Annotated in this window: 55 protein-coding genes (1 of these 55 running past the window's edge); 30 read left to right on the forward strand and 25 right to left on the reverse strand. The window is 42.3% G+C overall.

Annotated features, from left to right (window positions below; all coding sequences use genetic code 11):
• Nucleotides 1–103: 103 nt before the first annotated feature.
• The 4 genes from FHS10_RS26385 to FHS10_RS26400 all read right to left on the reverse strand — a co-directional run bounded on the left by FHS10_RS26385 (nt 104) and on the right by FHS10_RS26400 (nt 3,117).
• Nucleotides 104–952 carry a DUF2911 domain-containing protein gene (locus FHS10_RS26385; RefSeq protein WP_259096945.1) on the reverse strand — a complete coding sequence of 283 codons (849 nt, stop codon included), beginning with the start codon at nt 950–952 and terminating at the stop codon, nt 104–106.
• A gap of 139 nt (nt 953–1,091) precedes the next feature.
• Entirely contained in the window at nt 1,092–2,180 is a 1,089-nt protein-coding gene (locus FHS10_RS26390; protein ID WP_259096946.1) for a TlpA disulfide reductase family protein, read from the reverse strand.
• A 216-nt stretch (nt 2,181–2,396) separates the two neighbouring features.
• Complete coding sequence (locus FHS10_RS26395) at nt 2,397–2,699, reverse strand: VOC family protein (protein ID WP_259096947.1); 303 nt, start codon at nt 2,697–2,699, stop codon at nt 2,397–2,399.
• Nucleotides 2,700–2,727: 28 nt separating this feature from the next.
• On the reverse strand, nt 2,728–3,117 hold the full coding sequence (locus FHS10_RS26400; protein WP_259096949.1) for a VOC family protein: 390 nt from the start codon (nt 3,115–3,117) through the stop codon (nt 2,728–2,730).
• 245 nt (nt 3,118–3,362) lie between these two features.
• On the opposite strand from FHS10_RS26400, the gene FHS10_RS26405 reads away from it, so the two are divergent.
• Nucleotides 3,363–4,550, forward strand: a complete 1,188-nt coding sequence (locus FHS10_RS26405; RefSeq protein ID WP_259096951.1) for a class I SAM-dependent rRNA methyltransferase — start codon at nt 3,363–3,365, stop codon at nt 4,548–4,550.
• 217 nt (nt 4,551–4,767) lie between these two features.
• Here FHS10_RS26405 and FHS10_RS26410 read toward each other — a convergent pair whose 3' ends face one another.
• Nucleotides 4,768–7,455: an ABC transporter permease gene (locus FHS10_RS26410; RefSeq protein WP_259096953.1), complete on the reverse strand. Its 2,688-nt coding sequence runs from the start codon at nt 7,453–7,455 to the stop codon at nt 4,768–4,770.
• Nucleotides 7,456–8,207: 752 nt separating this feature from the next.
• On the opposite strand from FHS10_RS26410, the gene hemC reads away from it, so the two are divergent.
• A complete protein-coding gene (gene hemC / locus FHS10_RS26415) occupies nt 8,208–9,803 on the forward strand; it encodes a hydroxymethylbilane synthase (RefSeq protein ID WP_259096955.1) in 1,596 nt (531 codons plus the stop codon).
• Nucleotides 9,804–9,851: 48 nt separating this feature from the next.
• Here hemC and FHS10_RS26420 read toward each other — a convergent pair whose 3' ends face one another.
• Nucleotides 9,852–10,817: a DNRLRE domain-containing protein gene (locus tag FHS10_RS26420; protein ID WP_259096956.1), complete on the reverse strand. Its 966-nt coding sequence runs from the start codon at nt 10,815–10,817 to the stop codon at nt 9,852–9,854.
• 189 nt (nt 10,818–11,006) lie between these two features.
• Between FHS10_RS26420 and hemB the strand changes: the two genes are divergently transcribed.
• From hemB to hemJ, 7 genes are all read left to right on the forward strand, one after another.
• On the forward strand, nt 11,007–11,978 hold the full coding sequence (hemB, locus tag FHS10_RS26425; protein WP_259096958.1) for a porphobilinogen synthase: 972 nt from the start codon (nt 11,007–11,009) through the stop codon (nt 11,976–11,978).
• Between the two features lie 153 nt (nt 11,979–12,131).
• Nucleotides 12,132–13,502: a glutamate-1-semialdehyde 2,1-aminomutase gene (gene hemL / locus FHS10_RS26430; protein WP_259096960.1), complete on the forward strand. Its 1,371-nt coding sequence runs from the start codon at nt 12,132–12,134 to the stop codon at nt 13,500–13,502.
• Nucleotides 13,503–13,592: 90 nt separating this feature from the next.
• Nucleotides 13,593–14,468: a sensor histidine kinase gene (locus FHS10_RS26435; protein WP_259096962.1), complete on the forward strand. Its 876-nt coding sequence runs from the start codon at nt 13,593–13,595 to the stop codon at nt 14,466–14,468.
• A gap of 10 nt (nt 14,469–14,478) precedes the next feature.
• Nucleotides 14,479–15,186: a response regulator transcription factor gene (locus tag FHS10_RS26440; RefSeq protein ID WP_259096964.1), complete on the forward strand. Its 708-nt coding sequence runs from the start codon at nt 14,479–14,481 to the stop codon at nt 15,184–15,186.
• A complete protein-coding gene (locus FHS10_RS26445) occupies nt 15,186–15,707 on the forward strand; it encodes a SusR-related protein (protein ID WP_259096966.1) in 522 nt (173 codons plus the stop codon). The genes FHS10_RS26440 and FHS10_RS26445 overlap by 1 nt, the downstream gene beginning before the upstream one ends.
• Nucleotides 15,708–15,815: 108 nt before the next feature.
• Nucleotides 15,816–16,841: a uroporphyrinogen decarboxylase gene (gene hemE / locus FHS10_RS26450; RefSeq protein WP_259096968.1), complete on the forward strand. Its 1,026-nt coding sequence runs from the start codon at nt 15,816–15,818 to the stop codon at nt 16,839–16,841.
• A 103-nt stretch (nt 16,842–16,944) separates the two neighbouring features.
• Entirely contained in the window at nt 16,945–17,478 is a 534-nt protein-coding gene (gene hemJ / locus FHS10_RS26455) for a protoporphyrinogen oxidase HemJ (RefSeq protein ID WP_259096970.1), read from the forward strand.
• A 6-nt stretch (nt 17,479–17,484) separates the two neighbouring features.
• Here the strand turns inward: hemJ and vapC are convergent, their stop codons facing one another.
• The 3 genes from vapC to FHS10_RS26470 are packed head-to-tail and all read right to left on the reverse strand — an operon-like array spanning nt 17,485 to nt 19,391.
• Nucleotides 17,485–17,898, reverse strand: a complete 414-nt coding sequence (vapC, locus tag FHS10_RS26460; RefSeq protein WP_259096971.1) for a type II toxin-antitoxin system VapC family toxin — start codon at nt 17,896–17,898, stop codon at nt 17,485–17,487.
• Nucleotides 17,891–18,070 carry a type II toxin-antitoxin system VapB family antitoxin gene (locus tag FHS10_RS26465; RefSeq protein WP_259096973.1) on the reverse strand — a complete coding sequence of 60 codons (180 nt, stop codon included), beginning with the start codon at nt 18,068–18,070 and terminating at the stop codon, nt 17,891–17,893. Before FHS10_RS26465 ends, vapC begins: the two co-directional genes overlap by 8 nt.
• A gap of 43 nt (nt 18,071–18,113) precedes the next feature.
• Entirely contained in the window at nt 18,114–19,391 is a 1,278-nt protein-coding gene (locus FHS10_RS26470) for a metal-dependent hydrolase family protein (protein WP_259096975.1), read from the reverse strand.
• 109 nt (nt 19,392–19,500) lie between these two features.
• Here FHS10_RS26470 and FHS10_RS26475 point away from each other — a divergent pair, with 109 nt between their 5' ends.
• From FHS10_RS26475 to FHS10_RS26490, 4 genes are all read left to right on the forward strand, one after another.
• On the forward strand, nt 19,501–20,073 hold the full coding sequence (locus FHS10_RS26475; protein ID WP_310504205.1) for an RNA polymerase sigma factor: 573 nt from the start codon (nt 19,501–19,503) through the stop codon (nt 20,071–20,073).
• Complete coding sequence (locus FHS10_RS26480) at nt 20,057–20,830, forward strand: hypothetical protein (RefSeq protein ID WP_259096977.1); 774 nt, start codon at nt 20,057–20,059, stop codon at nt 20,828–20,830. The genes FHS10_RS26475 and FHS10_RS26480 overlap by 17 nt, the downstream gene beginning before the upstream one ends.
• Nucleotides 20,831–20,862: 32 nt before the next feature.
• The gene (locus tag FHS10_RS26485; protein ID WP_259096979.1) at nt 20,863–21,681 is read left to right on the forward strand and encodes an outer membrane beta-barrel protein; all 819 of its coding nucleotides are present in this window, start codon (nt 20,863–20,865) and stop codon (nt 21,679–21,681) included.
• Nucleotides 21,682–21,851: 170 nt separating this feature from the next.
• The gene (locus tag FHS10_RS26490) at nt 21,852–22,850 is read left to right on the forward strand and encodes an ABC transporter ATP-binding protein (protein WP_259096981.1); all 999 of its coding nucleotides are present in this window, start codon (nt 21,852–21,854) and stop codon (nt 22,848–22,850) included.
• 62 nt (nt 22,851–22,912) lie between these two features.
• On the opposite strand, the gene hemA is transcribed toward FHS10_RS26490, so the two are convergent.
• Nucleotides 22,913–24,139 (reverse strand): glutamyl-tRNA reductase, encoded by a 1,227-nt coding sequence (gene hemA, locus FHS10_RS26495; protein ID WP_259096983.1) that lies wholly within the window; start codon nt 24,137–24,139, stop codon nt 22,913–22,915.
• Nucleotides 24,140–24,304: 165 nt separating this feature from the next.
• On the opposite strand from hemA, the gene FHS10_RS26500 reads away from it, so the two are divergent.
• From FHS10_RS26500 to FHS10_RS26520, 5 genes are all read left to right on the forward strand, one after another.
• The gene (locus FHS10_RS26500) at nt 24,305–24,679 is read left to right on the forward strand and encodes a DoxX family protein (RefSeq protein WP_259096985.1); all 375 of its coding nucleotides are present in this window, start codon (nt 24,305–24,307) and stop codon (nt 24,677–24,679) included.
• 76 nt (nt 24,680–24,755) lie between these two features.
• Nucleotides 24,756–26,282, forward strand: a complete 1,527-nt coding sequence (locus FHS10_RS26505; protein ID WP_259096987.1) for a carbon-nitrogen hydrolase family protein — start codon at nt 24,756–24,758, stop codon at nt 26,280–26,282.
• A 9-nt stretch (nt 26,283–26,291) separates the two neighbouring features.
• Nucleotides 26,292–27,122, forward strand: coding sequence for an alpha/beta hydrolase family protein (locus FHS10_RS26510; protein WP_259096989.1), 831 nt, complete (start codon nt 26,292–26,294; stop codon nt 27,120–27,122).
• A gap of 77 nt (nt 27,123–27,199) precedes the next feature.
• Complete coding sequence (locus tag FHS10_RS26515) at nt 27,200–28,195, forward strand: MBL fold metallo-hydrolase (RefSeq protein WP_259096991.1); 996 nt, start codon at nt 27,200–27,202, stop codon at nt 28,193–28,195.
• Between the two features lie 120 nt (nt 28,196–28,315).
• Nucleotides 28,316–28,927, forward strand: a complete 612-nt coding sequence (locus tag FHS10_RS26520; protein WP_259096993.1) for an RDD family protein — start codon at nt 28,316–28,318, stop codon at nt 28,925–28,927.
• 7 nt (nt 28,928–28,934) lie between these two features.
• Here FHS10_RS26520 and FHS10_RS29330 read toward each other — a convergent pair whose 3' ends face one another.
• Both FHS10_RS29330 and FHS10_RS26525 read right to left on the reverse strand, forming a co-directional pair.
• The gene (locus tag FHS10_RS29330; RefSeq protein ID WP_374759840.1) at nt 28,935–29,213 is read right to left on the reverse strand and encodes a type II toxin-antitoxin system RelE/ParE family toxin; all 279 of its coding nucleotides are present in this window, start codon (nt 29,211–29,213) and stop codon (nt 28,935–28,937) included.
• Nucleotides 29,210–29,425: a hypothetical protein gene (locus FHS10_RS26525; protein WP_259096995.1), complete on the reverse strand. Its 216-nt coding sequence runs from the start codon at nt 29,423–29,425 to the stop codon at nt 29,210–29,212. Before FHS10_RS26525 ends, FHS10_RS29330 begins: the two co-directional genes overlap by 4 nt.
• A gap of 76 nt (nt 29,426–29,501) precedes the next feature.
• On the opposite strand from FHS10_RS26525, the gene FHS10_RS26530 reads away from it, so the two are divergent.
• The 3 genes from FHS10_RS26530 to FHS10_RS26540 all read left to right on the forward strand — a co-directional run bounded on the left by FHS10_RS26530 (nt 29,502) and on the right by FHS10_RS26540 (nt 33,001).
• Complete coding sequence (locus FHS10_RS26530) at nt 29,502–29,753, forward strand: DUF2683 family protein (protein ID WP_259096997.1); 252 nt, start codon at nt 29,502–29,504, stop codon at nt 29,751–29,753.
• A 244-nt stretch (nt 29,754–29,997) separates the two neighbouring features.
• Nucleotides 29,998–32,070 (forward strand): (E)-4-hydroxy-3-methylbut-2-enyl-diphosphate synthase, encoded by a 2,073-nt coding sequence (gene ispG / locus FHS10_RS26535; RefSeq protein WP_259096998.1) that lies wholly within the window; start codon nt 29,998–30,000, stop codon nt 32,068–32,070.
• A 16-nt stretch (nt 32,071–32,086) separates the two neighbouring features.
• Entirely contained in the window at nt 32,087–33,001 is a 915-nt protein-coding gene (locus FHS10_RS26540; protein WP_259097000.1) for a helix-turn-helix domain-containing protein, read from the forward strand.
• A 453-nt stretch (nt 33,002–33,454) separates the two neighbouring features.
• Here the strand turns inward: FHS10_RS26540 and FHS10_RS26545 are convergent, their stop codons facing one another.
• Nucleotides 33,455–33,760 (reverse strand): hypothetical protein, encoded by a 306-nt coding sequence (locus FHS10_RS26545; RefSeq protein ID WP_259097001.1) that lies wholly within the window; start codon nt 33,758–33,760, stop codon nt 33,455–33,457.
• Between the two features lie 237 nt (nt 33,761–33,997).
• Here FHS10_RS26545 and FHS10_RS26550 point away from each other — a divergent pair, with 237 nt between their 5' ends.
• Entirely contained in the window at nt 33,998–35,131 is a 1,134-nt protein-coding gene (locus FHS10_RS26550; RefSeq protein ID WP_259097002.1) for a sensor histidine kinase, read from the forward strand.
• Nucleotides 35,106–35,837 carry a LytR/AlgR family response regulator transcription factor gene (locus FHS10_RS26555; protein ID WP_259097003.1) on the forward strand — a complete coding sequence of 244 codons (732 nt, stop codon included), beginning with the start codon at nt 35,106–35,108 and terminating at the stop codon, nt 35,835–35,837. The genes FHS10_RS26550 and FHS10_RS26555 overlap by 26 nt, the downstream gene beginning before the upstream one ends.
• A gap of 93 nt (nt 35,838–35,930) precedes the next feature.
• On the opposite strand, the gene FHS10_RS26560 is transcribed toward FHS10_RS26555, so the two are convergent.
• Both FHS10_RS26560 and FHS10_RS26565 read right to left on the reverse strand, forming a co-directional pair.
• On the reverse strand, nt 35,931–36,329 hold the full coding sequence (locus tag FHS10_RS26560) for an energy transducer TonB (protein WP_259097005.1): 399 nt from the start codon (nt 36,327–36,329) through the stop codon (nt 35,931–35,933).
• 43 nt (nt 36,330–36,372) lie between these two features.
• On the reverse strand, nt 36,373–36,690 hold the full coding sequence (locus FHS10_RS26565) for a hypothetical protein (protein WP_259097007.1): 318 nt from the start codon (nt 36,688–36,690) through the stop codon (nt 36,373–36,375).
• A gap of 90 nt (nt 36,691–36,780) precedes the next feature.
• On the opposite strand from FHS10_RS26565, the gene FHS10_RS26570 reads away from it, so the two are divergent.
• The gene (locus tag FHS10_RS26570) at nt 36,781–38,517 is read left to right on the forward strand and encodes a thiamine pyrophosphate-dependent enzyme (protein WP_259097009.1); all 1,737 of its coding nucleotides are present in this window, start codon (nt 36,781–36,783) and stop codon (nt 38,515–38,517) included.
• A 182-nt stretch (nt 38,518–38,699) separates the two neighbouring features.
• Here the strand turns inward: FHS10_RS26570 and FHS10_RS26575 are convergent, their stop codons facing one another.
• Nucleotides 38,700–41,159, reverse strand: coding sequence for a PIG-L family deacetylase (locus tag FHS10_RS26575; RefSeq protein WP_259097010.1), 2,460 nt, complete (start codon nt 41,157–41,159; stop codon nt 38,700–38,702).
• A gap of 632 nt (nt 41,160–41,791) precedes the next feature.
• Between FHS10_RS26575 and FHS10_RS26580 the strand changes: the two genes are divergently transcribed.
• The 4 genes from FHS10_RS26580 to FHS10_RS26595 are packed head-to-tail and all read left to right on the forward strand — an operon-like array spanning nt 41,792 to nt 46,431.
• Entirely contained in the window at nt 41,792–42,439 is a 648-nt protein-coding gene (locus FHS10_RS26580) for a TetR/AcrR family transcriptional regulator (protein ID WP_259097011.1), read from the forward strand.
• A gap of 16 nt (nt 42,440–42,455) precedes the next feature.
• Nucleotides 42,456–43,796, forward strand: coding sequence for a TolC family protein (locus tag FHS10_RS26585; RefSeq protein WP_259097013.1), 1,341 nt, complete (start codon nt 42,456–42,458; stop codon nt 43,794–43,796).
• 20 nt (nt 43,797–43,816) lie between these two features.
• A complete protein-coding gene (locus FHS10_RS26590; RefSeq protein WP_259097014.1) occupies nt 43,817–44,878 on the forward strand; it encodes an HlyD family secretion protein in 1,062 nt (353 codons plus the stop codon).
• Between the two features lie 5 nt (nt 44,879–44,883).
• Nucleotides 44,884–46,431, forward strand: coding sequence for a DHA2 family efflux MFS transporter permease subunit (locus FHS10_RS26595; protein ID WP_259097016.1), 1,548 nt, complete (start codon nt 44,884–44,886; stop codon nt 46,429–46,431).
• Nucleotides 46,432–46,695: 264 nt separating this feature from the next.
• Here the strand turns inward: FHS10_RS26595 and FHS10_RS26600 are convergent, their stop codons facing one another.
• Nucleotides 46,696–47,280 carry a carboxymuconolactone decarboxylase family protein gene (locus tag FHS10_RS26600; protein WP_259097017.1) on the reverse strand — a complete coding sequence of 195 codons (585 nt, stop codon included), beginning with the start codon at nt 47,278–47,280 and terminating at the stop codon, nt 46,696–46,698.
• Between the two features lie 409 nt (nt 47,281–47,689).
• Nucleotides 47,690–48,235, reverse strand: a complete 546-nt coding sequence (locus tag FHS10_RS26605) for a peroxiredoxin (protein ID WP_259097019.1) — start codon at nt 48,233–48,235, stop codon at nt 47,690–47,692.
• 445 nt (nt 48,236–48,680) lie between these two features.
• On the opposite strand from FHS10_RS26605, the gene FHS10_RS26610 reads away from it, so the two are divergent.
• A complete protein-coding gene (locus FHS10_RS26610; protein WP_259097021.1) occupies nt 48,681–50,612 on the forward strand; it encodes a WG repeat-containing protein in 1,932 nt (643 codons plus the stop codon).
• Entirely contained in the window at nt 50,609–51,241 is a 633-nt protein-coding gene (locus FHS10_RS26615; RefSeq protein WP_259097023.1) for a DUF2306 domain-containing protein, read from the forward strand. Before FHS10_RS26610 ends, FHS10_RS26615 begins: the two co-directional genes overlap by 4 nt.
• A 140-nt stretch (nt 51,242–51,381) precedes the next feature.
• Here FHS10_RS26615 and FHS10_RS26620 read toward each other — a convergent pair whose 3' ends face one another.
• The 7 genes from FHS10_RS26620 to FHS10_RS26650 all read right to left on the reverse strand — a co-directional run.
• Nucleotides 51,382–53,004: an NADP-dependent glyceraldehyde-3-phosphate dehydrogenase gene (locus tag FHS10_RS26620; protein WP_259097025.1), complete on the reverse strand. Its 1,623-nt coding sequence runs from the start codon at nt 53,002–53,004 to the stop codon at nt 51,382–51,384.
• A 395-nt stretch (nt 53,005–53,399) separates the two neighbouring features.
• Entirely contained in the window at nt 53,400–53,642 is a 243-nt protein-coding gene (locus FHS10_RS26625; RefSeq protein ID WP_259097026.1) for an Atu4866 domain-containing protein, read from the reverse strand.
• Between the two features lie 5 nt (nt 53,643–53,647).
• Nucleotides 53,648–54,487, reverse strand: a complete 840-nt coding sequence (locus tag FHS10_RS26630; RefSeq protein ID WP_259097028.1) for an SDR family oxidoreductase — start codon at nt 54,485–54,487, stop codon at nt 53,648–53,650.
• A gap of 114 nt (nt 54,488–54,601) precedes the next feature.
• Complete coding sequence (locus tag FHS10_RS26635; RefSeq protein WP_259097030.1) at nt 54,602–55,333, reverse strand: SDR family oxidoreductase; 732 nt, start codon at nt 55,331–55,333, stop codon at nt 54,602–54,604.
• A gap of 31 nt (nt 55,334–55,364) precedes the next feature.
• Nucleotides 55,365–56,201 carry an SDR family NAD(P)-dependent oxidoreductase gene (locus FHS10_RS26640; RefSeq protein ID WP_259097032.1) on the reverse strand — a complete coding sequence of 279 codons (837 nt, stop codon included), beginning with the start codon at nt 56,199–56,201 and terminating at the stop codon, nt 55,365–55,367.
• A gap of 81 nt (nt 56,202–56,282) precedes the next feature.
• Complete coding sequence (locus tag FHS10_RS26645; RefSeq protein ID WP_259097034.1) at nt 56,283–57,182, reverse strand: helix-turn-helix domain-containing protein; 900 nt, start codon at nt 57,180–57,182, stop codon at nt 56,283–56,285.
• Nucleotides 57,183–57,469: 287 nt separating this feature from the next.
• A protein-coding gene (locus FHS10_RS26650; protein WP_259097036.1) for a carboxypeptidase-like regulatory domain-containing protein crosses the window boundary here: on the reverse strand, nt 57,470–57,671 show its 3' end. 548 nt of this gene lie beyond the right edge of the window; the window shows 202 of its 750 coding nt (coding positions 549–750); the start codon falls outside the window, past its right edge; it ends in the stop codon at nt 57,470–57,472.

Here is a 57,671-nt window from a genome sequence, read left to right on the forward strand (position 1 = left end):
AAACAAATTAAACAATAAATAGATATTTGAATTTACAGCAATAAAACATTAGTAATAAAAAAGAGGCTGATCATGATTTATGATACAGCCTCTTTAGGTGAGGCTACCTCTTCGCGTTATCCAGCGCTTGTTGGTTTAGCCTTTCATACTCATCATCTTTGCTCGCTTTTGAAAGGGCAATGCCGGCTTCGGCGGCGGCAATGGCGCCGGCTTTATCGCCTTTGCGCAATAACAGGCGCGATTCCCAAAGTTTATACCAAGGACCTTTAGGTTCCATCTTTTCGGCCTCATAAACCCAGCCTAAGGCTTTGTCAACGTCTTTATTGTTTTCGTAATAGTATTGAATAGCGTTGAAGTAGTATGGCTTGCGGTCGCCCTTCATCAGCTCATCAATGTTTGCGGTGATTTTGGCATCATCGTCAGTTTCCATGTGGATCATGGCCGCGGTATGGTCCCAAACCAGGTACAGATCTGTTGATTTGGTGGTGGAGTTGGCAAAAGCCATGGTAAAGGTTTCACGCTTTTCGCTCACGCGAAGCGGCTTTATGGGAAAGCGCAAAAAATCCTCACTTTGCTTGTAGCTGTAGGCGCCCCATTGTTTAACAACTTTGTTGAGAATAACAGTCCATTCATTTTTTTCAGGAATAGTAAAAAGAGAGTAAGTACCAGCAGGAATGGGATTGCCTTCAATTTTTACTTTTTCAGAAAAGGTGATGGTAGTTGCGGAGTTGGCACCTGTGCGCCAAACTTCGCCCCAGGGAATAATACCGCCAAATATTTTGCGGTCTTTAACATTTGGGCGTGAGTAGGTGACGGTTATTTTACCCAGGCCAAAATCCTGGATAATGGTTTGTGTTGAACTGGCCTCAGGAATGCGCGGCACCTGGGCATAGCTTTTATAGCTACAACATGCCAATAGCACGGTAACTAACAGGAAGTAAGTTTTTCTCATATTATGTTTCAGACAACTAAGATACCAAATGTTTTTAATCGGGAATTATTGTGTTGGAGTGATAATATTGGTAAAAGTTTAATGGGGTGGTGTGGAATAAGTTGGATTGAGTTGATTAGGTGAGTGGTTGATTAGTAAGTTATGGCATAAGCTGCTGTAACTTTGCGGTTAATGCTTCGCCTCTGAGGTTGCGTGCTATAATGGTACCGTTTGAATCGATCAGGAAATTATTGGGGATTGCGTTTATGCCATAAATTAAAGCCGCTTTATTACTAAAGCTGTTTAAATCACTAACATTTTGCCAGCTTAATTTATCATCGGCAATTGCTTTAAGCCACGATGCCTTGTCGGTATCTAAGGATACGCCCAAAATAGCCAGGCCCTTATCCTTATATAAAGAATAAGCTTTTACCACTGCAGGGTTTTCTTGCCGGCACGGACCGCACCATGATGCCCAAAAATCTAACAGGATATATTTTGCTTTAATATCAGAAAGCTTTACCTGTTTTCCGGTTGCATCAAGCTGTTCAAAATCAACATATTTTGCGCCAACATCCACGTTTTTATTTAGCTTGATATAGGTTGCAATATCTAATCCGAAATGAGTTTTTTTCATTTCGGGGCTGAAGTTTTTAAACAATGCCGAAGTTGTTTCTTTGCCCCAGGTGGTTGCATATATGTTTAATAAATTAGCCGAAACGAGCGAACCTGGGTGTATTTTTATAAAGTTTATATCTGCTTGTTTCTCTTTTTCTTTAATGTTATCTAAATCTTTATTCAGTGCTGCCCGCTTAACAGAATCTTTCAGCGTTTCTAATACATTATTCAAGCTGTCTTCCTGTTGTGTAAGGGGTAATTTAGATGCTGTCAGTTGGTTATTATCATCTTGTACGGCAGAGCCTTTAATAAGGCCTTTTTTAAATTCACCTGCTTTTATACTAATGCTCATCTGTTTGTTTTCGAGCCAGAAAAAAACGTAATCGGTAAATCCGGCGTTATGCAAAATAACCTCCGCAGCTTTTTCAGTTATCTTACCCCTCATCCGGAATTTGTTGTTCATAACAATTGCAGAGTCTGCTTCCTTTTCAGCATTACCAATGCGCAGGTAGAGGTGGGTGCCATCCTTTATACCACTGGTTTTGCCGTTAAGCACATAGCCCTGGGCCGAGGCAGATACATAAACAAAAAACAGTAAGCAGGCAATTACAGCGGTTTTGGTGTATTTCATAATGTGATGTTGCTCAAATATAACTATTAAAGCGCTTATTTATTGCCATATTAAATACAGAGTGGTCCCAAAATCAGCTTTCAGCTGTCGCGAGTTTAGTACAGGGTAACTCGTGGTAGTAAAACAGATATGATCTGCCCAATACTTATTCCAAAAAGGCTAATATATACCCGTCCGGGTCGGCAATATAAAATTCGTTGCCGTAAGGCATCTGTCTCAAAGTCTGAACGATGATGACCTGCCTGCTTTTGATCGCTTCAAAAAGGTTATGAATACCTGATACTGAAAAGTAATATTCACATGTTCATTATCGTGCCTGCTTGTCCTTTCCTCGTTAGCCGGATAACCCGATTTTAGATGGATGCTGAAACCATCCCTGGTAATCCCGGCATAAAAATCTTCATAACGAAAATCAATTTCAAACCCCAGTTTCTGAGTATAGAAATCTATGGACTGTTCAAGATCGGCCACCACAAAAAGAGGACTCATGTTTTTGATCTTAGGATAAGCTGTTTGCATGCTGATAAGATATTAATGAAAATGATCGTCAGGCTTTTGGTCTGCCAAAAAATAAAACATAGCCATCGGCATCTGTTACTTCAAATCCGTGCAAACCGTCGCTGTTATCGTGAATGGGTTTTCTAAATATTACACCGGCCGAACTGAATTCTTCAAATAAGGTATCGGGCTCTTCAGTCGATACATACGCGTCCCAGGCGGCCCATTCATGCCGGGTAGGATTAGGGATGGGTTTTATATCGGGAGTAATAGCCTTTAGCATAATAGAAACCGGGCCGCGGCCTATCATCGCAAAATATTCATCACCTTCGGGGCCGATGTACAGCACTTTAAATCCAAGTTTACTAACATAAAAAGCCACCGAATCTTTTAAATTGGAAACAATAAAAAAAGGCGAAATGAAATTGAGCTTTGACATTGTATTACGTTTTGATGGTGAGGTAAGCGCCTAAACATTAATGTGTTGTTACAAATATCAGTGGTTCGAATAATTAAAGCAAATTAAAGCCTTAGACCAATAGTCAACACAATTTGTAACTGTGTTGACGTATAATTATAAGATCAAATAAAAGCTTTCTGCGGGAGCATGCTTAAAACTTACCTTACCAAACCCCTCTCTTAATCAACCCAATCAACTACTTACCAAATTACTACCTTTGCACCATGATTGATGTTGTATTAAATAAAGGCAAAGAGAAAGCTGTATTGCAAAGGCATCCCTGGGTATTTAGCGGGGCTATTGATAAGGTAAAAGGTAAACCCGCCAATGGCGATGTGGTGCGCCTGCTTAATGCAAAAGGCGATTTTATGGCCTATGGTTTTTACAACGCCCAATCGCGCGTGGCTTTGCGCCTGCTGGAGTGGGAAGAAGCTGTTGAAATTAATGACGACTGGTTTCGTGCCAAATTAGCTACAGCGGTTAAAAGCCGTGCCAACGTTTTAGCCAATGGAACCAATACCTGTCGCCTGGTTTTTAGCGAAGCCGATTACCTGCCGGGATTGATTGTTGATAAATACGCAGGACATTTAGCCGTACAGGTGCTTACATCGGGGATGGAACGCATGATGCCGGTTATTATCGACGAGCTTCAAAAGCTGCTGAACCCCGAAAGCATATCGGATAAAAGTGATGCGGCTTCCCGTGCCCACGAAGGCATGACCGAAACCGAAAACAAGGTATTGGCCGGCAGTGCCCCACCCGAAATTGTGGAGGTAATGGAAAACGGTGTTGTTTACGGCATCAACATCACCGAAGGTCAAAAATCAGGCTTTTATTGCGATCAGCGGGATAACCGCCATGTGGTTGCCACTTACGCCAAAGGCAAAAAAGTATTGGATTGCTTTTGCTATACCGGCGGTTTTACGCTAAACAGCTTAAAAGACGGAGCCACATCGGTAACCAGTGTGGATAGCTCGGCATTGGCTATTGAGACATTGAAAGAAAACATCCTGTTAAATAAACTTGATGCCGGTAAACATACCGCCATCAAATCGGATGTAAACGCGCAATTGCGCAAGTTTAGGGATGACGGCGAAAAGTTTGATATCATTGTGCTCGATCCGCCTAAATACGCCCCATCACGCTCGGCTTTAACCAGGGCATCCCGCGCTTATAAAGATCTCAATCGTTTGGGTATGCTACTACTTAACGAAGGAGGCCTACTGGCCACCTATTCCTGCTCGGGCGCTATGGATATGGAAACCTTTAAACAGGTAATAGCCTGGGCGGCCCTTGATGCCGGCAAACAGGTGCAGTTCATCTACCAATTCCACCAACCCGAAGATCACCCGGTAAGGGCATCGTTCCCCGAGGGAGAGTATTTGAAGGGACTTTTGTGCAGGGTATTTTAAGGGTTTTTTAGATTATGGAACAAGGAATAAAGACAGCTACAGGAAATATGGAGTTCCCGTCATTGCGAGGAGGCACGACGAAGCAATGACGGGTTTTATATGTCATTTCCTCCTCCAAAGTCCCCGGATTTAAAAACTCGTAATGACGATTCAATTATGTACCCTAAATTAACCCCCAAAAGTCTTAACTCTTGATTCTAACCTCTTGACTCTTCCCTTACTCTGTTCGCAAACTCTTGATAGGGTTAACACTCGCTGCCCTGATAGATTCATAGCTAACCGTTAGCCAGGCAATGCTTAAAGCAGTTGCCGATGCTATGAAAAATATGAGCCAGCTTACATCTATATGATAGGCAAAGGTAGTTAGCCAGCTGTTTACAGCATACCAGGAAACCGGCACTGCAATACATATAGCTACCAGGATTAGCCTGGTTATGCCCGATGATAATAAATAAACCAGGTTGAAAACCGATGCGCCCAATACCTTGCGTACCCCAACTTCTTTGGTACGCTGCTCGGCTACGAAGGCCGATAAACCATACAGGCCAAGGCAGGAGATAAAAATACCGATGGCGGCAAACAGTTTAAAAATATTACCCATCTGCTGCTCGCCCCGATACTGTTTATCAAGTTGCTGGTCTACAAATCCAAAGCTGAACGGATAACCCGGGTTAAGCTGCTTGCTTATTTTTTCCAAAGCCTTGATGGTTGCGGTGGTAGTACCGGTTTTTGTGCGGATAACTACGGTGCCGCCTCCGGTACTCAGGCGAAAGATTAACGGCTCGATGGCTGACTGTACGGGTTTAAAATTAAAATCTTTTACTACGCCAATAATTGTGCTTTGGGTATTGCGCCCAAATTTTACCTGCTTACCTATTGCAGCCCGGGCATTTGGTATGCCCATCAGCTTCAGCATTTTTTCGTTAACAACACAGTCGTTGGAATCGGTAGTAATTGATTCTGAAAAAAAACGACCTGTTGTCAGCTTGATCTTAAGTAAATTAAGAAAATTCTCACTTACATTTAATATCGGGATCGGGTCGGTTAAAATGCGTGGGTCTTTGCCGGGCCATGACACCATTGCCCCTGCTTCAAGGTTTACAGGTAGTTCGCTGGTAATAGCAAAGTCGCTGGTGAGCGGATTCCGTTTTAACTCGTTTCTTAACACCGATTCTTTGTTCTGCATATCATCGTCCATATCCATATACAAAAGACTGGCCTTGTTAAAACCGGGGTTTCTATCTTTAATATATTTAAGCTGCTTGTAAATAACCACTGTACCTACCAGCAATACCACCGAAACCACAAACTGGGTAACCACCAGGCTATGGCGAAAAAGCAAATTGCCGCCCATTGATTTTACATTGCCCTTAAGCACTTTAACAGGGTTAAAGCCCGATAGGAACAAAGCCGGGTAACTGCCAGATATTACCCCGGTTAATAAGGCAATACCCAAAAGGCTTAACCAAAGCTTTGCATCGGTTAAATTAACGCTGAGCTGTTTGCCGGCCAGGTCATTAAACACCGGCAGGAATAAAACCACTATCCAAAGGGCAAGAAATAAGGATAAAAAAGCAATGAAGACCGATTCGCTCAGAAATTGGAAAATAAGCTGGATCCGCTGAGCTCCCGCCACTTTTCGTAACCCAATTTCTTTGGCCCTGCGCGCCGAACGCGCGGTTGCCAGGTTCATGAAATTGATACAGGCTACCGCAAGTATCAGGATAGCCACAATTAAAAAGATTTTTACATAAAGAGCGTTGCCATGTCCCGGCGAATCCACCTGCGCTGCGGGTGACAGGTGGATTTGGGTCATGGGCTGAAGGCGAAACGCACTTTTTACCTCCGGCTCCTGTTTATGATAGATCTGTGATACCTGTTTTTCCAGCTTCGATAGATTGGCCGCGGTGGGCTCATAGTTTTTATCTAACTGAATGTAAGTGTAAAAAAATGGAGCCGCCCATTGTAAGCGTTCCAACTTGGGTATTGCTTTAAATAAAGCGGCCATGGGCATAATAAAGTCGAACTGTAAATGCGAATTTACGGGGGGATTGGCCAATACGCCCGTTACAACTACCTGGTCGGTGTGATCTTGTTTTAAAAACTTCCCGATAGGGTTTTGGTTACCAAAGTATTTTTTTGCTGTAGCCTCGGTTATTAACACGCCATTTACCTGTTTTAATGCCGTGGCCCTATCGCCCTTTTCCAGGCTAAATGAAAATACATCCAGGAAATTCGGGTCGACAAAAAGCACCCTGTTTTCTACAAATTTTTTATTGTCTGCTTCAAATAGGTGGGTGTTGCCCAGGGCATCTACCCGGGTGGTATTTTTAACCGCCGGTATTTGCGCTTTTAGCGCGGCGGCCATTCCTGTTGGGGAACCCGCGAGTGTAATGCCGTCGGTATCCCAGGCTAAACGGTATAGCTGCGGCGCGTTTTTATGAAATTGATCATAACTTAATTCTCCCTGTACCCAAAGCAATATCAGGATGCTTGATGCCAGGCCAATGGCTAAGCCCGATATGTTGATAATGGAATAGGCTTTGTCCTTAATCAAATTCCGGTAGGCCAGTTTAATGTAAGTTCTGATCATGGTGATGTTGGTTTTAAAGCGGGTTGTTAATGTTGGTTTAGGTTTTTGCCATTGGCTGTTTGATATGCCAATATATTGATTTCGACGGGTTTCTGCATATCCTATCCGGGCCATTATCTTCGCCAGAAGCCTGTGGGCATCTGCCCTGGATATTTGTTCATCTGCCGACCATTCTGCAAACAATAGTTGTAAAACATGTATCGCATCCGGGTTTTCTTTTAACAGGGCATCCAGCTCCTGTATTTCTTCGGCAGTAGCTTCACCTGTTATCTTTTTAACCGCCAGGGTAAGGATATGGTCTTGAGTATCCATTTTGATTAACCAGGGTTGTTTGTTTTAAAGTATTGTAACAGATATTGTTATGCTTATTTTAAAACCCGTGCCATATAATTAATATGTTGATAATTAGCAGGTTGGGATATGTGCTTCGGTTGGGATGTTCGAAAACGTTACAACAGGTGTGCGGTTTTGTTGATGATAAGCTTATGGTTCAGGGATTTAATCGTTGTGATAATATTTAATCCTAAAAATTAAGAGCCTGTTTAAAAAGGAAACCCGGCTAAACTCCTGAAGCTGATGTACTATGCATTACCTTGTTACTGTTCCACCGGAACGGGTGGAACGCTTTGGAACGCATTTCTGTTAGTAATCAACAAGTTACGATTTTTTTTAAATAAATTCCATGGAACGCTTTTCTATCTCACTATCAGTTATTTAGCTCGATTTTAGAAAAAAACTCCTGTAAACTCAATTTAGGACTAAAATAAAGTGTAGACTTTTTTCAGGACGATACACTCCCGAATTTGACTGATTGAGCGCTGAATATTCACCCTCATGGATCATATAAAATATTCTTAAAAGAAATTCAAACGGGCTCTAATACAGTTAAATCAAATAGATATGTTCATTTAGGGGGGAGTTATCTTTCGCGTTGCCTCAAGTGCTATGGTTTCCTAAAATCCACACAAAAAGGTCATTTTGTGATATTTCGGGTCGATTAGTGTAATTGGAGTTTATTTGGTGGCGATAAAGAATTAAATTTGCGGCTGCAAACAATCATTCTTTTGGACAGAAAACTGATAATAGGAACACGAGGCAGCGAATTAGCGCTGTGGCAGGCTAATTTTGTAAAAGACAGCCTTGCTGCCATCAATATTACCGCCGAACTAAAGATCATAAAGACCCAGGGCGACCGCATCCTCAACCTAAGCTTCGATAAGCTGGAAGGTAAGGGTTTCTTTACCAAAGAATTAGAAGAAGAACTGATAGCCGGCACTATTGACCTTGCGGTACACTCGCATAAAGACCTGCCAACCGAAAACCCTCCGGGACTCATCATCGCAGCAGTTTCAGAACGGGAAGACCCTTCTGAACTGTTGTTGATATTGAAGGATTGTGTGGATGTACACCAAAAGCTTTCCGTTAAATACGGCGCCACTGTGGGTACATCATCAAACAGGCGCAAAGCTCAGCTGCTTGCCTACCGCCCCGACCTGGAGATAGCAGAATTACGTGGCAATGTACCTACCCGCATAGGCAAACTGCGTGATGAAAAATATGATGCCATTATGCTGGCTAAAGCTGGCGTAAGCCGTTTAGGGATTGACCTGAGCGAGTTTCATGTAGAGGAATTAACCCCCGCCGAGCTGATCCCTGCACCTGCACAGGGCGCTTTGGCCATCCAGATCCGCGAAACAGATCAGGAGCTTTTTGAAGCCCTGCAAGCCCTGCACCACGCCAACGTTGCCGAGGAATTAGCTGTCGAGCGCACCGTATTGAAGTTATTTGGAGGTGGTTGTCACCTGCCTTTGGGCTGCTATTGCCGTAAGGAAGATGATCTGTTCCAGGTGTTTACATCCAAGGCCGATGAGGGTGACGACTTCCCCGACAGGGTGTTTATAGAAGCACCAACTACCGAAGGATTGGCGCACAAAGTTGTAGCCATGTTTGATACTAACCGCAAACTGGCCCAAAGCGTGTTCATTACCCGCGATCTTTCGGAACAAAGCTATTTTCGTAAGGCGTTAGAGAAACATAATATTGCGATAGACGCCCGCTCACTGATCCGCACGGTACCCGTAATAAACAAGCTTGATCCATATATTTTAAGAGATATCAACTGGGTTTTCTTCAGTAGTAAGAATGCTGTTGAATATTTCTTCGCATTAAAACCCCAATTGTCCCCCAAAGTAAAATTTGGTGTGATGGGCACGGGATCTGAAGATACCTTGCGCCGCAATGGTCACTTTGCTGCCTATGTTGGCGAAAGTGGCGATACTACTGAGGTTGCTGCCGATTTTGCCGCGATAGCTAACGGCTCAAAGGTACTGTTCCCCGGTGCCGAAGGCTCTTTACGCAGCATACAACAGGGCTTATCTGCCGAAACTAAAATAATTGATCTTACGGTTTATGAAACTGTGCTTGAGGAGGATGTAGAAGGTACCGGTGCAGATATATTGGTATTTACCAGCCCCTCAAATGTAGAAGCTTATTTCCAGGATAATTTACTGGAGCCCAATCAGCAGGTAATTGCCATTGGTAAATCAACCGGCAAAAAATTTGATGAAATGGGAACCAGGTATACACTTCCCTACTCGCCAGATGAAGTTGGCTTAGCCGAAGCAGTTTTTGGAACAACTTGTTTGACTAACAGGTGCTAAAAAACAAATGTTGCCCATAACCATCGGTTACGGGCAACATCATCAAAGTTAATGTTTTACGTATTTCACTATCAACCTGGGATGCCTTGTGGCGTCATCATAATAGCTTGAGCAAAATATCCGGCTGGTATACAGTACTTCTTTTTGAACAGATAGCTTAAATCCGTAATTGACATTGCCGCTTACCATGGCGCTTACCATATCTTTTACGTTAATATTCATATTCAAAAAAGGCTGATCGGTACTCGGCAACACAACCTGGTTGGTGGTTAAGCCTGCCGGCTGGTTAAACCAGTTCACGGTTGTTTTATCCCAATCGGTAGCTACCTGCTGCACCACAAAGGAATTGTCGGCACCCGAATTTGCATTTATCAGATCGCCGTTTTTAGGTATAGTATCTGAATATAAATGGAGTTCGGCAGATATGATGGTTGCATTCGCGGGAACGCTGCTCAAGTCAAATTTCAATAAATTACGGGTTGTGATTGGTAAAGAGTTGATGGTCCAGGCGCAAAGCGGTTCTTCTATGGATGTACGGTTAGTGGCATCCTGTCCGTTGTACACCGCGATATTGATTTCATAAGGGTTATGGTTTGGCGAAAGATCAAGCGTTGTAACATTCGCCGCCTTTACCGTTACACCAACCGTATCAACGCCGGTAAGGCCATCTTTATCAATAATCATGAACTGAAACTGATATTTTCCTTCAATAAGATGTTTTGCTGTTGCTGATGCAGAGGCTTCATTCACAATAGATGCCTCTGCAGGTCCCGAAATCTGGCTCCATAAATAACCCACTACCACGTCGGCGGTATTACCACTTTTACCGGTTAGTTGTATCGAATCCTGTGGTAAGGTAATGGTTACATCTGCTTCAGCCTGGGCCAAAACCTTTGGGATAGTAGTTGTTTGAGTAGTAGTTGAGGCTACCGGTGCTAAATCTGCTTTTTTGCATGCACTTAGCATGGCCAAAAACGCCAGCGCGATTAGTAGCGGGAATCTAAAGGTTTTCATTGCTTATCAGACAGTTAGGTAGTATAAATGTAAGCAATGTTTTGAAATTTCAAATACTCTTGTAAAATCATCTTTACGCCATAAATTACCTTTAAGGATTTTAAAGAGCCCATAATTGTATGCGTTTATATAAATTTGCGTTCATTAGGGCCCGAAAGTAATTACTGGTGCCTGAGCATCGAACATAAAATGTTACAAAGACCTCGTAGAAACCGAAAAAGTGAAGTTATACGCCAGATGGTGCAGGAAACACACGTTAGCGCGGCTAACCTGATATTCCCGCTGTTTATTATTGATGGTGTGAACCAGAAAAGTGAAGTGGCTTCCATGCCCGGTATTTACCGGTACTCTATTGATAATTTACTGCGCGAGATTGAAAGCTGCCTTAAGCTGGGCTTATACTCTTTTGATCTGTTTCCTAATATCGATGAGGCTTTAAAAGATGCCATGGCTACCGAAAGCTACCGCCAGGAAAGCCTTTATCTGCGTGCTATCCGTGAAGTTAAAAAGAACTTTCCTGAGGCTTGTGTTGTTACTGATGTGGCAATGGATCCCTACAGCAGCGACGGTCATGACGGTATTGTTAAAGACGGCATGATCCTGAACGACGAAACGCTGGAGGTGCTGGGTAAAATGGCTTTAGCGCATGCGCAATGCGGTGCCGATATCATAGCACCATCAGATATGATGGATGGGAGGGTTGGATATATTCGTAAGGTTTTAGATGATAATGGCTTTACCAACGTTTCTATCATGTCGTACTCGGCCAAATATGCCAGTGCTTTTTATGGTCCGTTCAGGGATGCTTTAAATTCAGCTCCTAAATTTGGCGATAAAAAAACATACCAGATGAACCCGGCTAACCAGCGCGAAGCACTAATTGAGGCTAACCTGGATGAATTGGAAGGAGCCGATTTTTTAATGGTAAAACCCGCTTTACCTTACTTAGATGTAATAAAGCTGATAAAAGATAATACCGAATTACCTGTTGCTGCTTACAACGTTAGCGGCGAGTATGCTATGATCAAAGCAGCAATACAACGCGGCTGGCTTAACGAGCAGCGTGCCATTACCGAGGTGCTTACCAGCATCCGCAGGGCCGGCGCAACTGCGATATTAACGTATCATGCTAAAGAGGTTTTGGAAAATAAATGGCTTTAGTAATAAATTCTAAACTCTAATTTCTAAACCCTAACAAAAGGGGGGAAATAGAGTCAGAATGTAAAAAAGCAAGTTTTAAACTTTAGAATTTAGAGATTAGAATTTAGGATTTAAAAAATTAGAGTTTAAAAATTAGGATTTAGAGTTTCAAAAATGTTAGATTCAATTAAAAAGATGTTTTCGGGCGAGGCTAATGAGCCGGTGAATACTACTGGCAAGCCTGATATCAGCAGGGAAAAATCTGCGGAGTTATATGCCAAAGCTAAAACGTACTTTCCTGGAGGAGTAAACTCGCCGGTAAGGGCGTTTAAATCTGTTTACGGTACACCTTTGTTTATTCAAAAAGGCGATGGCAGCCATATTTGGGATGCTGATGGTAACGAGTTTATTGACTACTGCTGCTCATGGGGCCCACTAATCCTGGGCCACAACAACGCCAAGGTTAAAGAGAAAGTGATTGAGGTGATGCAAAATGGCATGTCCTTCGGTGCTCCAACCGCCTTAGAGAACGAACTGGCCGAGCTGATCCTGAAAAACAATAAATTTATTGAAAAACTGCGTTTTGTAAGCTCGGGTACCGAGGCGGTAATGTCGGCCATCAGGCTGGCACGTGGCTATACCAAACGTGATAAGATCCTGAAATTTGAAGGCTGTTATCACGGGCACACAGATGCCTTACTGGTAAAAGCAGGCTCTGGCCTGGTTACTTTTGGCGAAACCTCATCCGCGGGCGTACCAAAGGCTTTCGCCGATGAAACCATCGTGGTGTCACTGAACGATAAAGAAGCGCTTACAAAGGCTTTTGAAGACTTTAAAGATCAAATCGCGGCTATCATCATTGAACCTATCCCGGCTAATAACGGTTTACTATTACAGGAAAAAGAATACCTGCAATTTTTGCGCGATATATGCACAAAAAACGGCACGCTGCTGATCTTTGACGAAGTGATCTCGGGTTTTCGCGTTGGCTTTGAAGGCGCAGCTGGTTACTATCAGATCAAGCCTGATATCATCACCTATGGTAAGATCATTGGTGGTGGGTTGCCGGTTGGCTGCTACGGCGCATCGGCAGAAATTATGGGTAATGTATCACCGGATGGTGGCGTTTACCAGGCGGGCACTTTATCTGGTAACCCGGTAGCCATGGCAGCAGGCATAGCTCAGTTAAGTGAGCTTTTACGCATGGGCTTTTACCGCGACCTGAATAACAAGAGAGAGGAATTTACCGAAGCCATTCAGCGTTTTGCTACGGCCCGTAATTATAAATTTAAGGTGTTTGGTATCGGGTCGATATTCTGGTTTGCTTTTACAGATAAAGAGTATATTCGTAAAGCCGAAGATATTGATGCTTCAAGTATGGAGAAATTTAAAAAGTTTCACCGCGAACTGATAAACCGGGGTATTTACCTTGGTCCATCAGGTTATGAGGTTGGTTTTATATCATCGGCCCATACCAAAATTGATTTGGAAAAAACAAAACGGGCTATATTTGATAGTCTTGATTTAGTGTTTAACGGGAAGTAGTTTGCAGTTAACAGTAGGCAGTTTGCAGTTAAAGCAGACTAACAACGCCCGCTGCGAACTGCAAACTGCCCACAGCAAACTGAAACTAAAATGAAAAAAACATTTGTAATATTTTACGCGCTGATCATCTACGCTGTTGCGGAGCTGATTTGGTGGGGGTATATGCTGGTTTCGTTGCAGCCAAGGCGTACCGGGATGATCATGGGCGAAGGCGCTATGTTTGTTGCGGTATTTGTGATAGGTGCCTATAACCTGCATAAATCATTTAACCGGCAGCAAAAATTATCTGAGCAAAAAAAGAACTTTTTGCTTTCGGTAACACATGAGCTCAAATCGCCCCTGGCCTCAATTAAAATATTACTGCAAACCATTCAAAAACGCAATTTAACCAGGGAACAGATCCTTGATTTTATTGATAAATCGTTGAACGATGTAGAACGTTTGGATGATATGGTTGAAAATATGCTGTTGGCATCAAAAATTGAAAACCGCTCATACAGCTTCCCTAAAGCAAGTTTTAACTTATCGGTTTTGGTTGATAGCATTGTTAACCGCCTGCAAATTACCAAGTGCGATTGCAACCAGCAGATCATCGACGCCGAAATTGAACCGAAAATTGAGATCACCGGCGATAAATTTGCCCTTACATCGGTAGTAACCAACCTTATCGAAAACGCGGTGAAATACTCAAACCCATGCTCGGCAGTAGCAGTTAAGCTATTTTCAAAAGATGATAAGGTTTACCTGGAAGTGGCCGATCAGGGCATAGGCATTGCCGATCATGAAAAAGCCCGTATTTTTGACCGTTTTTACCGTGTTGGCAGCGAGGAAACCCGTAATACCAAAGGTACCGGTTTGGGCCTGTATATAGTAAAAGAGGTGCTGGATAAGCACCATGCCAGCATTAAGGTGAAAGACAACCGCCCCGCAGGCAGTATTTTTGAAGTTGTATTTGGATTAACCTAAATTATAAGTGATGCTTAACAAAAAAAGAATTTTATTGGCCGAAGACGAAGAACATTTGTTGGAAGCCATCAAGCTTAACCTTGAGCTGGAAGGTTATAAAGTTTCTACAGCAAAAAATGGTAAAAAAGCTTTACAGTTATTCAAAGAAGAGCGTTTTAACCTGGTTATATTAGATGTAATGATGCCCGAGATTGATGGCTTTGTGGTTGCAGAAACCATCAGGCTTGAAAACACCGAGGTGCCTATTATGTTCCTTACTGCCAAAAACACTAACGAAGATAAAATTGCCGGCCTTAAAAAAGGTGCAGACGATTACTTGACTAAGCCGTTTAACCTGGAAGAACTAATTTTAAGGGTGAATAACCTGGTAAAACGCAGTTTGAAAGGCGATGACCTGAAAGAGTTTAACAGTTACAAAATAGGTGAAAAAACCATTCACTTTAACTCGTTTGAGTTAGTTAATGAGGATGGATCAATCACCGCCCTTACCAAAAAGGAAACCATGCTGCTTAAATTGCTAATTGAGCGCAGGAACGACGCCGTATCGCGTGAGCAGATCCTGGAAACCGTATGGAACTATGATGTGTATCCGTCAACCCGTACCATCGATAACTTTATTCTTACCTTTCGTAAGTATTTTGAACCAGATCCTAAAAACCCGGTTTATTTTCACTCTATCCGCGGCGTAGGTTATAAATTCACCGATAATTTGCATTAATGTTCAGTAACCAGGTGCGCATATTTATTGCATTTGTTTTCCTGCTGTCGTTAGGCTTGTTGCTATATCTACGTATTTATGAGCTGGCAGCAGTAGCGGTGTTGATGATCATTTTATTGATCTGGGATTATTTTAAACAAGGCACCCTGGTTGTTGCGGCCAAATATTTTCATAATAAAGATTTTGTTAAGGCCGAGAAATCACTGAACGAAATAAGCAATCCAAAATGGCTCAGCAAAAAACGCCGTGGGTTCTACGAGTTTATATACGGCGGTATCTGCATACAAAAACAGGATTTTGAAGCAGCGGAACAACATTATGAAATGGCGGCGCAATATCCGTTACGCAATTTAAACGATCACGTGGCAGCCTTGGTAACCGTAGCCAACATCAGCATAAGGCGCGGTAACTATGAAAAAGCGCAAGCCTATTTACAGCTTACCGAAAAGCATACTGATAAAATTACAGCCAAAATGAAGGATGTGATCAACAAACTTCACAAGGAGATTAAAAAAAAATAGGGTTGAAGAATCAAGAGTCAAGAATCAAGAGTCAAGACAAAAATGCATGGCGCAGATGTTTTCACTCTTGATTCTTGACTCTTGACTCTTGACTCTCTTCAAAAAGATATGAGAGATTCGTTATTAATAAAGGCAGCTTTTTCCGAAAAAACAGAACGACCGCCGGTATGGATGATGCGCCAGGCTGGCCGTTTCATGAAAGAATACTGGGACATTAAAAACAAGTATTCCTTTTTGGAAATGTGCAAAACACCAGAGCTTGCTGCTGATGTTACCATGCTGCCTGTTAATTTATTAGGGATAGATGGTGCCATTCTGTTCTCAGATATATTGGTTACCGGTGAAGCCATGGGTGGCGATTTAAGCTTTAACGCAGGCGTAGGCCCTAAATTTGCCAATCCCGTGCGTACCCAAAAAGATATTGATAACCTGCAAACCGACGTGATTGACAGGTTACAGTATGTTGCTGATGCTATTAAAGTTATTCAACAACGTTTAAATGGCAGTATTCCGCTAATTGGTTTTGCAGGCGCGCCATTTACCGTGATGAGCTACCTGGTGGAAGGTGGATCATCAAAAGATTTTAAATTAACCAAGCTGATGCTGCACAATGAGCCGGAAATGGCCCATCAGCTGTTATCAAAAATTGCTACGGTTACGGCAGACTACCTGAACCTGCAAATTGAAGCGGGTGTAAACGCAGTACAGATCTTTGATAGCTGGGCGCAGGCCTTGGCCTGGGATGATTATAAAGAATTTAGCCATTACTACATTCAGCAGATCATCAGTAAGCTTAACCGTAAAGATATCCCGGTTATCTCTTTCTGTAAAGGCAGCTCGGTTTTTGCACCGTTGATGGCCGAAGCTAAGCCGGATGTAATATCGATAGATTGGAATGTGGATCTGTTGGATATCAAAAAACGTTTACCTGCCGGCATAGCTGTACAGGGAAACCTTGATCCGCATATCCTTTACGCCGATAAAAAAGTAATTAAAGACCGCATTTACCGCCTGTTCGACCGCATGAAGGACGAACCCGGTTTCATCTTCAACCTGGGCCACGGCATTATGCCCGATATCCCGTTTGATAACGTGAAGTATGCGGTAGAAATTATTAAGGAATACAAGAATTAAAACCCAATATGTCATTGCGAGGAACGAAGCAATCCCGTAGCTGTGCATCATTCACCTGCAAGGTTGCAATTGCTTCGTTCCATGTAATATATAGTTTAAGCATATGTACGATTACGTAAAAGCGATACACATTATTTTCGTAGTCTGCTGGATGGCGGGGTTGTTTTACAGCGTACGCCTTTTTATATACCATACAGAGGCGCAGGACAAACCAGAGTCAGATCGTACCATACTTTCAAAGCAATTCGAAATCATTGAGCGAAAACTATGGAATATTATAGCCACGCCGTCAATGTACCTCACTATTGCCGCAGGTATCACAATGCTCATTTTGAAACCAATTTGGCTTCAATTTGGATGGATGCATATTAAACTCACTTTTGTTGTAGTATTAATTGCGTACCATTTCGTTTGTCAAAACAAAATAAAGCAAATGCGTAATGGGATTTTCAAATGGACCTCAATGCAGTTGCGCCTTTGGAATGAACTCGCAACTATAATCCTCTTTGCCATAGTGTTCCTGGTGGTACTAAAAAGTGCGTTGAACTGGATTTTCGGCGTTGTTGGCTTGGTGGCACTTTCGGTTATACTGATGATAGCCGTGAAGATTTATAAACGGTTTAGAGAGCGGAAGTAAGTTTCCTTATTCGTTAAAACTCATTACTTTTAATGATGAATGTTGGGCTATAAATTGGAAATCTCTGTCATCATTCAATAAAACAAGCTTATTGTTTATCGCATAAATTGCAATTAGACAATCGTTTGGCTTACGAATGGTTACTCCTTTTTTTCGCAAACTTCGGTATAGGTCTGCGGCTTTAACGGCTACATCATAAGGATCTTCGTAAATCTTAGTTAAATTATCAAAATGAGATTTTACAATGCGTTCGCTGTTATCAGATGTTAAACCTTGTAAAACCTTCTGAACTATAGTTGGACAAGTTGCTATTACAATATTGGCCAAATTATTCTTTAGAAATTTACTGGATTCGGTTTCGATACCTTTAAAAAAGTTGATCCATACCGAAGTATCAACTAAAACAATTTCCCTATTCAAAAGCTTTATCGTCTATTTCAACCTTGCCCCATAGATGAGCAAGTTTCTGTTGATTTTCAATGGTCACATACAACTTTAAAGCTTCTTCAATTATACCTTTTTTGGTTTTGATATTGCTTAATTTTTGGGCTTTAGCCATTAAATCATCATCTATTTCAATATTAGTCCTCATGTGTATGATTTTTAATAAAGGTACACATTTTTAAATTGAATATTTATTTTATTTCTTTCACCAATTCTCCGGCCTGCATCACCAGCCTAACTTTCTTCAGCACTTTTATATCCTCAACAGGATTCCCGCTTACTGCAACCAAATCGGCAAGATAACCTACTTTAATATTCCCCAAATCCTTCAATCCAAAAACAGTGGCATTTACAGATGTTGCAGAGCGTAGCACATCTAATGGTTTCATGCCGTATTCGGTCATTAGGATCATTTCCTGGGCATTATCGCCATGGGCGAATACACCAACATCGCCGCCCATGCAAATGGTAACACCAGCTTTCATCGCCTCCGTAAAAATGTAATGCTTTTGTTTGATGCCGGCAGGATCCGGGTCGATGCCTTTTTTCCAGCCCTTGTAACTCAATATCGATTCTGTGGCGTTAATGGTTGGGCAAAGGGCTATGCCTTTTTCTTTCATCAGCTTAAACAATTCAGGCGTGCCGCCATCGCCATGTTCAATAGTGGTAACACCTGCCGCAATGGCGCGGCGCATGCCTTCGGTAGTAGAAGAATGTACCGCTACCATGCGACCGCTACTTTTGGCCACCTGCACAGCTACTTTCAATTCTTCCTCTGTAAAGGTAGGCGCGGCGGTATTATTCAAGCCCCAGCGGTAATCCACATAAATTTTAATTACATCGGCACCATGCCCAATTTGTGAGCGCACTACCCGGGTAATGCCGTCTATGCCATCGGCTTCCTCGCCTCCTTTAATGATCTCGGCTTCGGCAACATCACTTTTAGGGCCGTAGCTGCCGGTAGCCACAATAGCCCGGGTTGCCACCAACATTCGTGGGCCGGGAATTACGCCTTTATTGATCGCCTGTTTCAATCCCACATCATCATAAGCCGCGCCCTCGGTACCCAGGTCGCGCACGGTGGTAAAGCCTGCCATTAAGGTTGCGCGGGCGTGGTTAACGGCGCGGGCGGTGCGTTCGGCCCGGCTTTCGGTTTGTACCTGGTCATTCCAGGTGGTTTCATTGTATGGATGTAAAAATAAGTGCGAATGACCTTCTATCAATCCCGGCATTAAGGTGCTGCCTGCCAGATTGACCACCTTTACATTCGATGGAAATTTTATGGTTGATGGTTCGCCCGCGGCCTCGATATGATCACCCTTAATCAATACCCACCAGCCGGTGTGCATTTGCCCGCCATCAAAAACACGATCGGGTTTAAGCAAAATATAGCTTTCGGGGTTGCTTGTTTGGGTAAAAGCAGATAGCCAAAACAGCAAGAATGCTATGGCTGGTATTAATTTCTTCATTGTAAATAAAGATAGCTTACTTTATAGCCAATTAATACTACTGCAGAGTTTTAATAAATATTTTACATTACATGCAACCATTAACCACCATTTACCATCTTGCTCATAAATGATGTTTTTGGAACCTAAATATACACTTGAACAATTGGTTGATCGCTGCAGGGAGGGCGAACGCAAAGCACAGGAGCTGTTATACAAACAGCTTGCCGGCAAAATGCTGGCAGTGTGCATGCGCTATGCTACCGATAGGATGGAAGCCGAAGACATGTTGCAAAACGGTTTCATCAAAGTATTTGGCAAAATTGCTGATTACCGGGGCGATGGTTCATTTGAAGGTTGGGTAAGGCGCATTATGGTACATAGCTCAATTGAGTATTACCGCAAACATCATAAAATGATGCAGATTGTTGATATGGATGATGCCGGTGCCGAACCATCTGTGAACCCTGTAGCAGCGGCCAATATGGATGCCAAGGTGTTGATGGGGTTTATTCAACAACTATCGCCAGGTTACCGTATGGTATTTAACTTATACGCTTTAGAAGGATACGCGCACAAAGAAATTGCCGAAATAATGGGCATCAGCGAAGGGGCATCAAAATCGCAGCTATCAAGGGCGAGAACAATATTAAAAGAACAAATTGCTAAAATGGAGGGCAAAAGTTATGGATATGCAGGATAAAGAGCTGGACAAACTATTTCAATCGGCATTGGACGATTATGAGATAGAGCCATCTGCAAAAGTGTGGGAAGGGATTACCGAAACCTTGGACGAAGGTAAACGGAGAAGGATGTGGATTCCCTTCCTTGGCGTTGCAGCAGGTATAGTATTACTGGTAACCGCCGGGCTTTTATTTATGCCGAAGGAAGAAGTTGTGGTTAAGCCTAAAAGTAACGCGATTGCCAAAGTTACGGTGCCGGTTAAGACCCCATCAGTTATAAAGTTTGCGCCGGTTGCACCGGCTATTATCCAGCAAAACAAAAATAGCCGGGGTGCAGTTATAGCACAGGTTAACCCTTTGGCAGCAACAAGAGTTAATAAAGTACGTCAAGCGGCATCACAAGTTAAGGATGATAAAAGTATCGCTATAAAACAAAACGAGCAGCCGGTTTTAGCTTCGGCCAACGTGAGCAAAGAGGTAATTAAAGCGGTTGTGCCGGATACAGTAACCCCAATAATGGCTAAGCAGATAGTTGACGAAGCGCCGGTTTTCGCAAGCATTAAACCCTTGGTAGTACCAGCGCAGGCAGCGGCGACAAGACCGACAGCACCTGTTAAAAAACACAAGATCCGTAGTTTAGGTGATGTGTTTAATGTGATGATTGCCGCGGTTGATAAACGTAAAGACAAGATCATTGAATTTAGCAACACCGATGAAGACGATGCTACCATTACAGGTGTAAACCTGGGCATTGTTAAAATAAAGAAAGAAAAATAATATAGATAGAACAGAATTATACCCACAGGAATATGAAACGCTTAATTTTTACAGCAATGTTATGCATTGCAGCAAGCTACGGCTTTGCTCAAACTACCGACTCGACCAAAACCACTACCGATACTGTTGTTACCAAAAAAGGACTAAAAATAAGGTTTGGTCTTGGTAATGATGCCCCATATGTATCCACTTACGATACTACAACCACAATTACTCATTCAAAGGCACCGGGTTTTTCTTTTGGTATCACCTTTTCGAGGATCGATTTGGGTTTTGCTACCCTGCTTGATCATGGCAGCTTTACCTTATCGCCCAAAAATCAGTTCCTGAGTTATCGCCAGGCAAAAACGGCCAACTTTGGTTTTGATGTGGTACAATTTGGTTACCGTTTTAACAGTGCCTTCAAGATCTACGTTGCCGGTGGTTTCGACTGGACTAATATCCGCCTTCGCAAGGATATCACCATACAACGTAACGCACCGGTGCTTACTTATACTCAGGATAGTATCCATTACAGTAAAAACCGCTTCTCATCAAGCTACCTGCGCATTCCATTGGCGTTTTATTACCGTAGCCATGAGGATAGCCGCGGCAACTACTTCCGCCTGGTGGCTGGTCCGGAGTTTGGCATATTGCTTAACGGCAGGGTAAAACAGATCAGCGAGGAAAATGGCAAGCAAAAATTTGATGACGATTACCACTTTGCCAAACTACGCAAAGGGATATTTATCCGCATGGGATACGGTATTATGGGTATCTATGCCAAATACTACTTCAACGATATGTTTGAAAATAGTCCAGATCAGCAGGGTTTAAAGAACTTTAGCTTTGGGTTAACGCTGGGATTCTGATGCACACTAATTTCACCAATTGAATCTAATTTCACTAATTTTTAGCTTCAGAATAATCTGCAAAATTCGACTTAGTTATATTCGAGTAGATTTGTGTAATTAGATTCAATTCGTGCCATTCGTGTCTGCAAGATTTGTGAAATTCGATTTAATTTGTGTTATTCGTGTTAATGTCAAACACTCCTTTTTTACAGGCAATAGCGGTAAGTAAAATATATTCCGGTAAACAGTTGGCCGGTGTTAAAACCACCAGCATTAGTATTGAGCAGGGTAAAATAACCGCTATTATTGGTGAAAGCGGTAGCGGCAAGAGCACCTTATTACGGTTGTTATATGGCTTGCTTTCGCCGGATGAAGGTGTTGTTCAATTTAAGGGTGAACGTATTTGGGGACCCGAAGAAAAGCTGATTCCCGGCCATGACGCCATGAAAATGGTTACCCAACATACCGACGACTTGAACCTGTTTGCTAAAGTATGGGACAATGTAGCCGCCATGCTGCCGGCTACCGACCTGAAAGCCAAACAGCAAAAAACCGAGCAGGTGCTCACCCAGCTAAACATGATTCACATGGCCGATAAACGCGTTGCCGACCTAAGCGGAGGCGAGAAACAACGTGTGGCTATTGCAAGGGCTATAATTACGCGGCCGCAGGTATTATTGTTGGATGAACCCTTTAACCAGGTAGATACTTCTTTTAGAGAAGGCCTGCAACAGGATATCCGCCAGATAGTAAAAGAAACCGGCATTACCGTGATCATGGTATCGCATGACCCGGCCGAAGTGCTTTCAATGGCCGATGAATTGGTTGTGATCAAAAATGGCGAGATTGTAGAAAAGGGACATCCTAAAGCGTTATATCAGCACCCGCAGCATTTGTACACTGCCCAATTATTGAGTAACTGTAATGTACTTACTGCCGCTGAGGCGAAGGTTTGTAGTATTGAAACAGTAAAAGATCATGTGGTAATCTATCCTGACTGGGTGAGGATCAAACTAATTTCATCGACCAAAAGCTGGACTATAAAACAAATTCTTTTCAGGGGATTTTATGAAGACCTGATACTTGAAAAGGATGGTGTTATCTTACGTGTATCAAACGGCGAACCAGACAGCTATAAAGAAGGCGATATGGTATCTGTTAGGTTTTGGAAGTGGCTGGAATATTAATAACGTGATTTTATTAATAATGTCGGTCAATCTAAATAAAGGGGAAAATCTTCAGGGGCAGATCAATTCTCGTTGATCAATATATCCTTAGCCATGATCATGGGTACGCTGATATACTTTTTCTCCATATAATTGATCACTTTCTCCAGGATCTCGCGTGATTCTTTATCAAGGCCCTGAACTTCATCGGCAAAAACAGAATTGATGGCCGTGTTACGAATCTCTTTGATCTTTTCGGGCACCTGGCGCATGGCTACTTCAATACGGCGTTGTTTTAACTGAGTTAAAAACTCGGAAATATTCTGCTCTATAATGCCTTCGGCGTGTACCAGTTCGTGGTAGCGCTCCTGTAAGTTGCGTTTGGCAACTTCGTTTAGTGAGTGTACTTCAATAAAGTTAACAGGGAATTGTTCTAATACTTCAGGGGCGGTATCGTTAGGGATGGCCAGATCAACAATGGTTTTTCTGCCGGTTTCGCCGTTAAGCAGCGATTTGTATATTTCTGTGGTGATGATAGGCTCAACTGCCGATGTGCAGGTGATAATGGCATCAAAGCCTTTATTGTATGTTTTAAGTGCTTCTAAGTCAAAAGCTTCGCCGTTGAGGTCATCGGCTAATTGCTGTGCCTTTGATACCGTGCGGTTAAACACCGCGAAGTTGCTGAACTTATGCTTTTGAAGATATTTGGAAATATTGCGGTTGGTTTCGCCTGCACCGATGATCAATACACGGGCATTTGAACAGAGGTTTAAATCTTTAAGCTTGCGGTAAGCCAGCGATACAACCGAAATAGGATTTTTTGAAATATTGGTGTGGGTATAAACTTCTTTGGCGGTTTTAACAACACAATTCATGATCATACGCATACCATCACCGGTTAGGCCGGCTTCTCTGCAATGTTCATAAGCTTTACGTAACTGGGCAAGAATCTCTTTTTCGCCTACAATCAAACTCTCTAAAGAGCATGAAGTACGTAACAGGTGGATCATCGCTTCCTGGTCTTCATAAATAGAAGCACCTTCCATAAAGGTACTCAGCGAATGCTCACAAAGCTCCGTGTTAAAAGCTTCTATAAAGCGTTTGGCAAAGTCTTTATCAACCACCTGGGGCGTAGTCATAACAAATTCCACACGGTTACATGTAGCCAGGTAAAATATTTCCGGAATTCCAAATTGTGTTTTTACCTGTTGAAGCTTTTCAGTTAGATTTTCCTGGCAAACCACCAATCTTCCTATTTCCTTCAGTTCAATCTGTTTGTGTGTAAAAGCAATAACCTTTAAATACTTCAAAGCAGTTTTAAATTTGACCGAACAAAAATATCACTATATATGGGATGCAATGTCAAGACTTTGTCAAACAGGCGTATTTAGAATGGTTATAAATTAACTGAAATGACTGTAAAACCACATTTAAATTGCCCAAAACGGTATTTGCAAAAACAACGTATATCTGCAATGCGCGTATTCAAAAACATTAGCCTTGTGGTATTGATAATTGGTTACACCTTTGCGGGTATTAACCATTTCTGGCATCCGGGTGGTTATATCTCCATTATTCCACATTATATTCCTTATCCGGTTTTGATGAATAAGCTGGCCGGTGTTTTTGAAATTTTATTGGGGCTGATGCTTGTTTGGCCACGCACGAGGATATGGGCGGTTTATGGTATTATACTGATGTTGGCTGCCTTTTTACCGGTACATATTGATATGGCCTTGCACGCACCCCTTAAGTTGGGCACTTTGAATGTAACCCCTCTGGGAGCCTGGCTTAGGGTTGCTTTGCAGCCGGTTTTAATGTTGTGGGTTTGGTGGCATGCAAAAGCTTAACATTAAAAGCTTACCTTAATTGCAAAACAAATCTTGTTGTTTTTTATTTAAGCATACAGAAACCCAACATCAAAATATGGATCTGCAAAGTGTTGAAATGCGTAACCTGGAAGTACAGGATTACCAGGAACTAAAAAAATCAATGAAATCGGCGTACATGGATATGGACGAAGATTATTGGGATGCCAATTCCATCAAAAAATTGATCAAAATTTTTCCCGAAGGGCAGATCTGTGTAACCGTAAATGATGTGGTTGTGGGCTGCGCATTGGCTATTATGGTTGATTATCAAAAATTTGGCGATAACCATACCTATAAACAAATTACCGGTGATAGTACTTTTAAAACCCATACCGAGAAGGGCGATGTGTTATACGGCATAGATGTGTTTATCCATCCTAATTATCGCGGATTGCGTTTAGCCCGCCGCCTTTACGATGCCCGTAAAGCCCTTTGCGAAAAGCTGAACCTGAAAAGCATCATAGCCGGCGGCCGGATCCCCAATTACCAAAAATTTCAGAACGACCTTACGCCACGCCAATATATCGACAAGGTAAAGTATAAAGAAATCTATGATCCAACTTTATCATTCCAGTTAGCCAATGATTTTCACGTGCGTAAGGTGTTGCGTAATTACCTGCCTGAGGATAGCCGGAGTAAAGGTTTCGCTACGCTTATTGAGTGGAACAACGTGTATTACGAGGAAATAAGCAGCGCGATCAACCAAAAAACCGTAGTACGGATAGGCCTGGTACAGTGGCAAATGCGCCCGTACAATAACATCAGCGAACTGTTGAAACATGCCGAATATTTTGTTGACGCGGTGAGTGATTATCAGTCAGATTTTATACTGTTCCCCGAGTTATTTGGCACGCCTTTAATGGCAGATTATAACCACATGGATTCGGCAAAAGCCATGCGCGAACTGGCCAAATATACCCAACCCATTATCGAAGAGTTTTCAAAACTGGCGGTATCATACAACGTAAATATTATAGCCGGCAGTATGCCTACCATTTTTGAGGAGTCGTTGTATAATGTATCCTACCTTTTCAGGCGTAATGGCAGCATGGAAGAGGTTTACAAAATTCATCCAACACCGTCCGAGATCAGTTCATGGGGTATTCGTGGCGGCGATGAGGTTAAGGTATTTGAAACCGACGCAGGTAAAATTGGTATTTTGATTTGTTACGATGTAGAGTTCCCGGAACTATCACGCATTTTGGCCAGCCAGGATATGCAGATCCTGTTTGTTCCGTTTTTAACCGATACCCAAAACGGTTATAACCGGGTTAAATTCTGCTCGCAGGCCCGCGCTGTTGAAAATGAATGTTACGTAGCCATAGCCGGCTGTGTAGGTAATTTACCAAACGTAAACAATATGGGTATCAGCTATGCACAATCGGCGGTGTTTACGCCATCAGATTTTGGATTTCCTACCAATGGTATTCAATCTGAAGCTACTCCAAACAGCGAAATGATTGTTATTGCTGATGTAGATCTTTCTTTATTGGATGAGTTGCATGAGTACGGCAGCGTACAAAATTTAAAAGACCGTAGAACCGATTTGTATAACATTACTTTTAACGGCAAAAAGGTTTAGTTTTGGGTAATGATCCGCAAAGACAACTACACCCTTCCCGGCGCTAAAGGTCGCCCTATGCTTATTGATGTAACTTATGACGACGCTTTAAAAAATGCGCCGGTGGTGATTTTTGCGCATGGATTTAAGGGCTTCAAAGATTGGGGCACGCACAATTTAGTCGCCAGGTATTTTGCCCAGAATGGGTTTAAATACCTCAAGTTCAATTTTTCACACAATGGCACTACGCCGGATAATCCGCTTGATTTTGCCGACCTGATGGCTTTTAGCGAGAATACATTTTCGATTGAGCTGGAAGATTTGGATACCATTATCGATTTTGCCTGCAGCGGGTCGGGAATGGCGGTGGCTAATGGCGTTTACCTGATAGGACATAGCATGGGCGGTGGTATTAGTATCATCAAATCGACAGAAGATAACCGGATCAGGAAATTGGTTACCATGGCTTCTATTTCCAGTTTTTATAACCTTTGGCCCGAAGAAATTGAAATTCAATGGCGTTTGCAGGGTATTATTTACATGCCCAATAAGCGCACAGGCCAACAAATGCCGTTGAAATCCACCCTGTTGGATGATTTGGATAAGCACCCCAAACGCCTTGATATTTTAACGCAAGCCAAAAAAGTTAAACAGCCCTGGTTACTGATGCATGGTGATGCCGACCCTACCGTTCCACTTAGCCATGCCGAAGAGTTATGCGCGGCTAATCCCAACGCCGAATTTATAGTAGTGCCGGGCGCAGATCATACTTTCGGCGGCTCGCATCCCTATTTAAGGGATGAATTGCCAGCTTCGTTGGTAACTTTTTGTGATACTGCCATATCATTTCTGCGTAAATAAAAACCACGGCTGTAAATCAATCGTAACTTTTTTGCGTTAATTGTGTCACAACCTGCATAAGTACTATAATTGCCAACATGAGTTTACAAGCATCCCGTAAAAAGGGAAAAAAATATATCAACGTTATTCCCACCGACGAAGCCGGTTTTGGCAAAATGATTCCTATCCTGCGCGAGTACATGGGCAACAAAGCCGAGAATACACCCCAAAAGCAACTTGGCCCATTTAAAACAGATACCTCTGTTTACAATACGCCGCCGGAAAGCGGTTTGCGCTTTACCTGGGTAGGCCACTCCAGTATCCTCATCGAGATAGACGGCAAACGCATCCTTACCGATCCTGTTTGGGGCGAGCGGGCATCATTCTCTAAATATTTAGGGCCGAAAAGGTTTTTTGAACCTCCTATTGCTTTAAGCGACTTACCGCCTTTGGACGCAGTATTGCTTTCTCATGACCATTACGACCACTTGGATAAGGGTACCATCAAATTTTTTGCCGGCACTTCTATTCCTTTTTATTGTTCCATAGGGGTTGGGCAGTACCTGGAAAACTGGGGTATAATAGGAAACTTCATTACCGAAATGGATTGGGGCGATAGCGTATTGATTGGTAACGAGATTGTAATAACATCTACCCCATCAAGGCACTTTTCGGGGCGCGGTGTTGTTAATCGTAATGAAACACTTTGGGCAAGCTTTGTGATAAAAGGTCCCAAACACAATATCTATTTTGGTGCCGATTCTGGCTGGTCGCTGAGCTTTGCCGAAATTGGAGAAGCCTTTGGCCCGTTTGATTTAACCATGTTAGAAGTTGGCGCATACGGTAAATATTGGGCAGATATTCACATGGGGCCAGATCATGCTTCAAATGCCCACATTGCCCTTAAAGGCAAATTAATGATGCCCATACATTACGGGACATTTAACCTTGCTCCGCATGCCTGGTATGAGCCCGTTGAACGATTGGAAAAATATGCTAAAGACAAAAAGGTGAGCCTTTTTGTACCGGAGCCAGGTAGACCAATCGAGGTTAAAGGAGCTTATAATTCAGCGTGGTGGAAAAAGTTTATGTAGTAGAAGCCCCACCCAAACCCTCCCCTGAAGGGTAGGGCTTTAAAACGGAATTATTGGGCTAATTAAAAGATGCTTGTAACATTTTAACTTTACAACATTCCAACAACAAACATTCCGCTCATGTCTCAGCCCTATATCTTAGTCGTTAATGGCAAACCCGAAGGCCCGTTCAGTATGGATGAGCTGAGGGCTCAAAATATAAAGCCTACCGACTTTGTTAAAACGGGTGATATGCATGATTACAAAGAAGCCCAGGAAATTGCCGAACTAAGAGAGTTGTTTGGTTTTGCCAAACCAGCTTTGCTAATGCAATACTTTGGCAGTTTTGATCAGCGATTGGTAGCTTCTGTTTTAGATTGGTTTATTGTTTTTGGCTCGTTTGTGATCATTATTTTTATTGTAGTAATTCTTATAATTCAGGATAAAGAAACCCGTATGATAGCCAGCTTCGCGCTATTGGGTTGTGTTCCGGTAGCCAATTTCATTTACCATATTGTAATGGAATGCTCTTTAAAGCAAGGCACTTTGGGCAAGCAAATGATCAAAATAAAAGTGGTTGATATGTATGGCGAGCGTATTACGCCGGGTAAATCCATTACACGTAACTTTGCCAAAATACTATCGGTAATGACGTTTTTTATAGGTTATCTGCTGGCATTTTTTAACAAGCAGCAACAATGCCTGCATGATATGCTGGCGGGCACTTTGGTCATTAAGGAGCGGTTGTTTTAATTACTATTTATTTGAAATACCTTTTTGTGTGTAGTACCCGATACACGACTATTTTATTCTTAGCCTCTTTGTAGTGAATACCATACGGAAATTGATATAAAGGAGCTATCCTAATTCCGCGATATCTAACCTGAAATATTTGCGGTTCTCGTTCAACGAATTTCATTGTTCCGAAGAACTCCAAAAAGAATTTATCAGTAAGTGTTGAGAGAATTTTATTGTAATAATCTTGAATATCCTCTAAATCTTTTTCAGCTTTTAGCCTGAAAATAACTTCATAGATCATTTGGGAAGAAATCTATCTTTAATGGTTTGAAAAGATACATATTCGGCTTTACCCTTGGCTTCCTCATCAAGCATCTCATCCATCATCAATTTATATTCATCGGTAAGCTCAAGATTTAAATGGTGTTGATGTAATAAATCCTCATACTCGCCTATCGGAATAATTACAGCGGTCTTTTCGCCCTTATCGTTAGTTATGAACTGAGTTGTCATTAATCAAATTTAATGTTTTTTAGGTTATTACAGTAATAAGCGCGACCAAATGTTTACAATTTGTACATTTAATCAAATGAAAAAGACTGCTGTTATTGAACTTCTTAATTCTCTTGAAGATGAGTTTGACCTCAGGGAATTTATACAAAGCCTTGTTTTTATCGAAAAGGTAGCGAAGGGGTTAAAAGATGTAGCAGATGGAAAAGTGAAGGATTTAAAGGAAGCTAAATCAAAATATAATGCTGAGTTTGTATCAATGATTCTACAAGGTGAAGAAGATTTAAAAGCCGGAAAAGGTGTCAAATTAAATATTGACAAGTTGTTTTAAAATATAATCCCACCTCACGCTTATTTCGTGTTTGGTATTAAGTAGCGTATTTTCTCGCGCTAAGAATCAAAGAAAATTAAACAAATTACATTGCGTCTTAGCGTCTCTGCGCGAAATAAATTATTCTTATACCTCACCTTTTCACATTTAAAAGCAATTTGCCCTATTAATTCATCATTTACATCTGCTACAGATTAATCCACAACATATTCATTAAATTTGCATCTTATTAATTATCCGCTGCATGAATACTGATGCTGTTAAATTGCTGCAAGGCCGCTATTGTAATTCGTTAACCGAATATTCGCGTTTTGTTACCCGCGAGGTTAATATTGGCGATGTGCCGATGGGGGGCAATAACCCTATACGCATACAAAGCATGACCACCACCGATACCATGGATACCCTGGGCACGGTTGAGCAATCCATCCGTATGGTTGATGCCGGTTGCGAGTATGTGCGCATCACAGCACCCAGCATTAAAGAAGCCAAAAACCTGGCCGAGATCAAAAAGCAGTTGCGTGCCCGTGGTTATAATGTGCCATTGGTTGCCGATATTCACTTTACACCCAATGCAGCCGAAGTAGCTGCCCGTATTGTTGAAAAAGTGCGTGTAAACCCCGGCAACTACGCCGATAAAAAGAAATTTGACCAGATAGATTATACTGACCTTGAGTACCAGGGCGAGTTAGAGCGTATTTACCAGAAGTTTGCCCCATTGGTAAACATCTGTAAAGAATATGGTACGGCCATGCGTATTGGCACTAATCACGGCTCGTTAAGCGACAGGATCATGAGCCGTTACGGCGATACGCCGCAAGGCATGGTAGAATCGGCCATGGAATTTATGCGCATGTGCGAAACGCTGAATTACTACAACCTCGTGATCAGCATGAAATCAAGCAATCCGCAGGTGATGGTGCAGGCTTACCGCTTACTGGTAGAAACCATGGTTGCCGAAGGTATGAACTACCCGCTGCACCTTGGCGTAACAGAAGCTGGCGACGGTGAGGATGGTCGTATAAAATCTGCAGTAGGGATTGGTACCCTGTTAGAAGATGGTCTTGGCGATACGGTGCGTGTTTCCCTAACCGAAGAGCCCGAAGCCGAAGCACCGGTGGCTATTGAGCTGGTTAAACGATACTCTTTGAGGAGAAGCCCCACCCAACCCTCCCCGGAAGGGAGGGCTTTAAAATCAAAAGTCTCCCCTACCGGGGGAGATTTAGAGGGGGCTCACAATCCTTACGAATACAAAAAAAGGCACACCTATGAGGCTAATGCCTTTATTGGCGGGCATATGGTGCCAAGGGTAGTGCTTGACCTATCTAAAAAGAATTTAAAAGATCCGGCTATCATGGCGGATGCGGGTTACATCTATTCGCCTTTGCTTGATAAATACAACATGGCAGAGCAATCGGTCGATTTTGTTTACCTGGCCGATGAATTGCCTTCGTTCACACTGCCGGGCAATTTAAAACAGTTATACAATTACAAAACCTGGTTAAAGCTAACTGATAAAACGCTTTGTCATCCATTGTTTAGCCTAAAGGAATACACTGAGGCAGCAGACAAAACCTCGGCGTTAAACCTGGTAAGCATTTTGCCTTCTGAACTGGAATCAGACGAATTTGGCGCACTACCTTTTGATAACTCGCTGGTTTTTGTATTGGAAACCAATGCCCTCCACGGTATGGCCGATCAGCGTGCGTTTTTCTTTAAAATGGAAGAGTTAGGTTTGGATGTACCTGTGATAGTGAAAAGGAGCTACAGCCCCACCCAACCCTCCCCGGAAGGGAGGGCTTTTGAAAATCAATCAGATCAAAAAGTCTCCCCTACCGGGGGAGATTTAGAGGGGGCTATAACCAAGTTGCAACTCTACGCCGCTACCGACCTTGGTGCCCTATTAGTTGATGGTTTTGGAGATGGTATTTGGATTGATGCTCCGGAGGTTGATACTAAGGTGGTCACTTCAACGGCGTTTGGTATTTTACAGGCTACGCGCTCACGCATTTCAAAAACAGAATATATCAGCTGCCCAAGCTGCGGTCGTACATTGTTTGATCTGATGATCACCACGCAGATGATCCGCAGCCGTACAAGTCATCTTAAAGGCTTGAAAATTGGTATTATGGGTTGCATTGTAAATGGCCCCGGCGAAATGGCCGATGCCGATTACGGTTATGTAGGCTCAGGTACTGATAAAATCACCCTTTACCGTGGTAAGGAAGCTGTTAAGAAAAATATCAGTTCGGCAAACGCGCTTGATGAATTGATTGGCATTATTAAAGAAGACGGTAACTGGGTAGAGCAGGAATAACCTGTCCCAAACACATATGAGCGATAAGATCACTGTTTCAACCATTTCGTCAACGCTTAAGCATTACCTGTTATCGGTTAATACCAATACCGGTTTTGGGGTTGTTGATGACAGCTGGAACCAGGATGATTTCGCGGTGATAGCAAACGAGCCGGGATTAACCCATGGTTTGCCTGTTAAAACGGATTATTACTCGGTTATTTTATGCCTTAGAGGGGGCTGTAAAAAAACTATTGGCCATTTTGTGTTCGAGGTTTATACCAATTCTATCCACCTGGTATCGCCCCAGTTTATTACCTCGTTTGAAGATGCCAGCTCAGATCTGTTACTTTACCAGGTAGTTTTTAAAAAAGAGTTTTTAACCGATAGCCTGCTTAAGGAAAATATTTTGAATAACCTGTTGGAGGTAAACCCCGATTATCCGCCCATTTACGGCCTCTCACAAAAAAGCTGCGCATCATTAAAAGCACTATACGAAAAAATAAGTGACGAAGCCCGGGAGAAAGGTGCGTTCCACTTACATATTTTAAGATTGCTTTTAACTGATTTACTTTACGAAATGAACCGGGCTTGCGAAAACTGCCTGCTGCATTCTACCCGGCATTTAAGCAAACAATACCAGCTGGTTTATAAATTTAAAAAACTGGTGGAAGATCAGTTTTTGATCCTTAAAACGGTACAGGAATATGCCGATGCTTTGTTTATTTCGGCTAAATATTTAACCGAAATAGTAAAAGCCGAAACCGGGCAAAATGCCTTACATGTTATCCATAACAGGCAATACCTTGAGGCGCAATACCTGCTCTCCTCATCTGGCCTTAGCATTAAGGAAATTGCCGAGCGGTTAAACTTTGATAACAGTTCGCACTTTAGTCGTTTCTTCAAACGCTTTGCCGGTAATAACCCATCCGAGTTTAAACAACTCCAATAACAACAAGCTTTTATCGTACAATTATTGCCGTTATGACCATTGGCTGACGTTAATAATTGCCTATCGGAAAAATTGGTTGTTAAAACCGATTTATTGAGATTGATGGGCCTCGCTATCCGCAGTACCTTTGACTTGTCAATCAACAACAACAGTCATGAAAAAGCAAAACATCGAATTCATAAAAGGCAAGCTGCTTCAGCTTTACTTTGAAACATACCAGATCCTGACTATTATCTACAGGTAATAATCGAGATAGAATTTAACTCAGTAGCTATCGAATAAAAAATACTTAACATTCAGAAAATACTCAACCGTTCGCGGTTTCAATATATTATACCGACATATCAAAAGAAAGGCAGACTCCGAAAATGGTCTGCCTTTTGTTTTTAAAACAGTTTTCTGAAAATAAACAGGGTTGCCTCGCGCTCCCCTGAGTATAATTAAAAAGCATCTTCAATATTGTTTTATCCTGAATGAGGCTGCAATCATGTTGCTGTCATTGGCAGGTTTGCCGTTGGTTACCAAAGCTTCAAGCACGTTGTTTAATTTTTGTTGCACCTTCTTTTTGCTCACATTTAAATGTGCCTTAATGGTTTCGCTATAAATGAGTTGGTTGGTGCTATCATAAAAACGTATGATCTGCACATCCCGCTGGTGTAAATTACTTTCAACTACCCAGGTGCCTATATTTTTTGATTGTGCAATACTGCTTAAAGCAGCTATGCAAACAATGGCTAATGTTAATATTGTCTTTTTCATGTTGATAAAATTTAAATCTGCATCTAAATTATTACTGTGGTAACATATTATAAATGAACAACGTCATACAGCAGGGATATGGATACAAGCAGGATCACAGGAGATATGAACTACCTTTGTCGATTATTTTGATTGAAGAATGCCCGGCGCAATGTTGTTTGTCGACATCGGGATGTCGTCTGTCGACGAAGTGACAGATTAGGATTTTGCGCCAAATGATTATATTAAATTAGCTATATGGAAAGCTTGATGGATAAGGCCCTGGGCGGTATTAAAATACCAAGGCTGTGGCAGCACATCCTGTTTTGGATTGCGGTATGCCTTTTTATTACCTCTATGTACTCGGTACAAACCAATTTTATGGTATCGGCAAGGAACAACCTTATTTTTATGCCGATACAAATAGCCTATTACTACACTATCGCGGGTTGGCTTATGCCTGGGTACCTGCTCCCCGGTCGGTATTTTAAATTTGCGTTGGGTGTACTGTGCATCATAACGTTATCGGTTGTTATTACCCGTATAGCTGGTATCCTGTTTGTAACGCCCTATACCATTAAAATGATGCATGTTACCGATGGTGATTATCTGCTGGCAGCTCAACGGCCATTTTTAGAAAAGTTTTTTGACTTACAAAATATGATTAATGCCTTTAAAGGCACCAACCTTTTTATCGGCTTTATTTTGGCTATAAAGTTGGCCAAAATGTGGTATGAGCGCAGGGAGGCTACTTTGCAATCGGAGTTAAGCGCGCTAAAGGCACAGGTACACCCACATTTTTTGTTTAACACGCTGAATAATCTTTACGCGTTAAGCCTCAGTCAATCGCAAAAATCGCCGCAGGTTATCCTCAACCTTAGCAATATCCTGCGTTATATGCTTTATGAGTGCGATACCAGTGAAGTATCCCTGAGCAAAGAAGTAGTAATGCTGCAACAATATGTAAGCCTGGAAAAATTACGGTATGACAAGCGGCTGGATGTTACCTTTAATATTTATGGCGATACCGAAGGTAAACTGATTGCCCCCTTGCTGATGTTGCCTCTTATTGAAAATGCTTTCAAACATGGTGTAAGGGAACAAACCGACGATGCCTGGGTTAATATCAGCCTATATATGATGCGCGATGAGCTGAAATTAAAAATATCAAATAGTAAACAGATTGGAAAGGAAGGCTCGATTGGTAAAACGGGTAACATTGGTCTGCAAAATTTAAAAAAGCGGTTGGCGCTCATTTATCCTGCAACGCACCATCTTAAAATAACCGACGATAAAGATATTTTTTTGGCCGTTCTCGACCTGAAGTTAAACTTTGAACCACAACCTGCCCCTCAATTAACCCAGCATGAAGCTACGTACAGTTATAGTTGATGATGAACCATACGCCATTGAGGTAATTGAAAACTACCTTGGTTATTTTGCCGACCTGGAACTTGTAGGTAAATGCAGTAATGCTATACAGGCTTTTCAGTTATTGCAACAAAAAACGGTCGACCTGATGTTCCTTGATATCCAGATGCCCGGCATTAACGGGATTGATTTTTTGAAGACGCTTAAAAATCCTCCCAAAACCATTTTTACTACGGCTTATAGTCAGTACGCGATTGATGGCTTTGAGCTTAATGCCGTTGATTATCTTTTAAAACCCATTGCACTTGACCGTTTTATGCGTGCTATTGACAAAGTTTACCAAAGTAATACCGGCAAAACGAATATTGCTCATATTGCAGAAAAGCCTATTGGCGATACTGAAGCTTACCTGTACCTGAAGGTTGAGCGTAAAACCATCAAGATAAATGTAAACGATATTTTATGGATTGAGAGCCTGCGCGATTATGTAAAGGTAATTACCATGGATAACGTGTACATCAGCAAACAGAAAATCAGTTTATTGGAAGAAATGCTGCCCGGAAATAAGTTTGTGCGGGCACACCGCTCATTCATCATAGGCATAGTGCATATTAAATCATTTTATGCCTACAGTGTGGAGGTTAACGGCCATGAACTACCCATTGGCCGCAACTATAAACAAGAAATGCAAAAACGTTTAAAGGCCGAAAACTTTCATTTTAGTTAACGGAGTAATTTTATGCTTTGGTTGCTGGCGTAAAGTTATAACATAGCTCACCACGGGTTGCATTCCAGGTCATGATTCCCCGGTTTATGATAGCTAACTAAAAACTACCTGCGTTGTATACGCTACCCTGCGGATAACACCGTTTTGTGAGCCAGGTTTCCATTTTGGCGATAATTTCATAACCCGGATGGCTTCGTTATTAGCGGCCGGATCGGCACCTTTAATAACCTTAATATGGTTTAGTTTTCCTGTTTTTTCAACTACAAAATATACCATAATACGTTTACCTGCGGCACCAGGAATAGAACGCAGGTTTGATTTGATAAAGGCAGTTAGTTTTTGCTGCCCACCCGGAAACTCAGGTAATACTTCTTTAGGTTCGGCAAAAACAGCGCTTTTCTTCGTAGAATCTTTTGGTGCAGCAGCGAACGAACTTTGTGTTGCGCAGCAAAAAGTTAGAATTGCAAGAATGGGTAAAAGTTTAAATTTCATATCGACTATAATATCAAGAGATTGAAAAGGTTTTATATTTTAATTAATCAACAGCGTTAAATTCCGCAAACATATTGCCTGCTTCGGCAAGGCTGCTTAGGTTTACGTAATCGCAAACGTCGGCGTACTCGGTCCATAGCTGGTGTACCACCGCGTTGGCGTGTGCCTGCCGGATGGCCTCTGCCGATAGCCATTCAAAAACTTCTACAACGGTTCCGTCTGCTGCTTCCATAATAGTGGCTTCCCTATCAGTTACCAGGCCTTCTGCTTTCAGGCGCGGGTGGTGGGTTTTAGTGAGTTCTTTTAACGCTTCGGCTTTGCCGGGCTTGGGTTTGTAGGCTACAATAACTATACGTCCCATAAAAATGTGAAATTTAAATGATGAAGCAATTTACAATTTTAAAAACTCTTATAGCAATACGGGGTTTTGATTTCACATAACGATAACAATATGGCAAAGAAAGTTGCAGACCAATTGGTTGAAATGCTGGTAAACGCCGGTATCAAAAGAATTTATGCCGTAACCGGCGATAGTTTGAACGAGGTAAACGATGCCGTGCGTCGGGAAGGCAGCATTCAGTGGGTACATGTACGCCATGAAGAAGCCGGTGCCTACGCCGCCGGCGCCGAAGCACAGCTAAACGGATTAGCCTGTTGCGCGGGTAGCAGCGGGCCGGGCCATGTACACCTCATTAACGGTTTGTACGATGCCCATCGCTCTGGCGCCCCGGTTATTGCTATCGCATCTACTATTGCCAGTTTTGAGTTTGGTACATCCTATTTCCAGGAAACTAATACCATTAAACTCTTTGATGATTGCAGTTATTACAACCAAATAGCAACAACACCTAAACAATTGCCACGTATGTTGCAGGCTGGCATCCAAAGCGCATTACATCAAAAAGGAGTTGCGGTGATTGGTTTGCCCGGCGATTTGGGTATGATGGATGCTGTTGAAATTGAAACATCAACCCAAAACTTTAACCCCATCCCGGTGATCCGCCCCAATGATACCGATTTGCAGCAATTAGCTGCCATGGTTAACCAATTTCATAAGATTACCATTTTTTGTGGTATCGGGGCTGCCGAAGCACATGACGAGGTAGTAGAATTATCCCAAAAGCTTCATGCAACCGTTGCATACTCTTTCCGCGCTAAAATGGATATTCAATACGATAACCCTAATGAAATAGGCATGACTGGATTATTGGGCCTACCATCGGCTTACCATAGCATGCATGAGAGCGATCTGCTTATTCTTTTAGGAACCGATTTTCCATACACCCCTTTTATGCCCACCAACTGCAAAATTGTACAGGTAGATACCAGGCCCGAACGCATCGGCCGCCGTGCAAAAATTGATGTTGGCTTATGCGGAACCATCAAAGATACCCTTACCGCTCTGCTGCCCCTCATCGCCCAAAAAGAAGATGATAGTTTTTTGCAGGCACAGCTAAAGGTTTATGCAGATGTAAAAGACAAAATGCAAACCTACGTTGACGATAGTGGCGAAACCGAAAAGATCCACCCCGAATTTGTTGCCCATGTGTTGGATAGACTGGCTACTGATGATACCATTTTTACGGTGGATACAGGCATGTCATGCGTTTGGGGATCGCGTTATATTAACGCTACCGGCAAGCGTAAAATGATAGGTTCATTTAACCATGGTTCTATGGCTAATGCCATGCCGCAAGCTATTGGTGCAGCGTTGGCCCGACCTGGTCAGCAGGTAATTGCACTTTGTGGCGATGGTGGGCTATCGATGTTATTGGGTGATCTGGCAACCATTGTACAATATAAATTACCCGTTAAAATTATCGTTTTCAATAATCGCTCTTTAGGGATGGTGAAGTTGGAAATGGAGGTGGCTGGCCTACCCGATTGGCAAACCGATATGTATAATCCCGACTTCGCGCTGGTTGCCCAGGCTATGGGCATCAAAGGCTTTACAGTTACCGAACCAGACCAGGTAAGGCAAGCCATCAGCGACGCCCTTGCTTTTGATGGCCCCGCATTGGTAAACGTATTCACGGATCCCAACGCCCTGGCTATGCCACCAAAAATAGAACTGAAACAGGTGGCCGGCATGGCCGTATCCATGACCAAACTAATACTTAACGGCCAAATGAATGAGGTATTAGATACCGTTAAAGCTAATTATAAGCATCCGAAAGATTTGCTGTAATAGCTACCGCGAGTTTAGCGCAGCGTAACTCGTGGTAATTCAATTTAAGTTTTCAACTTAAATTGAAAATCTTGCTGATTTGATAGGTGTATGAAATTTCACCTAATTTAAGTTGAAAACTTAAATTAGGTGAGCCACGAGTTACGCTGCGCTAAACTCGCGGCAGCTATGTCTTTTTGCAATTAATTCCCTTTTTGCTTACTCAATAAATTTACGAACAATCTATATGCGCCCGGTACGCCGGCGGGAAGTTCCCTGAAGAAAGCTAACGATGTATACACAAATCTGCCTTTACCGTAATCGCCAACTATTAGTGAACCGTTAAGCGGCGATTCGCCCTTGTCGTTCATCTGGAAGATGGCTTTATATTGTGGGTCTATATCGCTTACAAAGTATAGTCCGCGCTCCTGGATCCATCCTTTAAAATCATCCTGGTTTATTTTGTTAGGATAGTTTAGTACCGGGTTTTGCTGATCAAGCACCGTGACTGTAGCATCCTCATCAGTAACCCTGCGGTTTACCACTGTAAAAGGGTATGGCCCAATTTGTTTGACCACCAGGCCAGAGTTGTTATTGTATTGAACCACCAAATTGCCGCCGTTTTTAACGTATTCCATCAGCTTGGGTTGCTCATATACCAGGCGTTCATTTACGTTATAAGCACGCACGCCGGTTATAATGGCGTCGTAGCTGGATAGATCGGTGTTCATGATCTCATTTTCGCTCAATAAATGTACATCGTAACCAACCTGGCGCAGGGCTTCGGGCATCAGGTCGCCTGCACCGGCAATGTAGCCTAATTTTTTACCACCGGTTTTCAGGTTGAGGTTTACCAGGGTAGCCTCGGCAGGAGGGAACAAGGTAATAGCCGGCACGTGGTCATAACGGATGCGTTTTAGCGACATGGAATACGGCTTGCCATTTGCTGTCGCGATCACTTGCAGGTTGCTTGTTTTAGGCTTATTATCTGATGGAGTTACGGTAAAAGCAACCGTCCACTCATCATTTTTGGCCTTACCAGTAAAATCAATTTTATCTGGACTAATCTTCCAGCCCTCAATAGGTTTTATGCTGATGTTGCCGCTTGCAGTGGTAAAGCTTTTTAATTTTATTTGTACGGTTTGTGCTTGCTGCGAATTGAAAATATAATCCTTACCATCAATATTAGCTGTAACCGGCGGTGTAATCTCCAGGGGCTGATACACCTCGCCACGAACAGGGTCGGTATATTTATATAATAAACGCCGCTCAAAATTTACCGGTTTGCCCTCAATGATAAACTGAAAATTTACTTTAAGCAGATCGGGGTTTTCGGGGTTACCGGCAAGCCTGTCATCGGGTAAATTATAGGTGCCAATTTTATGCGGGGTTTCTAACCAGTACGGCTGACTTATTTTATCAGCCACGGTTGTACTTTCAAAACTTTGCTGCTGATTGGCAGGAATTATTTTTGACCCCAAATCCAGCACATCGGCTCCAATCCCAATCTTATTGATTTTTACCTTATCATTATAGCGGTTCACCACTTGTGATCGCGCCTGGATCTTATCGCCTAAAGCATAAGTTGCCTCGTTGGCATAACTTTCAAACCATAAGCCTGCGCAGGCGGCTATCAGATCACTCAATTCCTTTGTTTTTTGCTCGCGCCAGTACGTGTCCGATACCTTTTCAATTTTACCTAATAAAGCAACCATTGGGGTAACAGATTTCTCCGGGTTTTCGGGGATGAAATTGCGGGTGATCACGCTAACCGATGCCGCTATATCCGCGCCGTCTTTTACCCTTTTCCAGGAGGTTTCAACGCCATCCATCAGGTCGGTTTGAGGGGCATCGCCCAAAATGGTTTTAAAATATTCAAAAGATTCACCGCGTTGTTTAGCTGCGCCAAAGCCCTGGGTTTTATGGTTACTGCGGCTTTCGGCAGCAATTTCGCCATAACTTTTACCAAGGGTTGGGTTGTAAACGCCAACGTCTATCTTAAACTGATCGGCCGCAGTAGTATTGGTGCTGCCAAAGTTAAAGGTATTCCACATCAGCCTTTTGGCCTGCCATGGTTTTACATATTGTAATTGCTCGGGATATTTGGTTGGGTCGGCAGCTGCGGTAAAGGCCTCCTGCGCTAAAATAGCCGACGAGGTATGATGCCCATGACCTCCTTCGCCCGTAGTAGGGAAACGGCAAATGATCACATCCGGCCTAAACTTGCGAATCACCCAAACCACATCGCCCAAAACCTTTTCCTTATCCCATATCTTCAGGGTTTCTTCGGGCCCTTTAGAGAAACCGAAGTCATTAGCGCGGGTAAAAAACTGTTCGGCACCATCCATTCTGCGGGCCGCCAAAAGCTCCTGCGTACGGATCAGTCCCAATAGCTCGCTTTGCTCATTACCTATCAAATTCTGGCCTCCATCGCCGCGGGTAAGTGCCAGGTAGCCTGTGCGGTAATGTTTTTCCTGTGCCAGGTAAGCCAGCAGGCGGGTGTTTTCATCATCGGGGTGGGCGGCTACATATAATACGCTACCCAGCGTGTTTAGCTTTTTTAAGTTTTGCTGTATGGTGCCCATATCTGTTGGCGGCGATGTTTGGGCAATTACACAGGTATTTAATATTAAAAAGGTTATAAGGAGATTTATCCGCTTCATGGCAACAAATATATTGAAAGATACCTATTTACAATTTCGTGTATCATAAATGTAGCAGATGTTACAAGATGGTGACCGACCGTGTACCTACATCTTTTTGGAATCATATCATCAAAAAAAAGTTGTCATTTCGAACGAACCGGTAGGGATTGGGCACCGGAGGTAAGGAGAAATCTTGTAAAAGCGGACATTCGGTCATGCAAGGCGTAGAAGATTTCTCCTCGCAGCCCCGCTTTTCCCGCGCTTGCTCGTTCGAAATGACATTTTAGTTTAACAAAAAAGATGTGGGTATACGGAAGGATAGTGACGGGGAGCATTTAGCCTTATGTACCCTCGGGGTCTCTCGATCAGAGGACCCTGAGGATTTGTTCAACGAAATCACGACGACGGTACTTAGCAGGCGGGCTCAGGGTCCCCTTTTCAAGGAGACCCTGAGCGGACGTCAATTTTGAGCGGGCGTCAAATTTGCCAAAACGATAATTGTTTAAACATTCAATTGCTAAAATCAAAAAAAAATAAACTGATGAAAACAAATTTGTCATTCGATAGTAATCAATTAATCAAATGATTAACTTTTGTGTTTTATTACTTTGCCTAATCAATCGTTTGATTAATTTTGTGCCGTTAAAACAATGGACAAAGATAAAATAGATAAAAAAGACCACATCCTTGACGTAGCCGAGCGCGTATTTGCCGACTATGGGTTTGATGGCGCTTCTACCCGTACAATCTCGGGCGAGGCTGGTGTTAATATGGCGATGCTAAACTATTACTTCGGTTCAAAAGAAGGACTTTTCCTGGCAGTTTTTGAGCGTAAGATCTCGTCGTTCCGCACATTATTACAGAACATAGGTAATGATGATACAATGACAACCTGGGGCAAGCTCGAAAAGTGCATCGATAATTATGTAGAGCGTATCATCGTAAATAACTGTTTTCAAAAATTGATTAACCGTGAGGTTTCCATGAACAAACGCTGGACGCTTACCGATAAGATCACCGAGATTTTGATGGTGAATGTTCATGAGATCAAAAAAATTATTGAAGAGGGGTTAAATAATGGTAGCTTTTATAGCGATATTGATATTCCTTTGGTTATAGCCACCATATTTGGTACCAAAAATTATATTATTAACATGCCACAACTATCATCCTTAATACTGGGACATGATATTCGTGATGAAAAATTTATGGAAGAAAACCTGAAGCCCCGGGTTAAAACATACATGAAAAGACTTTTAAAAGCTTATTTAGTTAATGAAAATGACAACTCGAAATAACAAAACCAATCACCTTATGCTGTTTAAAAACACAGTACACGGGTTTTGGAGGTATGGAGCATCACTTGCCATATCTGGTTTGCTGTTTGCAGGAACAGCCGCCGCCCAGGACCGTACCATTACTTTAGATGAGGCCATTAAGCTGGGCCTTGATAACAGCAAAGTGCTGAAGCTTTCGCAATCAAAAATTGATCAGGCAGTTTCCCAGTATGAGCAAGCTAAAGATGCTGCTTTGCCTACCGGCAAAGTAAGCTATGGCTACAACCATGCCGAGATTCCGGCCAATAAACTTGCGCTTGGTTCAAGCAGCTTTGATTTACCTGCCCGTGCCGATGCTTATCTGGGTATCCTGTCATTAAGCGAAACGCTTTATGCCGGCGGTAAATACAAATACGCCAGGCAATCAACAGAATTGCTTACACAAGTTGCCCGTTTAGATATCAATAACGATAAAGACGAGATTGCTTATGATGTGATCAGCTCTTACTACAACCTTTATAAGGTATTGCAAAGCAAAAAAGTAGTGGCACAAAACTTAGCTACTATTGACGGTCAGATTAAACAAGCGCAACGCTTTTTTGACCAGGGTTTAGTTACCAAAAATGATGTTTTGCGTTTCCAACTGCAACGTTCAAATGTGGAGCTTAACGGCATCGACCTGGAAACTAACCGTCGCATCATCAACTATAATCTGAATGTGTTGTTGGGTTTACCAGAAGGTACCCAGCTTAATATTGAGCAGATCGTTGAAGCCGACAGGCCGGTAGCACCGTTAAGCAATTACATCGATTCGGCCTATGCAAGTCGTGTTGAGCTGCAACAGGCAGATTTACGTGGTAAGGTTTCTGAAACCAATATCAAAACCATTAAAGCCAACACCCTGCCTACTTTAGCGGCGTCGGGAAGCGCTTATTATGTTGATGTTAATTCTAATCCGATACCAAAAAGCGGTCAGTTCATTACCCCACTATCAGTTGGATTAACTCTTTCATGGAACTTTGGCAACTTGTGGACCAACAAAAACAAGATCACCGAAGCAAAAATTCAGCGCGAGCAGGTAGATATCAACAAAAACATTACTATCGACCGTATTAAGGACGAGGTGAATCAAAACTACCAAAACTGGACCATGGCTTTGGATAAGATCAAGCTTTTGCAAACTTCGATAGATCAGGCTGGTGAAAACAACAAGATCCTCGAATCTAAATACAAAAGCAATATAGCATCAGCAACAGACAGGGCCGATGCCGAAACCTTGCTTTACCAGGCCCAGATAAACCTGGAACTGGCCAAAGCCGATGCAGGTCTTGCCTACTATACTTTACTAAAATCAACAGGAAAAATTAACAACAAATAATACTTAAACCAGATAATAAAATGGCAAAGTCACAAGAAACACAGGAACAAGAACCAAAAAAGAAACCAAATAAAGTTATCCCTATCATATTAGGTGTATTGCTTATCGGTGGTGCCATTTTTGGTATCAAAGAATATATATACTACGGTAAACACATTGATACTGATGATGCGCAGATTGATGGCGACATCAGCCCCGTAGTAGCACGCGTTGGCGGTTATGTTGATTCTATCTTTTTTGAAGACAACATCCACGTTACAGCCGGTCAAACATTGGTTAAAATTGACGACCGCGATTATAAAGTGAAAGTTGAGCAGGCACAGGCCGCGCAAGTTGGTGCAAGTGCAGGGATTAACGTTAACCAATCACAGATTTACGCTACACAGGCTAATTCATCAAGTGCAAGAGCAACTGTTGAATCAAATGCCGCCCGTTTAGATAAAGTACAAAAAGATTACGCACGTTATGCCAACCTGGTAAAGGACGGTTCTGTAACCCAGCAACAATTTGACCAGGCTAAAGCCGATTTAGACGTTGCCAAAGCAAACTTAAGGGCTTCACAAGATCAGTACAAAGCCGCTGTTGAGCAAATTGGCACAACCCGCAGCCAGTTAAAAGTAACCAACACTGGTGTAAGCCAGAAGCAAGTTGATATTGACTACGCTAACCTGCAATTAAGCTATACTACTATTAAAGCGCCATCAAGCGGTTTAGCAGCTAAAAAAAGCGTGCAGTTAGGCCAGTTGGTACAGGCAGGCCAAACCTTGTTTAGCATTGTTAATGATAACAGCTTATACATCACTGCCAACTTCAAAGAAACCCAGCTTACTGATATGAAAAACGGTCAGAAAGTGGAGATTGAGGTTGACGCTTACCCTGATCTGAAACTGGAAGGCGAAGTATACAACTTTTCGCCGGCAACCGGTGCTAAATTCTCTTTGTTGCCGCCAGATAATGCTACCGGTAACTTTGTAAAAGTGGTACAACGTGTGCCTGTAAAAATAAAAATAACTGCTGATAAAGCAACAATGGATAAACTGCGCCCAGGTATGAGCGTGAACGTATCTGTAATTAAAGGATAAAAACCATGGCTGAAACAGGCTTTAAAAAATGGATCATCACCATTACGGTTATCACGGCTTCGTTACTGGAGCTTATTGATACCACGATAGTGAACGTGTCCTTGCCCAAAATACAAGGTAACCTTGGCGCAACCCTTGAGGATGTGGCCTGGGTGGTTACCGGGTATGCGGTGGCAAACGTAATCGTACTTCCCATGTCGGGTTGGCTGGGGAGCAGGTTTGGGCGCAAAAATTATTTTATCACATCAATTATCGTATTTACCATTGCCTCATTTTTGTGCGGTAACGCCACAAGTTTAAATGAACTGGTAATGTTCCGTATTTTACAAGGTATAGCAGGCGGTGGTTTAATATCAACATCGCAGGCCATCCTGATAGAAACCTGGCCACGTGAGCAAATTGGGACTGCTACAGCCTTGTTTGGTTTAGGCGCGGTAGTAGGCCCAACTGTGGGCCCAACCATTGGCGGTTATATTACCGATCACCTGAACTGGAGCTGGATATTTTATGTAAATATCCCTGTAGGTGCCCTGGCTGCTTTCTTTGCTTATACTTATGTACGTGAAACACCAAAAGAAGCTAAGGGAAAACCGGTAGACTGGTGGGGCATTGCCCTGCTTGCAGTTGCTGTAGGTAGTTTACAAACCATTCTGGAAAAAGGGGAAACCGAGGATTGGTTTGCTACGCCATATATTACTGTATTAACCATTAGTGCCATATTAGGGTTGATCCTGTTTGTATGGCGCGAAATGAGTATCGAATTTCCTATTGTGAATTTTGCCATATTGCGGCACCGGAGTTTCGCGGTGGGGATGTTTACATCCTTTATCCTGGGTTTTGGCTTGTATGGATCGGTATTTGTATTCCCGGTATTTTGTCAGAATTTGCTTGGGTTTACCGCGCAACAGACAGGCGAGATCTTATTCCCCGGCGGTTTGTGTACCATTATGATGATGCCTTTTATAGGTAAGATGCTTAATAAAGGTATCCCGGCCCAGTTTTTGGCAACCGGCGGGATGTTCCTGTTCTTTGTATTTACCACCATGCTCAGCAACTCAACCCTTGCAGTAGGTACCAGCAACTTCTTTTTACCGCTGGTAATACGTGGGGTTGGTATGGCGCTTTTATTTGTGCCTTTAACAACCCTGGCAATAGCCGATTTGAAAGGGCCCGAAGTAGGGCAGGGTACGGGCTTAAATAACATGATGCGCCAGTTAGGCGGTTCATTTGGTATAGCAACCCTAACCACTATTATTCATATACGCCAGGGGGTACACCGTAATAATTTGTTAACCAATATTACTGCTACTAACCCTGCCCTGGTTGATCGTTTAAACGGCGCTATGCACGGCTTTATGGCTAAGGGATATTCTATATTAGATGCTACCCGTATGGCCTATGGCTCAATTGAAGGGGCTTTAACTAAACAGGTGCTGTTGTTAACTTATGACGATGCCTACTGGATCTCGGGATTGGTAATGCTGTTCTCGATACCGTTATTATACCTGCAACCATTTGGCAAAAATGCCAAAATGCCGGTAGATGCCCACTAACTAAAACGATAAAAGCCGTTCCACTATTACCTGGAACGGCTTTCCCCAAAAAAAATTAACAATTAAAATTTAATAACTCCCCTCAGAGATACAATTCTTTTAAATAAAATAAATGTAGGATTGAGGTTTGTTTAATCTTAGGTATAAATTTAGAAGTTTTTAATTAACAATCGCAAATTAATTCGTTAATAAACTACTAATTGTGAAAAAGACATGAAATGTTAATATCTCATGTCTTTTTTTATGCGAAAAAATCAGAAAAAGTTAAAAAATAACCTTGCCTGTAGCTGTAACCAGTGATGCAATACGCACAGCGTCAAAAATACGCTCCTCGGTGGTAGCTAATTTAATCAATGAATCTTCGTGAGCGTTCACACACATTTCGCAGCCATTAACGGCCGATACGGCAAGGCTCATTAGTTCAAAAAACTCTTTGCCGGTTACCGGTTTCATCATCAGCTGCATACGGATACGGGCCGGGATCTGGGTATATTTTTCCTTTTGGGTAAAATGCCTGAACCTGTAAAAGATGTTGTTTGAAGCCAGTAATGAAGCACAGCCAACGGCTTCGCCAATTTCGGCAGCGGTAGCTTCCTGTTCTTCGGCGTATTTGGTAAAAAAGATTGTAAGCGGCGTGTTGTTATTATTAGCAGCGATGCTTAAGCCTAATAAAGCGCACTCCTTAGCCGTTAAATGAGCCGAGGTAAGGGTGCTGGTGAAATTCAGTTTCAGATCGCGTAAATAGCGCGATTCGCCTTTCTCTAAAAGTGTAAGGCTTACAGTGCGGTAATCTTTATCTAATCCAATACTTTGCAGTATTTCCTGGATCACTTCGGTGCTTTCGTTCATTTCTTTTTTCGTTTGTGCTTGATGGAAATTCTCTATTATGTCATTGCGAGGTACGAAGCAATCTCATGCTCTACAGGGCGAATCTGCACAGTTCGCGATTGCTTCGTACCTCCCCATGACGTCTATTAAAAGATCTGTCATCCTGAACGCAGTGAAGGATCTATTCTACGCCATTCCTATTCGCCCTGTAAAGTTCGCTAATAGATGCTTCGTGCCTCAGCATGACAGGGTGGAGAGGATAGTTGTTACGTCATTTCCACCTTCAGATTCCTCCGGATTTTTAAACTCGCAATGACGGGTTCTTTTTTGCCTTTTTCATTCGCCCATTGTTGGTGTTGTCATCAACAATCAGCCTATAAAAAATCCCCGCACAATATTAACCGTGCGGGGACATATGCTATAGGGGTAATTAAACGGTAAGGGTTTCCTGGCCTTTTTCCCAGTTGCAAGGGCAAAGTTCGTCGGTTTGTAAACCATCAAGTACACGTAAAACCTCTGCTACGTTACGGCCAACACTTAAGTCGTTAACGCATACCCAACGGATAATGCCGGTGGGATCAACGATAAAAGTAGCACGGTACGCAATTTTTTCGGTTGGCTCTAATATGCCCAGGTCTTCAGCTAATGATTTAGATGTATCGGCAAGCATAGGGAATTTTAAACCACGCAAATCGTCATGATCTCTTCTCCAGGCAGCATGAACAAATTCAGAATCGGTTGAAGCACCAATTAAACGGGTTTCGCGGTCGCGGAACTCGCCAAAGTTTTTGTTGAACTCAGCAATTTCAGTTGGGCACACAAAAGTGAAATCTTTTGGCCACCAGAACATTACTGTCCAAACGTTATCGTCATTCACAAGATAATCAGAAGTAAGTGTTTCAAACTCTTTTCCTTTTTCGATACTAACTACGGCAGTTTTAGAAAACTGGGGGAATTTTTGTCCTATCGTTAACATAAGTGTTCTTTTTTTATTATTTATGCAAATATACTGTTTTAAAAGTCAGTGTCCCATTCTAAAAATCTATATCATATAGATTTTATTTATATATCTATTTAGGTTAATCAATATTGACTATTGGTTCGAAATAGCGCCCGCCAACCCAGGGAAATCGCGTTTAAGATTTCCGTATAAGATAGCATCATTCAATGAGTACAATAGGTAGCCGCTATGCGGCATCTTGTCTGGTTCTTTTGTTTCTACAAACGGGTAGCCGCTATGCGGCATTGGATATTTAATAAAACGAAAGAATGCCGCATAGCGGCTACCTATTTGTAGAACAAGTAATTTGTGTTTTTTTGCTCCATAGGAGCTACCTTTTGCTATGCAAATCTTTAAAAGCGATTTCCCTGCCCGCCAACCAAATCTTTTTCTGCTTAATTAAAATATCTATATTGGTATCATGAAAACCAAACCTATTATGATAGTTGCAGCTGCTGTTTTGGTAATAGCTGCGGGTGCTTTTTCCTTTATCCGATATAAAAATCAAAACAAGCCTGGCAAAGGAGAGATCATGCAGTTTTTAAATGCATTTAATAAGCAGGTAAAAGCCGGCAATATCGATTCGGCAAAAGCGTATTTTGAAGATCAGCAGAAAGGCAAGCAGGTAAAGGTGCTGTTAAGCGTGCTTTGCAATAAAACCAACACCGGTGGCAAGGATAAGCCCTTGTTTAAACTAAGCATGAATACCGAAGATGCTTTGATCACAGTAGTAAACCCCGAGTTTGTGACTGCAAGGGTAGCTACTAAATTTACCTATGATGGTTTGCCCCAGGAATTATCTACCATTTTATTTACTATCCACAAAATAGCTGGTGGCCAATATAAAATTACCCAGGTTGATGCCCGTGGGTTTGTGAAAGATTATGTGGCCTACCAGGTTAAAGTATATAATAAAATTACGCCCGAGGCGGATATTTACAGCCCCGAAACTTTGGCTGCCTTTAAGGTTGCAGATCAGTTGAAAGCAAAATATGATAGCGTTTTATGGTTTGATCATGTGGGTGGCAAAACTTTTTATTACGTAATGAAAGGTAAAATAAAAAATGACTTTTACTGGCCTAATCTAGAGGGTTATAAAGGCGAAAAATCTGATTTGAAAATGGGGCTGGTAAATCCAGATTTAAAAGAGATCATCCCCGTTGAATATGATTTGATCCATAATGTGAATGGAGCAATAGAGGGATTGATTGAAGTGGAGAAAGCTACGAAGAAAGGTTTTTATAATATAGATGGTAAAATGGCGGTGCCAGCTAATTACGATGAAATCTACCCTTTAAAAGCAGGCGAAAATCTTGCCATATTGAAGAATGCGGAAGACTTCTATTATTTAAAATCGGATACTACTATCTCTGAAAAGATAGTAGATTTTAAGATAGCGGATATTGTATCGAAAATAAAAACGTTTGGGGATTCGTATACGCTATCTGACAAGAGTTCGAAAAATATCATGGAGTACAATTCAAAAGATTATAATGAGTCGTTGGTTATAGCTCCGTCTTACCTGGTAAACTTGCAGCTGATTCCTAAGTTTGTTGATTTTCCGAACCCTTTGCGCAAGATTTTTCATAGTGATGAAGATGGCAATGGAAGCGGCTCAATTGATATCACATTTGATGGTGAAAAGAAAGGTGCTGATGACAATTGGTTTCAAACCGCTTTTTACTCTATCGCTAACGATTATTTAGGCGGACGTGGCGGGCTTTACCAAAGTAAAAGCATATTGGTGGTTGACAAGAAACATAATCAAATTTTAGGTTTTAATGGTGATGTATACATTGGAGAGGAGGAAGGCTATGGCGAGCTTTCTGGCAGTTGCAATGAAAATTCTTTAAAGGCTATCAACGATTCATTATTTGAATATAAAACCACGGCTCAAATTGGCGATCCACTATTTAACCCAGAGATAATTATAGATGAGGGACCATATTATCGATATCTGCAAGTTAAGAATGGTAAGTTTGTATTGCTTGTGTCTCGCAGGGTTTTTCCTACGCAATTTATAAAATTGGATGATTCATACCTTCAAGGCTGCTATGTTTTGGGTATAGGAACGTATCCGAACAGGAAAACCAAAACAATTGATCATGTTACAAAGGAAATGTTGCAATACATGAAAAATGAAATCTATGCATCTTACAAATACCGATTTAAAGCCAAAGAATGGAATGATGCATTTTCTTACCGTTTTAACAGTGCAGATACTACAACAAATGTAAGCGTAGATGACTCATTAACAACTATTGATAAATATAACATCTCCTTCATTAACAGTAAGCTGAACGGCACGCCAATTTTAAATGTTAAAAAAGTAAACACGCTGGCTGCCCAATGACCATAGCCGGCCGCATTTTAAGATATATTGCTTTTTTCTGGATAGCTGTTTTGAGCTTCGGTACCTTTTATGAAAGTTTTGCTCATAATCATGCTTTCTTTTTAGGATTTAAACAAGCCGCTATTAAAACCGGCTGGTACATGCCGGCTTTTTACTGCCATATTTTTGCCAGCAGCGTGATACTGTTAGTTGGCTTTTTTCAATTTTCTGAAAAAGTTTATAACAACAAAAAGCTACACCGGGCATTAGGCAAAATATATGTTTTTGGAGTATTACTGATTGCCGCTCCCGGTGCTTACGTGATGACGCTTTTTGTTAACCGCGGAACCGGGGTATTTATTTCCTTTTTTATTCAAAACACGTTGTGGGTAGCATTTACACTTGCTGCCTTGTTGCTCATTAAAAAAGGTGATTTAGATGGCCATGTTAAAATGATGCACCGCAGCTACGGCCTGGCTTTTGGTGCGGTAACACTTCGCTTTTATATCTGGCTGTTTCACGTTGTTGGCAACGGCGTTAATTTCGATCACAACTATATCATCATCGCCTTTTTAAGCTGGGTGCCTAATTTGATACTGGTGGAGTGGATAAATAGTAAGAAGAGAGGCCCCCTAACCCCCAATTTATAGATATGCAAATGTGCAGATTACAGATGTGCAGATGATTTTTAATCGATTTGAATATCTGTAATCTGTACATTATATTTAAGGATGTGCGGATATTTTTCATCTGCATATTTGCACATCTGTAATCTGCACATCCGAAGCTTTTACAATATAAACTTCGTGCTCAGGAAATTGCTGTCGTTATCGTTTACAATGTCGTTAAGTATCTGTTTGTTGACTTCGTTCATTTTGGTGGCTACCAATGAGCGGATAGAGAACGACCTTAAAGCATCATGTACCGAAAGTGTACCCTCGGCGCTATCTTTACGACCAGTGAACGGGAAAACATCTGGTCCACGCTGGCATTGGCTGTTGATGTTAACACGGCTTACCAGGTTCACAAACGGATCTATCAGCGAAGAAATTTCCTTGGCATCGTTACTAAAAATACTCACCTGCATCCCATGCGGCGAATCTATTTGGTATTCAATTGGTTCTTCTATCGATTCAAAAGGTATTACCGGGATAACCGGACCAAATTGCTCCTCGCGGTACAGTCTCATCTTTTCGTTAACCGGGTAAACTATAGCCGGGTAAAAGAATGATGCTACAGTTTCGCCGCCATTTTCGTTAATTATTTTTGCTCCGTTGGCAATTGCGTCTGCAACAATTGCGGTAAGGTATTCGGTTTTGTTTGGCTCGGGTAGTGGGGTAAGTTTAACATCCTGGTCCCAGGGCAGGCCGAATTTAAGTTTACCAACCGCCTCGCTCAATAGTTTTAAAAACTCATCGGCAACTTCTTTTTGCACAAATATCATTTTAATGGCGGTACAACGCTGTCCGTTAAATGATAAGGCACCCAAAATGCATTCGCTTACGGCTAAATTCAGATCGGCATTTTTGGTAACGATAGCCGCGTTTTTTGCATCAAGACTTAAAACCGCACGCAAACGGTTTATTTTAGGGTGACGTTTTTTAAGATCATTAGCCACCTTGCTCGATCCGATAAAGGCCAGCACATTTACTTTGCCCGATGCCATTAACCCGGGCGTAACCACAGACCCGCGACCATAAATGGTGTTCACTACGCCTTTAGGGAACGATTCCTGGAAAGCGCGCAATAATGGGTAGTGCAGCAACGTACCGTGCTTAGGTGGTTTAAATAAAATGGTATTACCCATGATAAGGGCGGGAATAAGGGTAGTAAAAGTTTCGTTAAGCGGATAATTGAATGGCCCCATACAAAGCACCACACCTAATGGCGACCGGCGAATCTGTGCTACCAATCCTTCGGCCATTTCAAAACGGGAGGATTGGCGGTCAATATCTTTTAGCGCATCGATGGTGGCATTAATGTACTCGATAGTACGGTCAAACTCTTTGGCCGAATCGCCGTAGGATTTACCTATTTCCCACATCAACAGTTTGATTACCAGGCTGCGTTGTTCGCTCATTTTAAAAATAAAGCGCTCCATGCATTTAATACGGTCGGGAATACTCATGGTAGGCCATTCGCCCCGGCCATTATCATAGGCGGCAATAGCAGCATCAAGCGATTCAAATGCTTCCTTTTCGGTGCAAACGGGATAAGTGCCAATTAATTTACGTTTGAAGCCATCGGCACCAAAAAAACCAACGGGTGAGTATACTTCGCTTACCTCGCCGTTCCAGGGTTTCATTTCGCCACTGCTCAGGTACTCGCGCTGATGAACTTCTTCTATCTGGAAACCGTAGCCAATAAGGCTTTCATCCACAAATATTGAACTCAATTGTTCTTTAAAACTCATATTTTTCAGGGATTAGATTTTTATAAAGATAAAAAAAGCCTGCTTTTATAAGCAAGCTTTTTATTGCAATGGAGGGCAAACGCATCTAAATAGTTAACTGGGATCCGCTTTTATTTAATAATGGGTAACAGCATAAAGCTGGGGCATCGGGAAGATATAAGCATCCAGCGATACCTTGTTTTGTTGCCTGGTCCTGGTTAAATGATCCGGGTATCGAAGGGCGTTTTATTGGTCAACAACAGGCACAAATATTTGGAGTGCCTAAATTGCGAAATACATCAATTTAGTGTTAACCTTGTTAAAATATAAAATATTGATTATTAGATAATTAACATGTATTTTATCTGAAATATGTTAAGTTATGTTAACCCAATTAGATGCATTTGCCCTGTAACTCAGGCACTCTCTTTATATAAAACCATGCCTGCATGGTAAAAAACACCGTCAATAAAATCGCCATCGGCAGTAAAGCCACTGTCATCAAGATATTCGATGTGGTTACCTAATCTATTGTAGTAACCGGTAAAAGCACCTTTTATATCGCCGCGTGCTTCGTTGTAACGGCCGTTTGGTAAAAACTCATGGCGTACATGGCCGTCTTTGGTTACCCAAACGCCTATATGCTCATTGTTTTTCATTTTTTTTAATATGCTGTTGAAATGGTTAAATTTTTCCATGTTTCTAAATCGGTTTGTACCGATGCTATTTTTTGCTGCGCCACCTGGTAGGCATCGGCACCCAAAAATAAATTTAGCGGGGCATCGGGATGATTAGCAATGCTGATCATAGCAGCCGCGGCCTTTTCAGGATCGCCTGCCTGCTGTTGATCAAGGTCGTTTTGATGCATACTTTGCGAGTTACGGACATTTTGATACGCATATATCGTGTTTCGAGGTGTTACCAATGACCCTTCTGACAGGAAATTGGTGCGGAAGTACCCCGGTTCTACAATGGTAACTTTTATGCCAAATGGTTTAACCTCTGTTTCCAGTGCTTCTGTAAATCCGTTTACTGCAAACTTGGTAGCGCAATAAATCCCAAAACCTGGGTAACCACCTGCAAAGCCACCAATTGATGAGATATTGATGATATGCCCTGATTGTTGCGCTCTTAGATAAGGCAACGCCTTACGAATAACGTTTAACGAACCAAATACATTCACGTCAAAATTATCGCGCGCTTCCTGATCTGTTGTTTCCTCCAATCCGCCAAGCATTCCGTAACCGGCGTTGTTAACAACGATGTCAATTTTGCCAAAAGTGCTTATCGTTTTTTCGATGGCCTGTTGTACACTTTCTTCGTTTTTAATATTTACAGCAAGTGGTAAAAAGTCATCGCTTTTTATACCTACAGCATTTTGCAGCTCACTGATATTTCTTGAAGTGGCTGCTACTTTATAACCTTCGTTTAAGAGTCGTTTTACAAGGGTAAGTCCCAGTCCTTTCGAGGCACCGGTTACAAACCATATATTATTGTTGTTCATTGTTGTTTTTTGATTTAAGGTGATTTTTGTGATTATTCACTTGTTTTTAATTTCAGCGGCGTTCATGAGGACGCTGTGCTTGGTTTCACCGATTATTTTTTGATTTTAGTTGACTTAACGTGTTTGGCCAAGTGGTCTTAGCACCAGGTCATTAATGGTAACATTTCCCGGCTGACTGATAGCGTATATTACAGCGTCGGCAATTGCATCTTCATCCATCTTTGGCATGTTGCTTAAATTGCCATATATGGCTTTGATTTTAGGGCTGGTGATATCATGGCCTAACTCAGATTGCGTAGCTCCCGGAAAAATGGTAGTTACTTTAATGGTTTGGGCTACCTCCTCGCGTAGAGTTTCCATAATGGCTTTTACCGCGAATTTTGTCCCGGAGTAAACGCCAATCCCCGGCGATGTTTTGATGCCACCTACGGATGATGTAGCCAAAATATGCCCCTGTCCCCGACTAAGCATATGCGGCAACACGGCATTGATGCCATAGAGTACACCTTTAATGTTGATATCGATCATTTTATCCCACTCATCAACCAGGCCTTCTTCAAAAAAGGAGATAGGCATAATACCGGCGTTGTTCCACAGCACATCTACATGGCCAAATTTGGCTATGACTTGCTGGATAAGATTATCCAGATCGGCGCGTTTGCTTACATCGGTTGTAACGTAAATGACGTTTTCGCCCAACTCGGCAACCATTGTTTTGAGTTGGTCTTCACGGCGGGCGGCCAGCGCAACTTTAGCGCCAAGCTTAGCCAATTTACGGGCCGTAGCTGCGCCCATGCCGCTGCTTGCGCCGGTAATGACAACAACTTTATCTTTAATGTTTTCCATTTTGCGTATCTTTGTATATACCTATTGCCATTTAGTCGAAATCAGTTGCGCAGGTAATCTCTTCCCACTCGTGGATTTCTTTGTACATACCATCCAGCTTGGTTAAAGCCCTGTTATAAGCATCGCCACCTAATAGCAAATACAGCGGAGGATTTTCTTCATACACCACATTGATAATACTGGTCGCCGCTTTTTCCGGGTCGCCAGCTTGCTCACCGTTCATTTTTGAGTATTTGCAGTGTGATTCACGTACATCGGCATAGTCGGCAATGGGATTGGCCGTCATTGTTAATGAGCCTTTAGTAAGGAAACTTGTTCTGAAAGCCCCCGGAGCAACTACGGTAACTTTGATGCCTAAAGCTTTAACATCCATAGCTAAAACCTGCGATAGGCCAATAACAGCATGTTTTGCAGCAGCGTAAACGGCCCAGCCGGTACCGCCAACAATGCCTGCAATAGATGCTATATTAATAATATGCCCCGAGCGCTGTTTACGCAGGTAAGGCATCACAAACCTGATTACGTTGAGGGTGGCAAACACGTTTACATCAAACGCGGTACGGGTTTGTGCATCTGTTAGTTCTTCAATGGCACCGCCAATGCCATAACCGGCATTATTGATAACCACATCAATTTTGCCAAAAGTTTCATAGGTATGCTGCAGGGCCAGGGAAACGCTGCTTTCGCTAATCAGATCAATCTGGAGTGCTAAAAAATTAGTTGAAGTCGAGCCAACAGCATTGGTTAATTCCTGTTGGTTCCTGGAAGTAGCGGCAACAAGCTGACCAGCATCCAGTAATTGTTTTACTAAACTGAGCCCAAATCCTTTTGAAGCACCAGTGATAAACCATACTTTTTTGTTGTCCATAAGTTTTTTGTTTTGATAAAACAAAGGTACTATGGCAACCGGGGTGGGGTATTACGTTAATCAAACCAATGGTTACAAAATTCAAACATTTCTGAATGTTGATGGTGTTAGCTGGGTTTGTTTTTTGAAAAAGTTGTTAAAATGGGTGGGTTCTTCAAAGCCCAGGCAGTAGCCAATTTCAGAAATATTCCAATCGGTGTGGCGTAGCAGTGATTTAGCTTCACTTAGCAATCGCTCGGCAATATGATCTGTGGTGGTTTTACCGGTGGTTTCGCGGATGGCGCGGTTGAGGTGGTTTACGTGTACAGATAATCGCTGCGCAAAATCATTTGCAGATCGTAAATTAAACCTTTGCGATGGCGTTTCTATCGGGAACTGCCTTTCCAGAAGCTCGGTGAATACAGATGTGATACGCGATTTGGCATCCGCGTGCTGGTGTACGTTCTCAGACGGTTGGGTTTTGAGCGCATAGTAGCACATTTCGGTAACGTAATTTTTGATTAGCTCATATTTGAAGGCATAGTCAGAATTAAGCTCTTCGGCCATTTTGAGGAACAGGCCGCGGATGTAATCACCCTGTGTTTCATCTAAAGCGTAAACCGGTTTAGCGCCAATGGCAAACATAGGCAATTCGGCAAGGCCGCCGCGGAACCTATCGGCAAAAAACGACTCGGTAAAAATGCAGAAGAAACCCGTACGGTCGTCGCTCAAATGCTCAAACGTGTATGGCACATGCGGACTAAAAAACATCAGCGAAGTGCCTGATAGGTTGATACTCTTATCGGCATAATGAATGATATTTTCCCCGCACATCAGGCTGATCTTATAAAAACTGCGCCTGCTGTAGGTAACCGGCTTGGCATTTGGCCCAATGCAATCCTCAATCCTGAACACATTAAAGTGGCCAATATTTTGCTGCAGGTTATCAGGCAGCCAGTCGAATTTTTGTTTGTAGAAATCTTCGAGTGTTTCGGTAGTCATAATCAAAATTACGAAATTCAAACCATGTGTCAAGTAGCGTAATTGTTTTTACCCTCAAATGATATACCTTTTTATTGCCAAAATGTTTGTTTTAGCCACTTTTGACAACAAAAAGTAACTGTTACACACCTTACGGCATCCTTTTATTTACCGTTCTATACCTATCGAGCTACCGACGATATCTTTTTAGACACCTTTAAGCCTGTAGGTTCAACAATGTGAAATTTACGAGGAGTAGGTAACGTCAAAAGTCTGGCGCACCAAAAACGGCTCCCGGGAATTGTGCCTTAAAAAGCTTCGGTAATCAACGCGTGGTGTACCGGCGACTTGTATTTAACCAGGCTGGTTTTAATATAGGTCATGATATCGTAGTCGCTCATTTTTTTTACCTGGGCAATGGCGGGGCGGTATAGCTCAATGAACTGATGCAGCGAATCGTCGGGCAGGTTGGTGAGCTGGGCCACGCGCTCGTCGCTAAAGCGGCTGTCA

Origin of the sequence: Mucilaginibacter dorajii (assembly GCF_024808255.1) — a bacterium.
Classification (GTDB): Bacteria; Bacteroidota; Bacteroidia; order Sphingobacteriales; family Sphingobacteriaceae; genus Mucilaginibacter; species Mucilaginibacter dorajii.

Bases quoted from the DNA above. Each gene is read 5' to 3' on its own strand.
- FHS10_RS26475 (WP_310504205.1), top strand. From the start codon at position 19,501: ATGATGTTTTTGGAACCTAAATATACACTTGAACAATTGGTTGATCGC.
- FHS10_RS26575 (WP_259097010.1), bottom strand. From the start codon at position 41,159: ATGAAGCGGATAAATCTCCTTATAACCTTTTTAATATTAAATACCTGT.
- FHS10_RS26400 (WP_259096949.1), bottom strand. From the start codon at position 3,117: ATGTCAAAGCTCAATTTCATTTCGCCTTTTTTTATTGTTTCCAATTTA.
- FHS10_RS26645 (WP_259097034.1), bottom strand. From the start codon at position 57,182: ATGACTACCGAAACACTCGAAGATTTCTACAAACAAAAATTCGACTGG.
- ispG (WP_259096998.1), top strand. From the start codon at position 29,998: ATGAATACTGATGCTGTTAAATTGCTGCAAGGCCGCTATTGTAATTCG.
- FHS10_RS26440 (WP_259096964.1), top strand. From the start codon at position 14,479: ATGCTTAACAAAAAAAGAATTTTATTGGCCGAAGACGAAGAACATTTG.
- hemB (WP_259096958.1), top strand. From the start codon at position 11,007: ATGTTACAAAGACCTCGTAGAAACCGAAAAAGTGAAGTTATACGCCAG.
- FHS10_RS26500 (WP_259096985.1), top strand. From the start codon at position 24,305: ATGCGCGTATTCAAAAACATTAGCCTTGTGGTATTGATAATTGGTTAC.
- FHS10_RS26490 (WP_259096981.1), top strand. From the start codon at position 21,852: ATGTCAAACACTCCTTTTTTACAGGCAATAGCGGTAAGTAAAATATAT.
- FHS10_RS26510 (WP_259096989.1), top strand. From the start codon at position 26,292: ATGATCCGCAAAGACAACTACACCCTTCCCGGCGCTAAAGGTCGCCCT.
- FHS10_RS26530 (WP_259096997.1), top strand. From the start codon at position 29,502: ATGAAAAAGACTGCTGTTATTGAACTTCTTAATTCTCTTGAAGATGAG.
- FHS10_RS26555 (WP_259097003.1), top strand. From the start codon at position 35,106: ATGAAGCTACGTACAGTTATAGTTGATGATGAACCATACGCCATTGAG.
- FHS10_RS26615 (WP_259097023.1), top strand. From the start codon at position 50,609: ATGACCATAGCCGGCCGCATTTTAAGATATATTGCTTTTTTCTGGATA.
- FHS10_RS29330 (WP_374759840.1), bottom strand. From the start codon at position 29,213: ATGATCTATGAAGTTATTTTCAGGCTAAAAGCTGAAAAAGATTTAGAG.
- FHS10_RS26620 (WP_259097025.1), bottom strand. From the start codon at position 53,004: ATGAGTTTTAAAGAACAATTGAGTTCAATATTTGTGGATGAAAGCCTT.
- FHS10_RS26505 (WP_259096987.1), top strand. From the start codon at position 24,756: ATGGATCTGCAAAGTGTTGAAATGCGTAACCTGGAAGTACAGGATTAC.
- FHS10_RS26635 (WP_259097030.1), bottom strand. From the start codon at position 55,333: ATGGAAAACATTAAAGATAAAGTTGTTGTCATTACCGGCGCAAGCAGC.
- FHS10_RS26470 (WP_259096975.1), bottom strand. From the start codon at position 19,391: ATGAAGAAATTAATACCAGCCATAGCATTCTTGCTGTTTTGGCTATCT.
- FHS10_RS26600 (WP_259097017.1), bottom strand. From the start codon at position 47,280: ATGAACGAAAGCACCGAAGTGATCCAGGAAATACTGCAAAGTATTGGA.
- FHS10_RS26390 (WP_259096946.1), bottom strand. From the start codon at position 2,180: ATGAAATACACCAAAACCGCTGTAATTGCCTGCTTACTGTTTTTTGTT.
- FHS10_RS26420 (WP_259096956.1), bottom strand. From the start codon at position 10,817: ATGAAAACCTTTAGATTCCCGCTACTAATCGCGCTGGCGTTTTTGGCC.
- FHS10_RS26640 (WP_259097032.1), bottom strand. From the start codon at position 56,201: ATGGACAACAAAAAAGTATGGTTTATCACTGGTGCTTCAAAAGGATTT.
- FHS10_RS26410 (WP_259096953.1), bottom strand. From the start codon at position 7,455: ATGGATACTCAAGACCATATCCTTACCCTGGCGGTTAAAAAGATAACA.
- FHS10_RS26515 (WP_259096991.1), top strand. From the start codon at position 27,200: ATGAGTTTACAAGCATCCCGTAAAAAGGGAAAAAAATATATCAACGTT.
- FHS10_RS26570 (WP_259097009.1), top strand. From the start codon at position 36,781: ATGGCAAAGAAAGTTGCAGACCAATTGGTTGAAATGCTGGTAAACGCC.
- FHS10_RS26565 (WP_259097007.1), bottom strand. From the start codon at position 36,690: ATGGGACGTATAGTTATTGTAGCCTACAAACCCAAGCCCGGCAAAGCC.
- FHS10_RS26630 (WP_259097028.1), bottom strand. From the start codon at position 54,487: ATGAACAACAATAATATATGGTTTGTAACCGGTGCCTCGAAAGGACTG.
- FHS10_RS26435 (WP_259096962.1), top strand. From the start codon at position 13,593: ATGAAAAAAACATTTGTAATATTTTACGCGCTGATCATCTACGCTGTT.
- FHS10_RS26610 (WP_259097021.1), top strand. From the start codon at position 48,681: ATGAAAACCAAACCTATTATGATAGTTGCAGCTGCTGTTTTGGTAATA.
- FHS10_RS26605 (WP_259097019.1), bottom strand. From the start codon at position 48,235: ATGTTAACGATAGGACAAAAATTCCCCCAGTTTTCTAAAACTGCCGTA.
- FHS10_RS26520 (WP_259096993.1), top strand. From the start codon at position 28,316: ATGTCTCAGCCCTATATCTTAGTCGTTAATGGCAAACCCGAAGGCCCG.
- FHS10_RS26445 (WP_259096966.1), top strand. From the start codon at position 15,186: ATGTTCAGTAACCAGGTGCGCATATTTATTGCATTTGTTTTCCTGCTG.
- FHS10_RS26385 (WP_259096945.1), bottom strand. From the start codon at position 952: ATGAGAAAAACTTACTTCCTGTTAGTTACCGTGCTATTGGCATGTTGT.
- hemL (WP_259096960.1), top strand. From the start codon at position 12,132: ATGTTAGATTCAATTAAAAAGATGTTTTCGGGCGAGGCTAATGAGCCG.
- FHS10_RS26480 (WP_259096977.1), top strand. From the start codon at position 20,057: ATGGATATGCAGGATAAAGAGCTGGACAAACTATTTCAATCGGCATTG.
- hemJ (WP_259096970.1), top strand. From the start codon at position 16,945: ATGTACGATTACGTAAAAGCGATACACATTATTTTCGTAGTCTGCTGG.
- FHS10_RS26465 (WP_259096973.1), bottom strand. From the start codon at position 18,070: ATGAGGACTAATATTGAAATAGATGATGATTTAATGGCTAAAGCCCAA.
- FHS10_RS26550 (WP_259097002.1), top strand. From the start codon at position 33,998: ATGGAAAGCTTGATGGATAAGGCCCTGGGCGGTATTAAAATACCAAGG.
- FHS10_RS26560 (WP_259097005.1), bottom strand. From the start codon at position 36,329: ATGAAATTTAAACTTTTACCCATTCTTGCAATTCTAACTTTTTGCTGC.
- FHS10_RS26590 (WP_259097014.1), top strand. From the start codon at position 43,817: ATGGCAAAGTCACAAGAAACACAGGAACAAGAACCAAAAAAGAAACCA.
- FHS10_RS26540 (WP_259097000.1), top strand. From the start codon at position 32,087: ATGAGCGATAAGATCACTGTTTCAACCATTTCGTCAACGCTTAAGCAT.
- FHS10_RS26595 (WP_259097016.1), top strand. From the start codon at position 44,884: ATGGCTGAAACAGGCTTTAAAAAATGGATCATCACCATTACGGTTATC.
- FHS10_RS26580 (WP_259097011.1), top strand. From the start codon at position 41,792: ATGGACAAAGATAAAATAGATAAAAAAGACCACATCCTTGACGTAGCC.
- hemE (WP_259096968.1), top strand. From the start codon at position 15,816: ATGAGAGATTCGTTATTAATAAAGGCAGCTTTTTCCGAAAAAACAGAA.
- FHS10_RS26395 (WP_259096947.1), bottom strand. From the start codon at position 2,699: ATGCAAACAGCTTATCCTAAGATCAAAAACATGAGTCCTCTTTTTGTG.
- FHS10_RS26405 (WP_259096951.1), top strand. From the start codon at position 3,363: ATGATTGATGTTGTATTAAATAAAGGCAAAGAGAAAGCTGTATTGCAA.
- FHS10_RS26625 (WP_259097026.1), bottom strand. From the start codon at position 53,642: ATGAAAAACAATGAGCATATAGGCGTTTGGGTAACCAAAGACGGCCAT.
- FHS10_RS26485 (WP_259096979.1), top strand. From the start codon at position 20,863: ATGAAACGCTTAATTTTTACAGCAATGTTATGCATTGCAGCAAGCTAC.
- FHS10_RS26585 (WP_259097013.1), top strand. From the start codon at position 42,456: ATGCTGTTTAAAAACACAGTACACGGGTTTTGGAGGTATGGAGCATCA.
- FHS10_RS26545 (WP_259097001.1), bottom strand. From the start codon at position 33,760: ATGAAAAAGACAATATTAACATTAGCCATTGTTTGCATAGCTGCTTTA.
- FHS10_RS26525 (WP_259096995.1), bottom strand. From the start codon at position 29,425: ATGACAACTCAGTTCATAACTAACGATAAGGGCGAAAAGACCGCTGTA.